The organism is Chelativorans petroleitrophicus (assembly GCF_025398195.1).
In the GTDB taxonomy this organism is placed as follows: Bacteria; Pseudomonadota; Alphaproteobacteria; order Rhizobiales; family Rhizobiaceae; genus Chelativorans; species Chelativorans petroleitrophicus.
Genome location: NZ_JAODNV010000008.1, coordinates 1 through 56,981 on the forward strand (window position 1 = coordinate 1; position 56,981 = coordinate 56,981).

Below are 56,981 nucleotides of genomic sequence, written 5' to 3' on the forward strand. Positions count from 1 at the left end.
CAAGCCTGACCGAGGGCCGCGTTCCCGCACCGTGCCTGCCCATGCCGCGCCGCGCATCATGCTGCCGGGGATCATCGAGCCCTATCGCCTTCCCTCCCCGCCCTCGCCCGGCGATCCCGTCAGCGCGGTGCGCCTCAACCAGCGCCTCGCCGCCCTTGCCGCCGCGCTCGACGATCTGCCGGGGCAGGCCCGCCGCTTTGCCCGCTGGAAGGCGCGCCGCGATGCGCGGCTCACCCGCCGCGTCTCGCCGCTGAGGCCCGGCCAACCGCCGGGCGGGCGTCTCTCCCGCTTCGACGCCCCTGAAGGGAAAAGGCCTTTCCGAAAAATCCGCGAGGTGGACGAGATTCTGGCGCACGCCCATGCGCTGGCGCTCGCCGCGCTCGAAAGCCCCGACACCTCATGACGGGTACGATCCGCCCCTTACGAAACCGTTTTACAGGCGCCGCTGCGGACACCCCGGCGCTGGCGCTGGGCCGCGATCATCCCCCTCTTGAACTTTCAGACACTTCGCCGCGGCCTCAGCCTTTCCGCCGCAGGTCCAGGATCCTGCGTGCCGCCGCCTCCAGGGTGCCGAGGTCACTGCCGTCATCGGGAACCGCGCCCATGCGCTCATGCACGGCGGCGATCGCGCGGCCGAGATCACCCGCAAGGCCAAGCTGATCGAGCGTGGCCGCGCTCTCGCGCATTTCGGCCGCCCGCCGCGCTCCATGCTTCAGCATGCGTTCCATGTTGTAGAGGGCAAGCTGAGATATGTTGAGGCCGGGATAGGACCGCGACAGCGAGGAAATCACGCGGTCGAGGCATCCCGAGGCCGCGGCCGCAAGCACCGCTTCGACGGAGATCGCCTCAAGCCCCTTGACGAACAGGCTGCGCACCATCTTGACGGCCGTCGCCGCGCCCGCCTCTTCGCCCACGACATCGAAATCGAATTCGAGGGCGCGCAGCCTCTCGCGATGCGCCTCGCTCAGCGCTCCGGCCACGAGCACCGGCGTGCGGTGCCCACGCGGATGGACGGGCGCCATCACGGCCATGTCCACATAGAGCGCGCCGTTTCGGTTGAGCAGCTTGGCCGTCTCGCGCTTCCGCTCCGGCGACACGGAATTGATGTCGAAGAAGAGCTGGCCGGGCTTCACATGAGGCGACACGGCTTCCGCCGCCGCAAGGCTCTGGTCCGCCGTCACCGCGCTGATGATCCAGTCGGCCTGAGCGGCCGCCTCCCTCGGTGCCGCGCAAAGACGGACGGACCGCTCGCGCATCGCCTGGGCGCAGGCGCCGTCCCTACCCTCCCGGTCGAGCAATATGTCGTAGGCGGAAAATTCCAGAGCGCCATCATGCGCGCGCAGGGTGTCGCAAAAGGCGCGTGCGGCTTCACCAAACCCGATGAAGGCGATGTGCATGACCGGTCCTCACGCGAAAACGAGCCCGTCGAAAAGCTTGCGCGCGGTGCGCAGGATCGCCGCGCGCTCGACCGTGCCGTCGGCGCCCACCGTGGCGATGACGGTCATCTCGCCGGTCGGATGCTCTATGGAGAGCGTCCGCTGCCGGCCGCTTCCCGCCACGGCAAGCTCGGCCGCCGGGCCGCGACCCAGCAGGCAGGCCGTGGCAACGCTCACCGCCCCCAGAACGCCGATCGAGGAATGGCAGCGGTGCGGAATGAAGGTGCGGGTGGAGATCGCCCCGCCATGCCTTGGCGGCGAAACCATGGTCATCTTGGGCACGGACTTCTCTGCCACGTCCCCGAGATTCATCATGGGGCCGGCCTTGAGGCGGATGGCCTCCAGCCGCTCGCGCAGGGCGGCGTTCGCCTCCAGTTCCGCGGGCGTCTCCTCGCCGGAAATGCCGAGATCGGCCGCGCGCATGACGATGCAGGGCATGCCGTTGTCGATCAGCGTCGCCTCGACGCCTTCGATGATGTCCACCACGTTTCCGGTCGGCAGCAGCGCGCCGCAGGACGAGCCTGCCGTATCCTCGAACGCGATGGGAACGGGCGAGGCCGTGCCCGGCACGCCGTCGATCCGCGCGTCACCTTCATAGGTAACTCTGCCGCCGGGTGTCTTCACCGTCGCGACGGCCACCTGTCCGGTATTTTCCATGAAGATGCGCACTTCGGTCTCGCCGTCCCGCGCCTCGACCAGTCCGCGCTCGATGGCGAAGGGCGCCACGCCCGCAAGGATGTTGCCGCAGTTCTGCTGATCGGTCACGATCGGCCGGTCCACGAAGACCTGCAGGAAGAGATAGTCGACATCCGTTCCCGGGCGTTCGGAGCGTCGCACCACGGCCACCTTCGAGGTGAGCGGGTCGGCCCCGCCCATGCCGTCGATCTGGCGCGGGTCGGGCGAACCCATGACGCGCAGCAGGAAGGCGTCGCGCGCCGCCGTGTCCGCTGGAAGATCCTCGGCAAGGAAGTAACCGCCCTTGGACGTGCCGCCGCGCATCCACATGCAGCGCACGCCACGCGCCGTCTCAGACATATTTCAGGCCCTTCGCCTTCAGCTTGTCGCGCATGCCGTAGATATCGAGGCCAAGCTCGCCCGCCATCAGGCGCTTGCGCGTCTCGGCTTCCTTGGCCTCGCGGGCGCGCGCCTTCTCCAGGGCCTCGGCCGCCCTTTCCCGGGGCACGACGCACACGCCATCGTCATCCGCAACGATCACATCGCCAGGATTTACATGAGCGCCAGCGCAGACGATCGGCACATTGACCGAGCCCAGCGTCTCCTTGACGGTCCCCTGGGCGGAAACGCACTTCGACCAGACGGGAAAGCCGATCTCGGTCAGGTCGCGCACATCCCGCACGCCCGCCTCGATGACGAGGCCGCGCACCCCCCGCGCCATCAGCGAGCGGGCGAGCAGTTCGCCGAAATAGCCGTCCTCGCACGGGCTGGTGGGCGCCACAACGAGAATGTCCCCCTCCCGGCACTGTTCCACCGCCACATGGATCATCCAGTTGTCGCCCGGGGGGATGGAGACGGTAACGGCGGGGCCCGCGATCCGCGCGCCGGCATAGATTGGCCGCATGTAGGGCCGCATCAGCCCGGTGCGCCCCTGTGCTTCGTGCACCGTCGCCACGCCGCATTCGCCAAGCCCGTCAACCAGCGCGCGTTCCGGCCGCTCGATATTCTGAACGACGATACCCATCACAGCTCATCCACGGTTCTCGGGAAGACCGACTGGAAGGCCTCGGCATATTTCGCCTCGCGCCCGCCCGCCTGGCCGCCGGAATTGCGCCGGAACTGGTTGGCGCGGTTTTCCGCGACATTGGTGTAATACTTCCACAGATGCTGCTGGCCTTCCATGCACTCGATGGCCGCCTTCTTCTTCTCCCACACCGGCGTGATGTCCAGGATCGTGTCCGGTTTCCAGCCGCACTGCTCTGTCTGATGCGGCTCGAAGAGGTAAAGCTGCGGCGCGCCAAGCACCTTTTCTCCGGGATTGTGCCCCCAGGCCTGCGCCACCATCCGGCATTCGAGAGCCATTTTCGTGGCATAGGGATGGTCGGTGTTGTAGGGGTCGTCGAAGGAGTGGGAGAGCATGAAGGCGGGCTGGACCTTGCGGATCACGTCCACCAGACGGAACTTCGCCTCCCGGTCCATCTCCAGCGGATAGTCGCCCAGATCGAAGAACTCGATGTTGTGGACGTCGAGCGCCTTCGCCGCGCCCTCCGCCTCCTTGCGCCGTGCGGTCTTCACCTTTTCGAGCGTGGCGCCTTCCTCCTTCCACAGCTTGGCGCTCTCGCCGCGCTCGCCATAGGAGAGACAGACGACCGTGACGTCGTAGCCCTTTTCCGCATGCAGCGCGATTGCGCCGCCGCAGCGCCAGACGAAATCGGCCGAATGCGCGCTGATGACCAAAGCGGTCTTGTTCGACATGGATTATTTCTCCACTTGCTCTACCGGCGGTGTGCCATGGGTATGGAAACTCTCGATGGTCTTCAGGCCCCAGGCCTGGCCCTTCTTGCGCTCCGCCTCCGTCCAGACCACCGGCTTCCAGTCGGGGTCCAGGATCAGTCGGGCGCCGGCGTTGGCTATCTCGACCCGGTTGCCGGCCGGCTCGTAGACATAGAGGAAGAAGGTGCCCTGAATGGCATGCTTGTGCGGCCCGGTCTCGATGAAGACCCCGTTCTCCAGAAAGATGTCGGCGGCGCGCAGGATGTCGTCGCGGTGGTCGGCGGCGTAGGTGATATGGTGAAAGCGGCCGCGGGCGCCGGAGTGGTCCTCCGTGCAGGCCATGTCGTAGCCCTTGTTGTTGACCGTGAACCAGCAGCCGGCGATGCGACCGTTGTCGAGCTGGATCAGTTCGGTCACGCGGCTGCCCAGAGCCTCGACCATGAAGTCCCGCATCTTGGAAACGTCGGAGGCCAGGAGGTTGAAATGGTCGAGGCGCCGCGGCGCAGCCCCGCGGCCGTGGTAGCGCTGGGCGATGTTTTTCAGCGCCGGCTTCTCGCCCTCGGGCGCGACATATTTGTTGGTCTCCCAATAGAGTTCGAAGACGTGGCCGTCCGGGCTGTGGAAGCGATAGCTGGGCCCGTGGCCCCTGTCGCCATCCGTCCAGCCGATGCCGAGCCCCATCGCCTCAATGACCTTCACCCGGCGGTGAAGGGCAGCCTCCGAGGAGGTGCGGTAGCCGCAATGGCCCATGCCCGTGGTCTTCGAGGCCGTCAGCTTCAGCGTGTGGAACTCGTAGTCGTCCCAGGCGCGAAGATAGACGCTGTCCCCTTCCCGCCCGCTCTCCGTCAGGCCATAGACATTGACGAAAAAGTCGAGGCTTTCCTCGGGTTTGTTGGTTAAAACCTCCACATGGCCGAGATGGGCCACATCGAAGCAGGGCTCTTCCATATTCATCCCCTTGTCCCCGTCGCTCTTTCCGCCTCCGCGGCCTGTTCGGGCCAATACAGACGGGCCGGATTGTCGACCAGCAAGCGCCTCAGATGTTCCTCATCCGGCACGATTTCTTCAAGCAGATCAACCAGCGCGCCGTCATCGGGCATGTCCTTCTTGATGTTGGGATGCGGCCAGTCGGTGCCCCAGAGGACCCGATCCGGGAAAAGCTCGACCAGGCGGCGCGCGAACGGCACGGCATCGGCATAGGGCGGCCCCGCGCGCGTGATGCGTTCGCAGCCGCTTACCTTGATCCAGAAGCGCTCGTCCTCCATGAGATCGACAAGCATGCGGAACGCCGGCTGGTCGAGGCCCTTGCTGGCATCGACCCGTCCCATATGATCGATGACGAGCTTCAGGGGCAAGGATTTCAGCACCGGCGCCAGCATCTCCAGCCTGTCGGAGTCGAAATAGATCACCGCGTGCCATCCAAGCGGCACGATCTTCTCGATCACCCGGCGCACCACGGCAAGATCGGCATCCTTGCCGAGATGGGAGACGAAGTTAAAGCGCACACCGCGCACTCCGCCCTCATGCAGCCTTGCGAGCTCATCGTCGGTAACATCGCCCCTCACCATGGCAATGCCGCGATAGCGCCCATCCGAAGCGGCGATGGCATCGAGCATGGCGCTGTTGTCGGTGCCGTGACAGCTTGCCTGCACCAGCACCGCCCTTTCGATACCGAGCAGGCGGTGAAGCGCGAACAGCGTCTCCTTGGTCGCATCAACCGGCGTGTAGGTGCGCTCCGGCGCGAAGGGAAATCTGTCGGCCGGCCCGAAGACGTGGCAGTGCGCATCGCAGGCACCGGGCGGCAGTGCGATCTTCGGCTTGCTGGGCGAGGGATGATACGGAAGGTTCTGGCCGGTCATTACGATGCCTTGCTGTTGACGCTGAGTGTCTGAAGCGTTGAGGTGGAAGCGCGATAGATCACGAATGCGAGCCCCGCGATGCCGGCCAGCCGCATGAAGAGCGTGACCGGATCGGTGGCCGTGACGGCGGTCGGCCACAGCACCATCAGCGAGGTGACGGTCATCACCAGGCGTTCGCCCGCTCCCAGCGGCCGCACCAGCCAGCCGGCGAATGCGATCGTAAGGCCGACAATGCCGATCGTGGCGAGCAGCGCTGAAAGCGTGATCTCGAAGCTCGAACCGATCATCAGCAGGCCCGGCATGGTCGCAAACAGGAACGGCACCAGCAGCTTCACGAAGCCGAGCCGGACCGCCTCGAAGGCCGTCTTGTTGGCATCACCGCCGGAGATGCTGGCGGCGGCATAGGCCGCGAGCGCCACGGGCGGCGTGATCGCGGAGACCAGCCCGTAATAGAAGATGAACATATGCGCCACGATGGCCGGCACGCCGAGCCGGGTCAGAGCCGGCGCAACCAGAACGGCAAGCAGCAGGTAGGCGGCCGAGGTGGGCAGCCCCATGCCGAGCACGAAGGACACCAGCGCCGTCAGAATCAGGATGGTCCAGATGCTGTCGCCACCGAGATCGACAATGAGGCCGGACAGCATGAGGCCAAGTCCGGTGAGATTGAGAACCCCGATCACCGCGCCCGCGGCAGCGACCGCAGCCACGATGGGTATGGATGAAATCAGCGTGTCGCGGCAGACCTGCGCCAGGCCGATCGGGCCGACGCGCGTTTCGGCGCGCCAGGGCGAGATGATGAGCGCCATCACCAGGCACATCACCGCCGCCCGCGTCGGCGTGTAGCCAGCGATGAGGAAGCCCACCAGCGCAAACAGGGGCAGGAGAAGATAGCCGCGTCTGAGCAGCGTCTCGCGCAGAAGCGCAAGGCCGCCCTCCATGTCGCGCTCGAGTCCGAGACGGCCGGCCTCGAGCCGCACGGCGACGAGGAGCGCGATGCAGTAGAGCGCGGCCGGAAGGATCGCAGCGAAGGCGATATGCGAATAGGGAACGCCGATGATCTCCGCCATCAGGAAGGCGGCGGCACCCATCACCGGCGGCAGGATCTGGCCCGCCGACGACGCAGCCGCCTCGATGGCGCCGGCAAGCGTGGCCGAGTAGCCGACGCGCTTCATCAAGGGAATGGTGAAGGTGCCGGTGGTCACCACATTGGCGACGGCGCTGCCATTAATGGTGCCGAGCATGGTGCTCGACAAGGCGGCAGACAGGCCCGGCCCGCCCTGCATGCGGCCGGTCAGGCCGCGCGCGATATCGACGAACACCTCGCCCGTGCCGACCTTCATCAGCAGTGTGCCGAGCAGTGCGAAAAGGAAGATGTATTCGACCGCAACGCCCATCGGCAGGCCGTAGACGCCTTCCGTCGAAAGCATCAGCATCGAGGCAAGGCGCCTTATGCCATAACCCCCATGGCCGTACTGCCCGGGAATGAGATAGCCGAACCAGGCATATGCCAGCGCCACCGCCACCAGCACCACCAGCGCCCAGCCCACGGCCATGCGCACGAGCACGAGCAGTGCCGCCATCAGACCGACGAAGATCCATAGATCAGGCGGGGTCGCCATCGCGCCCCGCATGATGATGTCGAAGTAGGTCGACCAGAGATGGAAGCCCGGCACCAGCGCGACAGCTGCAAGCGCGTAGCACAGGTACCGGACCCAACTGTTACGGGCCTTCAGGCCGACAAACAGCAGCCCTGCCGACGAAACGAGGGAGAAGAATATGGAACGCAGGATCAGAGCCGTGATCAGGCCGAAATACGCGCCGTAGACCACCAAGGCGGTAACCGCCACCGCAAGGATGGTGAAGGCCAGCGAGACTATCGCCGTCTCGCGTTCGCTCCGAGGCGCCTGATGGTCCAATCTCACCTCGTCGATGAAGGAGAGCATGCTGTTTCCCCTGTGGGATCCTATTGTGCGCTGTCGAAGTAGCTCTTAGCGCCCGGATGCAGATCGATCGGCGTCCGGGTGGCCGTCTCAAGCGAAATGGCCTTGGCCTGGGGATGGATTTCCCCCAGTTCGTCCAAATGCTCGAAGAGCGTCCTAGTGATCGCCTCGATCAGTCCGGGATCCGCGTCTTCCTTCACGAACAGGGTCGCGGGGTCGTTAACAACGATTACCGCTTCCGTCTGGTCGGGATAGGTTCCAGCCGGAATCTCGTATGGCTGATAGAAGGGGTAATCCTCGAACAGTCCGCCGACCTTCTCCTCATCGAGCGAGAGCAGGACCATGTCGCGCTGCGCGTCGAGATCGATCAAGGCCGCCGTCGGCGCGCCCGCCAGTACCACTGTGGCGTCCACCGTGCCGTTCATCAGCGCGTTGGTGCCCTCGGTGTAGGACAGGAACTGGGCGTTGCCGGGATCGAAAACGCCGTAGGCCTCGAGCAGGCGCTGCGCGAGCACAGCCGAGTTGCTTCCGGGAGGTCCGAGATTGACCCGCTTGCCCGCCAGGTCCTCGAAGCCCTTGATGCCCGTATCGGCAATGGTGGCGAACTGCAGCACCGCTGGATAGAGATAGGCCATCGCCGCAACCGCCTGCGGATCGCCATCGAAGGGTCCCTCCCCGTTCTTCGCTTCATAGAGCGTCGAGGAAGAGGAGAAGCCGAAGGTCATCTGGCCGGCGGCAACGCGGCGGATGTTTTCGACCGAAGCGCCCGTCACCTCGGCGCGCGCCGTGGCGTCTTCCATGTACTTGTTGATGATGTCGGCCATGCCGGCGCCGATCACGTAGAAAAGGCCGCCGGTGCCGCCGGTGCCGATCGAGATGCGCTCCTCGGCGCTTGCCGGCATGGCAAGCAGCGCGGTTGCCACCGCGAGCATCTTAAGATTCCGCCCTAACTTCATGGTCCAAACCTCCCGGTTCATTGCTGTTCAGTTTGCGCCAGTTGCGGCGCTGAGCACGCCTCGGGCCTGGCGAGCGCCCGTAGACTTGCAAAGGCCGAGGCAACGATCTGCCTGATCGCCTCCTCCTGGTCGCTGCCGTCCACCGCCCCGTCCGACAGGCGGTCGATGCGCTGCGGATTGATGAGGGTATAGTAGAGCGCGCCGAGCAGGAACTGACTGCGCCAGACGATGTCGTTGCGGTTGGCGCCCGGCAGGCATTCGGCAATCGCATCGATGAAGGCGCGCGTGGTCTTGTCGAACGACCTGGCGATGATTTCGCGCGCCTGCGGGTTGCCTTCAGCCGACAGAATGGCGCGCATGCGCGTGAAGCGCGCGCCGCCCCCGGCAAGATCGTCCGAGGAGGAAAAGGCCGGCAGGAGATAGGCCCGCAAAATGGCCGTCAGGCGCTCGTCGGGATCCTCGATCCGCTTCGCCTCGCCGATGAGCTCCAGCCGGCGCGCGTTCATCGGGCGCGTGTGGCGCGTGTAGATCGCTTCCAGAATGCCGCTCTTGTCGTGGAAATGGTAGGTGACGCTGCCGACATTCACCTTCGCCTCGCGCGCGATCTCGCGCAGCGACACCGCACCGAAGCCGCGCTGCGAAAAGAGGTTTTCGGCAGCTTCAAGGATTGCGGATCTGGGGTCGGCTGCAGCCGGCGCTTTCGGCATCGGTGACATTTCATCCTGACGGGAGGACTCGTTAGCGCCGTCATTCTCACTTGTCCATATCTCTTGTACAAATGTACAAGAGAATTACCCACATGATAAATCCGGATAGCCGGCGAGCAGTCGAGCTCCGTCAGCTAAAGCGAGGGAGGCAAAAAGGCGGGGTGCTCAGACCGGATGCGCCGGCGCAGCAGCCATGATTTCCCGAAAGTTGGCGACCACAGCCGCGGCAAAGGCGGGGTCGTTGATGTTGGCGTCGACCTCTATAAGGCGGCGGTTTTCCGCCTCCACCCAGCCCCGGCGAATGGCATCGAACAGCGCCCGGTCGGCTTCCGGGTCGTGGAAGGGCTGCCCGGGCATGTCGATGGCCGATACACCGTCGAGCGGCAGAAGGAAACGGACCGGCCCTTCCATTCGGTTGAGCCGCTCGACGATGAAGGCGCCGATGGCGGCATTTTCCTCCGCCGTCGTGCGCATCAGCGTCACCTGCGCGTTGTGCATGTGGAGGTTTCGCGTCCTGAATCGTTCCGGCACGGTCTCGCGCGCCCCAAAATTCACCATATCGACAGCGCCCACGGAGCCGATATAAGGAACTTTCGTGCGGATGATGCTGCCGAAGCGGTCTTCCGTGGCTGGAAGAACGCCGCCGACGAGAAGATCGGCCACTTCGGTAGTGGTGAGATCGAGGACGCCCCTGAAGAAGCCTGAATCCGTAAGCTTTTCCATAGACTGCCCGCCAGTGCCAGTGGCGTGGAAAACAACGACGTCGTAATCGGGTTCGAGCGCGGTGCGCACCTGCGTTACGCAGGGGGTCGTAACGCCGAACATTGTCACGCCCAGCGCGGGCCGGCTTTCCTGCGAGGTGGAAACGGCGTTGAGCACCATGCCCGCGGCGGCGTGGGCCGCGTTCGCAATGACCTGGCGCGAAATCGCATTCAGGCCGGCGATGTCCACGACCGAATACATCATGGCGATGTCGCTCGGGCCGACATAGGGCGCCGTGTTGCCGGAAGCGACGGTGGACAGCATGAGCTTGGGCACGCCCACCGGCAGCCGGCGCATCGCTTCCGTCACAAGAGCGGTGTTTCCGCTGCCGCCAAGCCCCAGGACGCCGCCAACGTCATCGCGGGAAAGCAGGAAGTTGCCGAGAGCCTCCGCCATGGCCGAGACCGCCCTGCCCCTGTCCTTCAGGGAAAGCACGGCATCGGCCCCGCCGGGATGATGAGCGGCGACGGCGCTTGCCGGAATATCCGCATCCGTGGTGGATTGCTGCGTGCCGACATCAACAAGACAAACCTCGACACCGGCGGCTGCCGCCATCGCTTTCGCGTAGCGCAGCTCCTCGCCCTTGGTGTCCATCGTGCCGACGACATAGAGCTTCTTCATCGGCCTCCTCCCTCCCTTGCTGTGCGCCCGATGAAACGGACGAAGGATAACTGCAGGAGGGCGAGGAGCAAAGAAAAAGGCGCGACGGCTGGAGAGCCGCGCACGCCTTGCTGGTAGACCGCCAATCCGGTTGCAAGATTAGCGATGGTTATCGTGCAGGCCGGATACCGCCATTCCTGCGGTGCCCGGCCGCGCACGAAAGTCCATTCTGCGAATGGCTTGCCCCTGGAGATTGGCGGGGCGGAGACGAGAGCCGCCTGACCGTTCTCAGGCGGCAGCTCAATGGGAAGTCCGTCCTAGTCCAGGTTCGGGTAGACGAACACCTTGCCCCTCAGCTGAGCCGGAGCTTCGGCCGAGGCAGAGGCAGTCGCCTGGATGTTGTCATCCTGCGACAGCTCGACCGGGAGCTGATCCTGGTCCACGCTCGGATGGACGAACACCTTGCCGGAAAGGCGAGCCGGAGCCGGAGCAGACACAGTGGCCGTGGTAATGGGGTCCACCTGCCGGCGCAGCTCGGGCGGCAGATCGTCCTTGGCGAGCGCCGGACCGGCTAGAAGGACAAGACCGAGGGTTGCAAAAACTGTCTTACGGTACATGGTCATCTCCTTGGGAAGGATATTGGTCTCTCTGAGGGGGCCGCTTATGGGCCCCTCAGCGCCCGCTTTACGTGGGAATGGGTGCGTGATAAAAAAACAGCGATAATTTTGATCTTGTTGTTCAGGAAATCTGAAATGACGATCGCTCCAGGATTGAGCCTGGACCAGCTCCGGGTCCTTCTAACGGTAGCGGATACTGGCAGCTTCGCCGCAGCGGGACGGCGGTTGAACCGGGCCACCTCCGCAATCAGCTATGCCATCGATGCGCTTGAAAACCAGCTTGGGCTTCCCCTCTTCGAAAGAGGCGGCACGCGCAAACCCAAACTGACGCCTGCCGGCCAGGCCGTGGTGGCCGAGGCACGCTCCGTCATGCACGGCGCGGAGATGCTGCGGGCGCGGGTCAAGGCGCTTCATGACGGCTTCGAGTCAGAAATCTCGCTGGCCGTCGATCAGATGTTCCCGCACGAGCGTCTCGTCTCGCTTCTCGCGGCTCTTCATGCGCAGTGCCCGAACGTACCGGTGCGGCTTCAGACCACCATAAAGGGCGGCGTGGAACAGGCCGTGCGCAGCGGCGAAGCGAATATCGGCGTGGGCGGTTCGATGCACACCGGTGGTGACGGGCTCACCGCGATCCAAATCTCAGGCGTTCCGGTCATTCCCGTCGCGGCACCCAGCCATCCGCTGGTGACGGCCGGTCGGGTCAGGCCCGGCGCCGCACGCGAGCATCTGCAGCTTCTTCTGGCCCACAGCGAAGAGGCCATCCCCACTACCAAGCGCCCCTGTTTCGTGGTCGCGGCATCCGTGTGGCGGGTGGGCGATCTGGCGACCCTGCGAGCGCTGCTGCTTGCCGGCGTGGGCTGGAGCGGCATGCCCGAGCCCATGGTGCGCGAGGATATTCAGCACGGCCGCCTGAGGATACTCGACCTACCGGATTTTCGCGGCGCCGAATATCCGCTCCATGTGACCTATCGGACCGATGATCCGCCCGGCCCGGGCGGGCGATGGCTGATCGACCGATTGCTGGAGCAGGAGGCCTGGTCGGCGGACACGGCCGTACGCGCGGCCTGAATCGGCTGAGCGGGATGCGCCGCCTGGCGCCTCCCGCCGGCATGTATCCGGAAGAAGTCGCTACGGCTCATAAGCCGATGAGGACGCCACCCGCGGCCGAGACGGCCACCACCAGCCAGGGCGGACATTTCCACACCATCAGAAACACGAAACAGGCAAGCGCGAGCACAAACGCTCGCGGACTGGTGATCGCGCTTACCCAAACGGGCTGGTAGAGGGCTGCGCCCAGAATTCCTACGACGGCAGCATTGGTGCCGCGTATCGCCGCCTGCGCCGCCGGCCAGGTTCTGAACCGATCCCAGAAGGGAATGACGCCCACGAGCAGCAGGAGGCCCGGGAGGAATATGGCCACGAGCGCGAGGGCCGCCCACGCGAGACCTTCCAAGCCGGGCTCCATGACCGCCCCGAGATAGGCGGCAAATGTGAAGAGCGGTCCCGGCACTGCCTGGGCTGCGCCGTAGCCCGCAAGGAAGCTGTCGGCCGGCACCCATCCTGTGTGGACGATCTCCGCTTCAAGAAGCGGCAGAACCACGTGGCCTCCGCCGAACACAAGCGCCCCGGCCCGGTAGAAGGCGTCGAAAACGGCCAACGCCTGCGTACCGGTTGCCGCCGCCAGAACCGGCGATCCAAACAGGACGAGGAAAAACAGAAAAAGCGCCATAAGGCCCGCAACGGGTGAGACAGGAAAGGCAAGATGCCCGGAGACGGCTTCCCCTTGCGCCCTGCACAGCCAAAGCCCTGCAAGCCCGCCCATCAGGATCGCGAGTATCTGGCCAAGAGAACCCGATACGAAGACGGCGAGGAGAACGGCGCCTAGCGCAATGCTTGCGCGTTCTCTGTCGGGGCAAAGGCTCTTCGCCATGCTCCACACGGCCTGGGCGACGATGGCGACGGCGACGATCTTGAGACCGTGGAGAATGCCGGAGCCGGCGGGTCCCGCGAGACCGCTGGCGCCATATGCGAAAAGCATGAGCAGGATCGCGGATGGCAAGGTGAACGCCGTCCACGCCGCCGCCGCGCCAGCTGCACCGGCCCGGAAGAGGCCGAGCGCGAAGCCGACCTGGCTCGAAGCGGGGCCAGGCAGGAACTGGGCGAGCGCGACGAGATCGGCAAATTCCTTCTCGCCGAGCCACCGGCGTCGGGTGACGAACTCATCGTGAAAATAGCCCAGATGCGCAATCGGGCCGCCGAAAGAGCTCGCACCCAGCTTCAGGAAAGCGGTGAAGACTTCGGTCGCGCTGCCTGCGGGCTTGCCGCACCGGCCGTTGCCCGCCTCCATGTCGTTCATGCGCCCGTGCCTGCTGTTGTGCCTCGTTCGCCCGCCGATACGGCGCACGCGAATTCAAATCAATCGGCGAACCCACATTTTGTCCGGCAGCCGGGGCCGCTGAGTACACGAGCGGGCCGTATATGCTTCCCGCAGACGAACACAATAATGTGTGCAGAAATGAGTTTCCGGGAACGCACGCTGCATTACCATGCGGCCAGTTCAGCCTGCATCGCATGAGGATTAATCGATGCCGATCACCCATGCAGCCTCCATTCGCCCCTCGGAGATCACGCCGCGCGAGGTTTATCTCAACCGCAGGCAACTGATGCTTTCGGCGCTTGCCGCAGGCATCGCGCCGGCCCTGCCGCGCCCGGCACAGGCTGCGCGACTCAAGACGGTTCCCAGCGAGTTCTCGACCGAGGAGGAACCGACTGCGCTCGATTACATCACGAGCTACAACAATTTCTACGAGTTCGGCGTCGGCAAGGAGGACCCGGCAAGAAACGCCGGCAGGCTCACCACCCGGCCGTGGACGGTGGAGGTGGGCGGGCTCGTCTCGCGCCCGGTCACGTTCGATGTCGACGAACTTATGACGTCCATGACGCTGGAGGACCGCATCTACCGGATGCGCTGCGTCGAAGGCTGGTCGATGGTCATCCCCTGGGTGGGCTTTCCACTTTCGAAGCTGCTGAACCGGGTCGAGCCGCTCGGCAGCGCCAAGTTCGTCGCCTTCGAGACCCTGCTGAGGCCGGAGGAGATGCCGCAGCAGGATGCCTTCTTCCCCGTCCTCGAATGGCCCTATGTGGAGGGCCTTAGGCTTGACGAGGCCATGCATCCGCTCACCATACTCGCCGTCGGGCTTTACGGCGAAACGCTACCCAACCAGAACGGCGCGCCCATCCGCCTCGTGGTGCCCTGGAAATACGGCTTCAAGAGCATCAAGTCGGTAGTCAAGATCACGCTCACGGAAGAGCAGCCGCCGACCTCTTGGAACCTGCAGAATCCGCGCGAATACGGCTTCTATTCGAACGTCAATCCGGAGGTCGACCATCCGCGCTGGAGCCAGGCGACGGAGCTGCCGATCGGCCAAGGCCTGTTTGCGAGCCGCAAGCCGACCTTGATGTTCAACGGCTATGCCGACCAGGTGGCGCACCTCTATTCCGGCATGGACCTTCGCAAGTATTATTGATGTCCTTCACCGCACCCGCCCGGACGAGGCCGAAAACATCCACTGGCGCCCCGTGGCGTCCGCCGCGCGGGCTTGTCTATCTCGTGGGCGTCATCCCGGCTGCCTGGATCCTCTTTCTGGGTTTTACCAACCAGCTGGGCGCAAACCCGATCCGCACCCTCGAGCAGGAACTCGGCATCTGGACCCTGCGGTTCCTCATCGCCACGCTGACGGTCACGCCGCTGCGCGACCTCTTCGGCATCAACCTGCTGCGCTACCGGCGCGCGCTCGGGCTTCTGACCTTCTACTACGCGCTCATGCACCTTTCGGCCTATTTGCTTCTGGACTACCGCCTCGATTTCGCAGCCATCGGCGCCGACATCGTCAAGCGGCCCTACATCACCTTCGGCATGCTGGCCTTCGCGATCCTCATCCCGCTGGCGCTCACCTCCACGGACCGGGCGATCCGTCGCCTCGGGAAGGCATGGAGCAGGCTTCACCGCTGGGTGTATCTGGCCGCAGCGGCAGCGGCCCTGCATTTCGTTCTCGTCGTGAAGTCCTGGCCGCTGGAGCCGCTGATCTACGCCGCGATTATCGCCGGGCTTCTCGGCTACCGGTTTCTGAAGAAGCTGCGCAGACGGCGACCGCGGGCGGCTTCCGCCTGAGAATCCCGGGTCCACTCAGTCGCACTGCGCCAATGGAGAGCCTGCACCTTCCGGCCGCCAAATCCCGTTTGAGCGATGGATTTATCCGTGACAGGATGATGCGGCATGTGGAGGACTGCAATGATCGTCGACACCCATCTTCATGTCATCGACCAGTCGGTGCTGGCCTATCCTTGGCTTTCCGGGACACCTGCACTCAACCGGAACTTTTCCTACGAGACCTATGCGCGGGAGGCGAAGCGCGTGGGGATAGAGGCCACGCTGCACATGGAGGTGGATGTCGCCGCCAGCGACATGGAGGCGGAGACTGAGAATGTGGCCCGGCTCGTCGATCAGCCCGGAAGCCTGATCGTGGGTGCGATCGCCGCCTGCCGCCCCGAAGACGAGACCTTTCCCGCCTATCTGGAGCGCCACAGGGACAATCCGCTCATCCGCGGTTTTCGCCGGGTTCTGCACGTGATGCCGGATGACCTGTCGGAGCGGCCGCTTTTCCGGGAGAACATCAGACGCCTTTCCGGCACGGGCCTGACCTTCGATCTGTGCGTGCTGCCGCGGCAGCTTCCGCAGACCATCGCGCTGGTGGACCTTGCGCCCGACGTGCAGTTCATACTTGACCATTGCGGCGTGCCCGACATCAAGTCGGAAGAGATGCACCCCTGGCGCGAGTTGATGAGCGAGATTGCCAGAAGGCCGAACGTTGCGGGCAAGATATCCGGCGTGATCGCCTATGCCGATCCGGAGACGTGGACCGTCGAGACGCTGCGGCCGTGGGTGGAACACACGATCGAAGTCTTCGACTGGGACCGCGTGGTCTGGGGCAGTGATTGGCCGGTCTGCACGCAGGGAGGCAGCCTGTCCACATGGGTTGCCGCCACCCACGCGCTCATTGCCGGAGCCAGCGAGGAAGAGCGCCGGAAGCTCCTGTCGCAAAACGCGCGACGAATCTGGCGGCTGTAGGCGTGTCCCCTTCTTGAGGCAGTGCTACCCTGGCACGACGGCTCTCTGTCACTGTGCCGCCCCCTGCCAAAAGCAGGGACCGGCACGTGAAGCCTTTATCAGAGTGAAGCGGTTTAACCTTGCAGCTTAATCCGGCACGTGGCGCACGGCGCCCTGCGCGGCACTCGTCGCCATGGCGGCATACGCCCTGAGCGCGGCCGTCACGCGACGCTTGCGGGGCGCTGCGGGCTTCCAGCCCAGCGCATCCTGCTCCGCGCGGCGGCGGGCAAGTTCGGCATCGTCCACCGCGAGCCGGATCGAGCGGTTGGGTATGTCGATCTCGATGATGTCGCCTTCGCGCACCAACCCGATCGTGCCGCCTTCGGCCGCCTCAGGAGACACATGGCCGATGGAAAGCCCGGACGAGCCGCCGGAGAAGCGCCCGTCGGTCACCAGCGCGCAGACCTTGCCCAGCCCCTTCGACTTCAAATAGCTCGTGGGATAGAGCATTTCCTGCATGCCGGGCCCGCCGCGCGGCCCCTCATAGCGGATGAGGACCACATCGCCCGGCTTCACCTCGTTGCCCAGGATGCCCTTCACGGCCGCATCCTGGCTCTCGAAGACGCGCGCGGGACCTGAGAATTTCAGGATCGACTCGTCCACGCCGGCCGTCTTCACTATACAGCCGTCTTCCGCGAGGTTGCCCTTGAGCACTGCCAGGCCGCCATCCCTGGAGAAGGGATGCTCGATATCGCGGATCGCGCCGTTCTCGCGGTCGAGATCGAGTTCCTTCCAGCGCCGGTCCTGACTGAAAGCTTCTTGCGTCGGCACGCCGCCGGGAGCGGCGCGGAAGAATTCGTGCACCTTCTCGCCCGTGGTGCGGCGGACGTCCCAGCGTTCGATCGCCTCGCCCAGGGTTGCGGTGTGCACCGTGGGCACATCGCGATGGAGGAGCCCTCCCCGGTCGAGCTCGCCGAGAATGGCGAAGATGCCGCCTGCGCGGTGCACATCCTCCATGTGCACGTCTGCCTTTGCCGGCGCCACCTTGCAGAGGACGGGAACGCGCCGCGACAGGCGGTCGATGTCGTCCATGGTGAAGTCCACCTCGGCCTCGTGCGCCGCAGCCAGAATGTGCAGAACCGTGTTGGTGGAGCCGCCCATGGCGATGTCGAGCGTCATGGCATTTTCGAACGCCTTCTTCGTGGCAATCGAGCGCGGCAGAACGCTTTCGTCGTCCTGCTCGTAGTAGCGCTGGGCGAGATCCACGATGAGATGACCGGCCTCCACGAAAAGCCGCTTGCGGTCCGCATGCGTGGCAAGGGTCGAGCCATTGCCGGGCAGCGAAAGGCCAAGCGCCTCGGTCAGGCAGTTCATGGAGTTGGCGGTGAACATGCCGGAGCACGAACCGCAGGTGGGACAGGCGGAGCGTTCGATCACCTGCACGTCTTCATCGGAGACGTTGTCATCGGCGGCCGCTACCATGGCATCGACAAGATCAAGCGCATGGGTCTTGCCCGAAAGCACCACCTTTCCGGCTTCCATAGGCCCGCCGGAGACGAAGACGGTGGGGATGTTGAGCCGCATCGCCGCCATCAGCATGCCGGGCGTGATCTTGTCGCAGTTGGAGATGCAGACCATCGCGTCGGCGCAATGGGCGTTCACCATATATTCGACGGAATCGGCGATCAGCTCCCGCGAGGGAAGAGAATAGAGCATCCCATCGTGGCCCATGGCGATACCATCGTCCACCGCGATGGTGTTGAACTCCTTGGCCACGCCGCCCGCCGCCTCGATTTCGCGCGCGACAAGCTGGCCGAGATCCTTGAGATGCACGTGACCCGGCACGAACTGAGTGAAGGAATTTACCACGGCGATAATCGGCTTGCCGAAGTCGGAATCCTTCATGCCGGTGGCGCGCCATAGGCCGCGCGCACCGGCCATGTTTCTGCCGTGGGTGGTCGTGCGGGAACGATAGGGTGGCATCGTAGACGGAAATCCTTATCTCGATTGCGGCGAGCTCCTGCCAGTCGCAGGTCTCATACGACCTTCGCTAGCACAATGCGGGTGCGAACGCCAATCCTGCGCGCGACCGCTAACGGCATGCTCTGAGCCCGTATTTCAGTCGCCCGACAGAATACGCAGCATCGCTTCCAGCGCCGCTTCGCGCTGCGGGTCCTTCCCGGCCGAATAGGGCAGCATATAGGGGACCGGAACATCCGGATGAAGACCGCGACCTTCCAGGCGGGTGTTCTCTTCAAGTACCGCGTCGGAAACCGCCAAGATCATGATGCTGTCATCCGGCAGGAGAAAGGCACGGCCGGCAAGCAGCGCGCCTGCCGTGCGGGCGCCGATCAGCGGAATGCCGTTCGCTCTCAGCGAGTAGGCAAAAACCTCCAGCCCGCTTCTGGACCCCTCGTCGATAATAGCGACAACCGGCCGATCCCAGCGCACATTCGCGAGAATTTCCTCGCCATCGCGCTGAATCAGGCGAAAGGGCACAGTGTCTCCGACAAAGAGCTCGGCTGCATCTGCCTGCCCGCCGCCCCAGCGGCCGCGCAGGTCAACCACGACGCCCGAGGCGTCCTTCAGGGGGCCGACGGCAAGCGCCCGGGCAACGATGTCCATCCCTTCGCGGGTCGAGAGCGTCCACAGACGGACATAGCCGATGCGATGGCCGCGATATTCAATCGCTTCCACGCTCTTGTCGATAGCTTGGGAAAAGGTTTGTAAGGGACGCAGGCGCTCGACCTCGACTGAGCGTGTCAGCGGCTCGGCGCCCTCCTGGCGCCGCAGGCGAAGCTCGACCTTCTTTCCTGCCTTGCTGCGGAAGGATTCTATCTCGTGATAGGGCGCGCCGTCCACCGAAAGGATTTCATCGCCAACCTGAACCCCGGCACGATCCGCCGGCGCGCCATCATAGACGTCGCTGACAAACAGCTTGCCGTCCACCTCTTCGGCCACCATGCCGATACCCTCATAGCTCGCCTCGCCGTCCGGCGGGAAAAGGCGGCGCATGTCATGGCGGAGGGCATAGCGGAAAATATCGGCGAGCTCGTAATAGGCGATGGTGTCAGGCTTGTAGCGGCCCGTGTGCGAAGCGTTGAGGCTGGCGAGGACGGTGTCGATGGCGGCATCGAGCCGAGCGTCAGAGCTATCCGCCGTCAGCGGTTCTTCCGCATCGTCGACCTCCTCTCGCACCGCTTCGCTGAAGCGCTCCAACGCCGAGGCATCGTAAAAATGCTCCATCACGAGTTCGACGGCGCGGTCGAATACGGGATGGCCGGATTTCGGCGGTTCCTCCGCGCCAGCGGCGCCCGCAACGAAAAAGAGCACCCAGAACAGGGCAAGGCTCATGGCTTTCATGGCGTATCTCCTCCGGCAGATCGGTAGTATCCTGAAACTAGGGCTGCGGTGAGACCGCCCAACGCAACATTGCGTGATGGGTCCGCTATTTGCGACACACAGCACCATGCGCTTGCGCCGCATGCGCTGCGGGCCTACATCGGACACGCACTTTCTTCCGCATCGCTTCCTGCCCGACCGAGGTTTCCATGGCCGCACGCACGTCCGTCGATATCGCCTCCCATCCGCTGACCGCCTGGAACGGGCCGCTTGGCCTGCCGGATTTCGCCCGCATCAGGGACGAGGACTTCGCGCCAGCGTTCGACGCCGCTCTGGCCGTGCACGAGGCGGAGATCGAGGCGATCGCCAGCAGCGAGGAGCCGCCGACGGTGGAGAACACGCTTGTTGCGCTGGAGCTTTCGGGCGAGGCGCTGTCGCGCGTTTCCGCCGTCTTCTGGTGCCGCGCGGGGGCGCATACGAACGAGACGATCCAGAAGCTGGAGCGCGAAATCTCGCCCAGCATGGCGCGGCACTATTCGCGCATCTTCATGAACGAGCGCCTGTTCCGGCGTATCGACGCGCTCTACGGCGCGCGGGCAGAGCTCCACCTCGACAAGGAGGCCTCGCGGGTTCTCGAAAAGACATGGAAGCGCTTCGTGCGCGGCGGCGCAAAGCTTACCGAGCAGGGCAAAAAGCGGCTTGCGGAGATCAATGAAGAGCTTGCGGAGCTCGGCGCTCGCTTCGGCCAGAATGTGCTTGCCGACGAGAGCAAGTGGGCGCTCTTTCTCAATGAATCGGACCTCGACGGCGTTCCCGACTCGCTGAAAAGCGCGATGGCGGAAGCCGCCGAGTCGCGCGGCAAGCCGGGCCAGTATGCCGTCACGCTTTCCCGCTCCATCGCAGAGCCCTTCCTCGCCACCAGCTCACGGCGCGACCTGCGCGAGACGGTTCTGGAGGCCTTCCTGCGCCGGGGCGACAATGAAGGCGAGACGAACAACGCGGAAATCGTGCGCCGCACCCTGGCGCTGCGCGCGGAGAAAGCAAAGCTTCTCGGATACGAGAACTACGCAGCCTACAAACTCGACGACACCATGGCGAAGACGCCGGATGCCGTCATGCAGCTTCTGAAGCCCGTGTGGGACAAGGCGCGCGAAAAGGCAGCGGAGGACGAGAAGGAGCTGAGCCGGATTGCCGCCGCTGAAGGCCATAACCACCCGATCGCCGCCTGGGACTGGCGCTATTACGCAGAAAAGCTCCGGGCGGAGCGCTTTGCCTTCGACGAGGGCACGTTGAAGCCTTATCTCTCGCTCGAGAACGTGATCGCCGCCGCTTTCGACGTGGCGGGCAGGCTCTTTGGCCTGACCTTCGAAGAGAAGCCAGGCATTCCCGCCTGGCACGAGGATGTGCGCGTCTTCGTGGTGAAGAACGCGGACGGCAGCGAGCGCGGCCTCTTCCTTGCCGACTACTTCAATCGGCCGTCGAAGCGTTCCGGCGCATGGATGAGCTCCCTGCAGTCGGGCTATCGGCTTGGCGGCGGGAAGAAGCCCGTCATCTACAACGTGATGAACTTCGCCAAGCCGCCGAAAGGCAAGCCTGCTCTTCTTTCGGTGGACGATGCGCGCACGCTCTTCCATGAATTCGGCCACGCGCTGCACGGCCTTCTTTCCGAGGTGACCTGGCCCTCGATCTCAGGCACCTCGGTTGCGCGCGATTTCGTGGAGCTGCCCTCGCAGCTCTTCGAGCACTGGTTCACGGTGCCGGAGGTGCTGGCCCGGCACGCCCGCCATGTGGAGACGCGTGAGCCCATGCCGGCGGAGCTGGTGGAAAAGATGCGGGCGGCACGCAACTTCAACGCCGGATTTGCGACCGTAGAATTCACCGCGTCCGCCCTCGTTGATATGGCTTTCCATGCCCGAGCTGAGGCGCCGGAGGACCCTCTGGGCTTTGAAGAAGAGGTCTTGAACGACCTTCAGAAGCCGGCCGCCATTCCCATGCGCCACCGCACGCCGCACTTCCTGCATGTCTTCTCGGGCGACGGCTATTCAGCGGGCTATTACTCCTACATGTGGTCGGAGGTGCTGGATGCCGATGCGTTCCAGGCCTTCGAGGAGACGGGCAACCCCTTCAATCCTGAAATCGCGGAACGCCTGCGCCGGCACATCTATGCCGCGGGCGGCAGCGAGGATCCGGAGGAGCTTTACAAGGCATTCCGCGGCCGGCTGCCAAGCCCGGATGCGATGATGCAGAAGAAGGGGCTTGTGTAGCAACGGATTCAGGATACACCGTTCGCCCCGAGCGTGGCCGGCGATAATGAGCGGCCAAACAAGGGAAGGGTGCATTCTTGAAGACGGTCTTCGTTCTCTTCGATTCGCTTAACCGGCACATACTCGGCTGCTACGGGGGCACGCGCGTGCCGACCCCGAATTACGACCGTCTGGCCGCGCGGACCCAGGTGTTCGACCGGCACTATGTCGGCTCCCTCCCCTGCATGCCGGCGCGGCGGGATCTGATGACCGGTCGGCTGACCTTCCTGCACCGGAGCTGGGGGCCGCTGGAGCCGTTCGACAACGCCTTTCCGGAGCTGCTGAAGGCCAAGGGTGTCCACACCCATCTGGTCACCGATCACTACCATTACTGGGAGGACGGCGGGGCCACCTACCACAACCGCTACTCCACCTTTGAGCTGGTGCGCGGGCAGGAAAGCGACCCATGGAAGGCGATGGTGCAGCCGGCCTGGGAGGAGCTCAGGCGGAAGTACCATGAACGGCAGACCGGGGCGAACGACCCGATCAGCAAATACGGGACGCACATCATCAACCGCGAGTTCATCCGGGAGGAGAAGGACTTCCCGTCGGTTCAGTGCTTCCGGCACGCTTTCGATTTTCTCGACCTCAACCGCGACAAGGACGACTGGTTCCTCCAGCTAGAGACTTTCGATCCGCATGAGCCTTTCTTCGCTCCGGACCGCTTCAAGGAGCCGTTCAAAACGGGCTGGAACGGACCCATCCGAGACTGGCCGCGCTATGGTCGGGTGGACGAACTGCCGCAGGAGGCCGACGAGCTGAGGGCCAACTACTATGCCACGGTGTCGCTGTGCGATTACCTGCTCGGCCAGTTGCTCGACTATTTCGATGCGCATGACCTCTGGAAGGACACGGCCCTGATCGTCACCACGGATCACGGCTTCCTGCTCGGAGAGCATGATTTCTGGGCCAAGAACCGCATGAACATGTATGAGGAGATCGCCCACATACCGCTGTTCATTCACGATCCGCGCAATCCGGGGAGCGGGCGTTCGAAGCGCCTCACCCAGACGATCGATCTCGGGCCCACCATCCTCGACCTCTTCGGCCTGGAGCCGCCCGCCGAGGCGGAAGGCCGGTCGCTGCTTCGCGAAGGCAGCCGCGAGGCCGTCATCTTCGGATATTTCGGCGGCGCGGTGAACGTCACCGACGGGCGCTACAGCTATCACCGCTTCCCGGTGGACCTGGAAAATCAGGAAATCTACCAATACACGGTGATGCCCAACCACATGAACCAACCCTTCTCGACGGAAGAGCTGTCCGCCGCGACGCTGGCGCCGCCCTTCAGCTGGACCAAGGGCGTGCCGCTTCTGAAAATCCCGGTCACGAACCGCTCGCCCATCTATTACAACTATGGGCCGGGCGCGCTTCTGGAGAGGGATACGCGCCTCTATGACCTCGAAAAGGATCCCCTGCAGGAAAATCCCATCAGGGATCCGGAAATCGAGGCGCGGATGATCGGCCTCATGCGCGAGCTGATGGAGCGCAACGAGGCGCCGCCGGAGGCGTTCAAGCGACTGGGGTTTGGTTCCGAGAGGTAGCCCCCTACCGTCATCCTGGCCATCTCTCCACCGTCATCCCAGCAACCTCCCTAACGTCATGCCGGCCGAGCGAAGCGAGAGCCGGGACCCAGGAAAGCGGTGGAGATGGCGCTGCTGGATGACGCTTTGAGCGCGGCGGCTTCCAGGACGACGGGAGGGAGCGTCGCTTGTCCCGCCTATCCTGCCTTGCTGTCGCGCTGGAAAATCCAGTCGTGGTCCGGGTGGTTCTTGAAGCGCCAGGCGCGGCGCGGGCCGGCCATGACGTTGAGATAGTACATCTCGTAGCCGTATGGCGCGCCGCAGGGGTGATGCCCGCGCGGGACGAGCACCACGTCGTGGTTCGACACCGCCATGGTTTCGTCGAGGCTGCCGTCCTCGGTGAAGACGCGCTGGAAGCCGAAGCCCTGAGGCGGGTTCAGCCGGTGATAGTAGCTTTCCTCCAGATAGGTCATATTGGGGAAGTCGTCCTCGTCATGCCGGTGCGGCGGATAGGACGACCAGTTGCCCTGCGGGGTATAGACCTCGGTGACAAGCAGGCTGTCGGCCACGTCCCGCTCTTCCATGGCGATATTGTGGATGTAGCGCGTGTTCGCGCCCTTGCCGCGCTCCATCAGCGAAATGCCGGCGGGTCCGATCACCTGCGCGGGATGCCCGCCCTTGCCGGGCGCGGAGCAGACCGCGAGCGTACAATCGGTCGTGGCTTTTGCCTTCCAGTGCGAGCCGTTCGGGACGTAGACCGCATGCGGCGGAATACGCTCGAAGACATCCATGCGCTCGCCCAGCTCGCCAAAGCTCCTGCCTTCGGCGGCGATCTCCGCCTTGCCCTCGACAAGAACGAGGATCACCTCGCGGTCGCCCGTCTCTTCCTGGGCGGTTTCGCCGGGTTTCAGGCGGTAGAGGCCAAAGCCGACATAGCTCCATCCGGCCGAGCGGGGCGTGATGTCATGCACCTTGCCGGCCGTACCGGCGGGCTTCACCAACAGGCTTGGCATGGTCTTTCCTACTCCGTCTTGCTGTCGCTTTCGGTGCGGGGCCTGTGGTCGAACAGAAAGCCCCAGATGCAGTAGAGGCCGAGCCCGGCAAAGAGCGTGCCCCAGAAGGGGTTGCCCATCACGAACTCGAACACGCCCCAGCCGAGGCAGACCGCGATGATGATGAGCCGCCGCCACAGGGGACGGAAGAACGGGTGATCAAGGTCGAAGAGCTTGTGCATTCGCTGACTATAGAGCGCGCTTACGCCCGGTCCAGCCCGACCGCCTTCGCCGTCTCCTTCAGCGCCTTCAGCCCCATAGACTGGTATTTCACCGGGTCGGCCTTCAGCGGGTCCTGCTCGGCCTCGATGACGAGCCAGCCCTGATAGCCCTTTTCCGCAGCCACCTTCAGTACGGGTTCGAACTCGACCCCGCCTTCCGGATCGCCCGGCACGGTGAAGACGCCGCGGCGCACACCTTCGAGGAAGGAGAGCCCCTCCTCCTCCACCTGCCTGCGGATCGCAGGGCGCACATTCTTCGCGTGCAGATGGCGAACGCGGTCCATATAGGCGCGCGCGAGCTCCACCGGGTCCGCACCGCCGAACCAGGCATGCCCCGTATCGAGCAGCAGCTTCGTGGCAGGCCCGGTGCCCGCCATCAGCCGGTCGATTTCCTCATGGGTCTGCACGACGGTGCCCATGTGGTGGTGATAGACGAGGTCGATGCCCTGCCCGGCGCAATATTCGGCGATTGCCTCGACTCCGGCGCAGAAGGCCGGCCAGCGGTCCTCCTCCAGCACCGGCTTGTCCCTGAGCGGCACCGCATCGTTGCCGTGGATGGCGTTCGAGGTCTCACACACGATGCAGACCTTGCAATCGTTCGCCTTCAGCATGTCGAGATGCGGCTGGATCGCCCGCTTCTCCGTCTCGATGTCGTTGACGAGCAGGTTGAGCGAATGCCAGCCGGAGACGAGGACAAGGTTGTGCCGCGAAAGCACCGTCCTCAGCTCCTTGCCGTCGGACGGCATCTTGTGGCCCTTCTCGATGCCGTTGAAACCGATCTCCGCCGCCTCGCGCAGGCACTGTTCCAGCGGAATATGCGCGCCGATGGTCTGGTCGTCGTCGTTGGACCAGGCGATGGGGTTGGTGCCGTAGCGGATCATTCAATTCCTCTCCTTGAGCGCGGCTTCATAAGCCTCGCGCGCCTGTCTCACTTCCTCTCGCTGCGACACCTCCGGCACGGCCACGTCCCACCAGTGGCCGCCGGCCTCCGTCGACGGATAGGGGTCGGTGTCGATGACGACCACGAACGGCCCGTCGGCCTCGCGCGCGCGGGCCAGCGCATCCTCCAGCTCGGCAATGGAGCCCGCCTTTTCGGCATGCGCGCCCATAGAGGCGGCGTGGGCGGCGAAGTCGATATGGGACGGATTCACGTGATGGGCGTGGTCGAGCAGGTTGTTGAACTCTGCGCCGCCGGTCGAGCGCTGCAGACGGTTGATGCAGCCGAAACCACGATTGTCCGTGATGACGACGGTGATCTTGATCCCCATCATCACCGCCGTGGCGAGCTCCGAATTCATCATCATGTAGGAGCCGTCGCCCAGCATCACGATCACGTCCCGGTCCGGCTCGGCCATCTTGATGCCGATGCCGCCCGCGATCTCGTAGCCCATGCAGGAATAGCCGTATTCCATGTGGTAGGAGCGCGGGCGACCCGCCTTCCAGAGCTTGTGCAACTCGCCCGGCATGGTGCCCGCAGCACACATGACGACGGTGTTTTCCCTCGCCGCGCGCTGCACGGCGCCGATCACCTGCATGTCCGTGGGAAGCGCATTGGTGTCCTTCGGTGCAGCGGTAACGGCATCAACGGCTGCGAACCACTCCGCCTTGAGCTGCGGTGCGGGCGCCTCCGCCCTGAAATCGCCAAGCGCGGCCGACAGCTCCTCAAGCCCGATCCGCGCATCGGCAATAAGCGGCTGGGCGCCGTGCTTGGTGCCGTCGAAGGGCTGCACGTTGAGCGCCAGGATCCTGCGCTCGGGATTGCGGAAGAGTGCCCAGGAGCCGGTGGTGAAATCCTGGAAGCGCGTGCCGACGCCGACAACGAGATCGGCCTCCGCCGCCACCTTGTTGGCGCTCGACGAACCGGTGACGCCGATCGGACCGAGATTGAGCGGATGATCCCAGGGCAGCGCAGACTTGCCCGCCTGCGTCTCGCCGACGGGGATCGAGTGCTTCTCGACGAAGGCTTTCAGCGCCTCGCAGGCCCCTGAATAATGCACGCCGCCGCCGGCAATGATCATCGGCTTCTTCGCCGCGCGGATGAGCTTTGCCGCCTCTTCCAGCTCGGCCGTGTCGGGCCGCGGGCGACGCTGGCGCCATACCCTGGGCTCGAAGAAGCTCTCGGGCCAGTCATAGGCCTCCGCCTGCACGTCCTGGCAGAAGGCGAGCGTCACGGGGCCGCATTCGGCCGGGTCGGTCATGACGCGGAAGGCGCGCGGCAGGGCAGTGAGAAGCTGCTCCGGCCGCATGATGCGGTCGAAATAGCGCGAGACGGGACGGAAGCAGTCGTTCGCGCTGATGGTGCCGTCGCCGAAATCCTCCACCTGCTGCAACACCGGGTCCGGTCCGCGATTGGCAAACACGTCGCCCGGCAGGAACAGCACCGGCAGGCGGTTCACATGCGCAAGGGCGGCCGCCGTCACCATGTTGGTCGCGCCGGGGCCGATGGAGGAGGTCACGGCCATCGCCCGCCTGCGGCAGAGCTGCTTGGCATAGGCGATCGCAGCGTGTGCCATCGACTGCTCGTTGTGGCCGCGATAGGTGGGCAGCTTGTCGCGAATGGCATAAAGCGCTTCGCCCAGGGCAGCCACATTGCCATGGCCGAAGATTGCCCAGACGCCGGCGATGAACGGCTCGCCATCCTCATTGAGCTGCGCCGCGATATAGCGCGTCGCGGCCTGGGCGGCGGTCAATCGGATCGTTTTCATGCAGCCCTCCCTGTCCTGGCTCTCGCACGGTCCCAGGTCTCACACAAGCTACGGTAATTCGCTGCCATTGTAGCAACTGCTTCCTCGTTGCTCATCTCGCCTTTCAACCAGCGGCGCGCGGCCTCGGCGAAGATGGTCCGGCCGACGGCGAAGCCTTTAACCAGATCGAACCCGGCGGCCACCTCGAAGCTCTTTTCAAGCTCCGGCGCGGGGGCGTCGAGGCCCAGAAGCACGATTCCCCGGCAATAGGGATCGTTGCGCATGATCGCCTCGCAGGCATTTGCCCATGCCTTTTCCGAGGTCATCGGCTCCAGCTTCCACCAGTCGGGATAGACGCCGATCTCGTAGAAACGTTCGATGACGGCGGCAGTACTCCCGTCATCCACCGGGCGCACCTTTGACGGGATGATCTCCAGCAGCATCTCAAGCCGGTTGCGGCGGGCGGCGGCAAAGAGGCGCTTCACCACATCCTCCTGCCGCTCCTTCATATCCGCATCGTCGTCGGGGTGGTAGAAACACAGCACCTTGACCACATGCTCAAGCGGCCATTCGACCAGGCCGCCGAAGTCTGGTCCGAGATCGGGCTCGAGCTTCAACGGGCGGGAACCCGGCAGTTCCACGGGGCGGCCGATCCACAGACCGCTGCCGGCCGCGCGAAAAAGCGCCTCGCGGCCGAGCCGGCTGTCGCAAAGGATGCCGTAGCCGTGCCGGCCGGCAGCTACCTGGCGGGCGGCTTCGAGGCAGAGAACCTTAAAATCGCCTATGCGCTCGTACGGAACGCCGGCCTCGTCCGCCATCTGCTCGAGCTGCATGCGGTGGTCGAAGGCAAAGACGCGCATCTGGGACCAATCGCCCTTGCGGTTGGTCGCCCAGTGCACCTGTTCCAGCGCGTTGTCCTTGCGCAGCGCCCGGTTCCTGATGCCGGTGCGGAAGAAATACTGCAGCTCCTCCCAGGAGGGATAGGAAGGCGTGCAGCCATGGCGCGAGACGGCGAAGGCGCCGCAGGCATTGGCGTATTTCAGTGTTGTCGGCCAATCCTCGCCGGAAAGCCATCCCTTGAGCAATCCAGCCATGAAGCCGTCGCCTGCGCCTAGCACGTTGAAGACCTCGATGGGGAAGTGCTCGCCCATAATCCCTTCGTCGAGCGTGCCGGGGATTTCGCCCGTGAAGGCGGATGCGCCCATGGGCCCGCGCTTGCAGACCAGAACGGCATCGGTGAGTTTACGCACCGCGCGCAGCGCCTCGATCGTATCGGTCGAGCCGCCGGCGATGTGAAACTCCTCCTCGGTTCCGACGATCAGGTCGAAGAGCGGCAGCGTCTTCTGCAGCTTCGCCGTCACCCGTTCAGATTCGACGTAGCGGCTTTCGCCCGCGCCATGCCCGGCAAGGCCCCAGAGATTGGGCCGGTAGTCGATGTCAAGTGCGGTCTTCGCGCCGCTCTCACGCGCAAGCCGGAGCGCCTTGAGCACCGCCGCCTCGGTGCGCGGATGGGAAAGGTGGGTTCCCGTCGCGCACACGCAGCGCGCCTCAGCGATGAAGGCCGGGTCGATGTCGTCTTCGCACAACGCCATGTCGGCGCAGTTCTCGCGATAGAAGATGAGCGGAAACTGCTCCTGATCCCGAATGCCGAGGAGGACCAGCGCGGTGAGCCGTTCCGGATCGGTCTTCACGCCGCGCACGTCCACGCCCTCGCGCTGCAATTCCTCGCGGATGAAGCGGCCCATGTGTTCATCGCCCACGCGCGTGATCAGCGCCGATTTCAGCCCGAGTCGTGCGGCACCCGCGGCGATATTGGTGGGCGAGCCGCCGATATATTTGTTGAAGGAGGCCATATCCTCCAGCCGCCCCCCCACCTGCGCGCCGTAAAGATCGATCGATGAACGGCCGATGGTGATGACGTCGAGCGGTTTTTTCACCTTTCTCCTCCTCGACACGGATACAGGTTCGGGCAAGCGCCGCCCGGAAGCCGCATTTCCCTCAACGTCCCGCACAACCCCGGCGCAACCGGGATTCATCCGGAGTCCGTTTCAGGCATCAACGTTCAGGTGGCGCCAGCAGCCTTCCGCAATGGCGCTCCGGCGCGTGGGACGGTGCCCGCACTTTCATGGAAGATATGTTCCATATTTGGTGCAAGATCAATCAGGAAATTCCATTCCGCCGCTTTTTGACCGCCATTCCGACTGCCACGGCCAGCGCCATGGAAAGCGAAAGCGTTGCGGAAAGAGAGCGGAAATTCCCGAAATCCGCCTCCTGAACCGTAAGCAGCAGTGGGGTGACCGGCCGCAGGGGTCCGGCGAGCGAGTCAGTAATGGCGACAACGCCCGCCCCGGCACGGCGCCCCGCCTCCGCCAGTTCCACCGTCTCGCTCGAATAGGGCGTGAAGGTGATGGCGATGACGGCGTCATCCTTCCGGATGGCCCGGCGGCTATCGAGATTTCCCACGCTGTCATGCAGCATGCAGGGCACCCCCATTTTCTCGAACGCATAGGCCAGATAGGATGCGACCGAAAACGCCCGGCGCATGCCGGCGATGTGCACCATCTTCGCCCTCGACAGGGTCCTGATTGCCGCATCGAATGTCTGCGGATCGATGGTCTTGGCGAGATTTTCGAGGGAGAGGCGCCCTGCCTCGATGAACTCCGCCAGAAGCGCGGAGGAGCTTCCTCCGCTGCTTTGCCGCAGCTTTTCCAGCCGCGTGGCATAGTCCGGCCAATGCTGCGTATAGGCATTGCGGAACAGCCGCTGCATTTGCGAATAGCCGGAAAAGCCGAGCACCTGGCAAAAGCGCATGAAAGCCGAGGGCTGCACGCCCGCGGCCTCCGCCATTTCGGCCACGGTGGAGACGGCGACACGATCGGGATTCGCCGTCACATAATCCGCGCACTGTTTGAGCCGCTTCGGAAGCCCATCGGAAAGAGCCAAGATGCGGTCAAGCAATTCTTCAATGGTGGCCGGAGCCGACGTCGCATCCATGTGCGGTCTTTCCTGCTTGACAATTCAATGGATCGGACCCTAACGCCTTTGGAATAAAAATTCCACCGCGGCGACCATGTGGAGCGTTTGGGATGGACGGGATCGGAATCGGCCTCATCGGCACAGGCTTCATGGGCAAGGCGCATGCGCTGGCCTACCGCGCCGCAAGAGCAGTGCTGGGCGATGTGCCTCCGGCGCGGCTCGAACTTCTGTGCGAGGTGCCGGCGGACAAGGCCCGCGCCATGGCGGATCAGTTCGGCTTTGCCCGGTCAACCGACGATTGGCGCGCGCTGGTCAACGATCCCAAGGTGGATATCGTCTCGATCACCACCCCCAACCGGCTGCACAAGGAGATTGCCCTTGCCGCCATTGCGGCCGGCAAGCACGTGCATTGCGAAAAACCGATGGGCATGACGCTCGCCGAGGCCAAGGAAATGGCCGCTGCGGCTGCTGCCGCCGGCGTGAAGACCATCGTCGGCTACAACTACATCAAGAATCCCGCTTTCCAGCATGCCTGCCGGCTGATCCGCGATGGGGCGATCGGCCGCCCGATCCACTTCCGCGGCTGGGTGGACGAGGACTACCAGGCCGATCCGAACCTGCCCTGGACGTGGCGCGCCCGGCTGGAAGAAGCGGGTCTCGGCGCGCTGGGCGATCTCGGCTGCCATCTCGTCTCCATGGCCTACGGGCTCATGGGCCCGATCGAGAGCCTGATCGCCGATATGCAGACCGTGCATGAAACGCGCGCCCTGCCCGACGGCAGCGAACGCAAGAAGGTGGAGAACGAGGACGTGGCAACGGCGCTCGTCCGCTTTGCGAACGGCGCGCAGGGTTCGCTCGCGGCCTCCCGCACCGCCTGGGGCCGCAAGAGCAAGCTTGCCTGGGAGGTTCACGGCACCAAGGGCATGCTCGTCTTTGACCAGGAGCGCATGAACGAGCTGCATCTTTATCAGAACGAGGGTGAGCGGGCGCTTCAGGGCTTTAAGACGATCCTGACCGGCCCGGATCACCCGCCCTACGGGCTCTTCTGCCCGGCACCCGGCCACCAGCTCGGCTTCAACGATCTGAAGGTGCTGGAAGCCGGGGCCTTCCTGCGCTGGGTGGGCGGCGGCGGGAAGTCATCGCCCGACTTTTCCGAGGCGCTGGAGTTCGAGAAGGTCATCCACGCGATGGCGGCTTCTGCGCGCGAGGGGAGGAGGGTGTCCGTGCAAGATCAGGCTGGCTGAACGATTACCCCTCACTTGCGTTTTCCAAGCACTTGCTCAGGGAAACGCTTTCTTCCACCAGAGGAGAGATTGCATCAGCGCCGCTTGCCAATCGCAAACACCAACGAATTGCGAAAAGGCCTATGCCGGTTTTTCTCTCCCCTGCGGGAGAGAAAACGATTTCAATATCTTAGAGAAGCTAAGTGTTAGAAATCGCAAGTGACGAGGCCTCATCTACCGCTCGGGCGGGGAACGGTCATCTCCGCCCTTCCGCTTAGATCGCGCGCTTTTAGAGCGGGGGTCTACCCCATCACCTCCGCGACCTTTACGGCCCTGCCCTCGCGGATGGACAGATACGCCGCATCCGCCAGCGCAAGCGCTCTGAGCCCATCCTGGCCGGAGGGCGATGCCGGTTTGCCAGTCGCGAGCGCCGCGATGAACGTCGCGATTTCGGCCGCATAGGCTTCCGTGTAGCGCGTCATGAAAAAGTCGTGCAGCGGGGGCTTTGTATAGCCGGCGCTCGTTGCAATCTCGATGGATACGGGCCGCTGGTTTTCGGCGGCCACCGCGCCCGCCGAACCGTGCACCTCAATGCGCTGGTCGTAGCCGTAGGTCGCCCTGCGCGAATTCGAAATGGAGCAATGCCTGCCCGACGGCGTGGTGAGAATCACCGACACGCTGTCGTGATCCCCGGCCTTGGCGATCTCCGGATCGATCAGAACCGAAGCGGTGGCAAACACGGTGTCGGGCTCCTCTCCGAGCAGGAAGCGTGCCATGTCGAAGTCGTGGATCGTCATGTCGCGCAGGATGCCGCCCGACGACCGGATGTAGCTCACAGGCGGAGGGCCGGGGTCGCGCGAGACGATTTGCACCATCTCCACGGCCCCGATCTTCCCCTCTGTTATGGCCGTATGCACGGCCTTGAAATGCGGATCGAAGCGACGGTTGAAGCCGACCATCAGCGTGGCGCCGGTTTCCTCGACCACCTTCAGGCAGGCCTTCACTCGCTGCAGATCAAGATCGATCGGCTTTTCGCAGAAAATTGCCTTGCCGGCGCGCGCGAAGCGCTCGATCAGATCGGCATGGGTATCGGTCGGCGTGCAGATCACCACTGCGTCGATGTCGCCCGATCTCTCGATGTCCTCGATCGAGCGGACCTCGCAGCCATACTTCGCGGCGAGCTCCGTCGCGGCCGCTTCCACGGCGTCCGCCACCGTAACGAGCCGAGCATCGGCGTTGGAGGTGATTGCCTTGGCATGGACCTTGCCGATGCGCCCCGCGCCCAGAAGGGCAAATTTGACTGTCATGTCGTTGTCTTTCGTTCCTGAGTGGTTATCCGCGCGCCTGCCATCCTATTCGGGATATGCACCGGCGACATTCTGATCGCAATCGATGAGCGCGCCCGTCATGACGCCGGAGCGCGGAGAAAGAAGATAGGCCACGAGCGGCGCTACCTCGGTGGGCTTCACGAGCTGTCCGAAGGGTTGGCGGGCTTCGGCCTCGGCCAGCCAGTTGTCGGAAGCGCCGTGGAACCGTTTCTGCGTCGCGTCCTCACCCGGCGTGTCCATCCAGCCGCAGGCGATGCCGTTGCAGCGGATGCGGTCCTTGCGGAAGGCCTGCGCCGTGTTGCGCGTGATATTGGCAAGAGCGGCTTTGGATGCCGAATAGGGCGCCAGATAGGATTGCCCGCAATGCATTGACATCGACAGGATGTTGACGATGGAGGCGGGCCTGCCCTCCGCCTTCACATGGCGCACGAAGGCCTGCATGGTGAAGAAGGGCCCCCGCGCGTTGGTGTCCATCAGCCTGGCCCAGATTTCCTGTGTAGTATCAAGCAGGCCTCCGCGGTCGCAGCATGCAGCCGCGTTGACGAGACCGTTCAGGGAGCCGATGCGTTTCACCGCCTCCTCAATCAGCCCGATGCAATCGCCGATCTCGGCGATATCGGCCCGTACGAATTCCACGCGCGCGCCGGACCGGGAGAGCTCGGCGGCCGCGGCTTCTCCCTTGGCCTCATCCCGCCCGGAGATCACGAGCGCGCTACAGCCCTCATCGAGGAGTTGCCGGGCTATCGCCAGGCCCAGCCCCTGCGTTCCTCCAACGATGACGGCGCGCGTGGCGGAATTCGGCATTCTTTCCTCCGGCCCGTTCGAGCGGGCTCTAAACCGTGCCCCCGAGGGAGCTTTGAAGCTCGGCAAGTTCGGCGCCGCCGGCCATCATGTCCTGCAGCTCCTCGGTCGAAATCTCGCCCCGCTTCGCGGTGCCGAGCGTCTTGCCGCGATTGAGCACGGTGAAGCGGTCACCCACGGCCATGGCGTGGCGGACATTGTGCGTAATGAAGACAATGCCGACGCCAGTCTTGCGCACCCGGTCAATCGTCGCAAGCACGTTCGAGGTCTGGCGCACGCCGAGCGCCGATGTCGGCTCGTCGAGGATCAGAACGCGGGCGCCGAAATAGACGGCGCGGGCGATCGCCACCGTCTGCCGCTCGCCGCCCGAAAGCGTGCCCACCGCCTGATCCGGCTCGCGCAGATGGATGCCCATCCTGCGCATCTCCTCCATCGTGACGGCGTTGGCCGTCTTGAAGTCGAAGAAGCTGAACGGCCCGATGCGCTTTTTCGGCTCCCGACCCATCCAGAAATTGCGCGTGACCGACATCAGCGGAATCATCGCCAGGTCCTGATAGACGGTGGCGATGCCCATCTCCATGGCGTCGCGCGGACTTTCGAAAACCACCTCCTTCCCGTCCACGCGGATCGTGCCCCTGGTGGGCTTGTGAACGCCAGACATGGTCTTGATGAAAGTGGATTTGCCCGCGCCGTTGTCGCCCAGCAGGCAGTGGCACTCGCCAGGCAATACCGACAGTGAAACGCCGGCGAGCGCGATGACGGAGCCGAAATGCTTTTCGATGTCGATGAGTTCGATCAGCGGTGTGTCGGCCATCTCAGCGCTCCCCCGTGATCAGGCGGCGGATATAGGTGTTGAGAACGACGGCGAGCAGCAGGATGATGCCAAGGAAAACGCGGAAAAGCGAGCTTTCCACGCCAGCGAAGAACAGGCCCTGCTGGACGACGCCGAAGATCAGCGCACCGAGCGCGGCACCGATGACCGAGCCGTAGCCGCCGGTCAGCAGCGCGCCGCCAATGACCACCGCGATGATGGCCTCGAATTCCTTCAGAAGGCCGCGGTCGGCCGCCGCCGAGCCGAACTCCATCACCTGGCAAGTGGCGAAGACCGTGGCGCAGAAGGCCGTCAACATGAACATGAGGATCTTCACCCGGTTGACCGGCACGCCGACATTGCGCGCCGCCTGCGCATCACCGCCGGAAGCAAAGATCCAGTTTCCGAACTGGGTTTTGGTGAGCAGAATGTGCCCGAAGATGATGAAGGCGAGGGCCCAGACCATCAGCATCGGAATCCCGTCGACCACGGGCTGGCCGGCTCTGACGCCGCCGGCATAGGTCTGGATGACGCCTGCCTCGCCCAGCCAGGTGAACAGGCCCTTGAGAATCTTGCCGCCGAAGAGCGGGGCGAGCCAGTCGCCTTCCGCAGCCTCCCTCACCCCGCCGATGATGGTCTGCCGCGTGGTGGCGATGGAAAAATAGATGGTAAGGCCGCGCAGGATATAGAGCGAGGCAAGCGTGACGATGAAGGAGGGAAGCCTGGTCGTAATGACGATGTAGCCGTTAAGGGCGCCGATCGCCAAGGCGACGGCGAAGGCCATTAGAATGGACGCCCACATCGGCCAGCCGTAGTGGACCGATAGAAGCGCGATCACAATGCCGGAAAATCCGATCATGGAGCCGACCGACAGGTCGAACTCGCCCGCGATCATCAGGAGGCAGGCGCCGACGGCGATGATGGCGAACTGGGCCGAAACGACACCCCAGTTCATCACGCCTTCGGCGGAGAACATTCCGGTATCGCCGGCTGCGAAGGCAAAATAGATGAAGACAGCGATGGCACCGCATATGGCGCCGAGTTCGGGCCGGACCATCGCCTTGCGAAGTTTTGACACGCGTTTGACGCGCTCGTCCTCACCCGGCTGAGCGGCCATGTTGTTTGCCTCGATACCTTGGGACATCGAACACTTCTCCCTTGGCCTGCGAGTCTGCGCCATGCTGTGACCAGATCCGGAACCCCGCACCGGCGCTGAGCAGGCCAGCGCCGGTCGCCCGGAAGATCAACGAGAAGGGCGGCTAACGCCGCCCCAGTCTCAGCGGTATTCGCCCGCGAGCTCCTCCACCTGCGTGATGTTGTCGGCGGTGACGAAGCCCGGGCCGGAGTTGATCGAATTGGCCGGGATCACGCCATAGCGCGCATAGTTGGTCAGAAGCACGATCGGGAGATAGCCCTGCAGATAGGGCTGCTGATCGATGGCGAAATTGATGATGCCTTCCTTGATGCCGGCCGAGATGCCTGCCGACAGGTCGAACGTGCCAAAGAAGACCTGGCCCGCCATGCCGTTTTCCTTGAGCGCCTCGATGGTGGGCTCGGCGGAGTTGGGGCCGAGGCTGAGGATGCCGTCCGTGTCCGGATTGGCGCGCAGATAGGCAAGCACCTTGTTCTTGATTTCCGCCGGGTCGATGCCGGAGTCGATCATCTGGCTGCCAAGTTCGACGCCCAGCGCGTCGGCAAAGCCCTGGCAGCGCTCAACGGAGGCGGGGTTGGTGATGTAGTGGTTGACGCAAAGGAACTTGGTGACGCCAGCCTCCTTCGCACGTTCGCCCGCGCCGAAGCCCGCGTCATATTCCGGCTGGCCGATATGCAGGAGAGCGCCGAGCTCCTTCGACTGCTCGACCGTGCCGGAGTTTACCGTGATAACGGGAATGCCCCTGTCGACGGCGGAGGTGATCGGCCCTTTCAGCACGTCGAAATCGGCGATGGACGTGATGATGCCGTCAGGGTTGGTAGCCGCCGCCTGCTCGATGATGCGGGCCATGTCCGCAAGATCGCCCGTCGGCGGGTTGCGGTATTCGACCTCAACGCCCATCTGCTCGCTAGCAACCGTCAGCGCGTTCTTTATGGTGTTCCACCACGTATCGGAATCCGGGGCGTGGCTGACGAAGACGAACCGCTCGCCTTCCGCCGACGCGCCAGTGATCGCGCCGAGCGATGCGCCAATGGCCAACGCAGCCGCGGCAACGGATTTCAGAATCGCATTCATTTGACTGCTCCTCCACAGGACGGGTGTCCGGTTTCAACCTTATTGTTCCGGAGCCCCCAAAGGGACACGAGCTTTCGCGATGACCTGCCCCTGTACGGAACCGCCCCACAGCGGCTGTTCCTGACGAAAACAATAATGGAATGCAGACATCATAAAAAGCTCAATATGAAATTTCTATTCCATTTCCGGGCCGCTCGTCAAGGCGGATCGTCCCCGTGGCTGGCAGGGTGAAGCCCGCGTCTGCGTGGAGGGTTACCCTATCTCGATCTCGCACCAGTGGCTGTAGGGCTTCTCCGGCATGATCACGGACGATGGAAAGTGCGGGTGGTTGATGGCGTCGGGGAAGTTCTGGTCCTCAAGACACAGCCCGCCGAAACGCGGATAGCGATGCCCGGCAAGCCCCGGAACGGGAATGTTCATCTTGCCGCCGGTATACAGCTGAAGCCCCGGCTGATCCGTCTTCAGCCTGAGGGTCAGGGAGCCGTCCGGCGCCGTTACGGTCGCCACAGGCTCGGAGAGGTTGCGCCCCTCTGCAAGAACCAGATTGATGTCATAATCGACCGGGTTGCCGTTTTCGTCCTGCAGCTGACGCGGCGTGCGCAGGTCATAGCGGGTGCCGGCCACAGGCGCGATCTCGCCTGTCGGGATAAGTCCCTCGCCTAGCACGGTATAGGCATCGGCATTCACCTCTATCCGGTGGTCGCGCACATCGCCTTCGCCCGCCAGGTTGAAGTAGTTGTGCTGAACAATGTTGACGGGCGTCGGCTTGTCCGTCTCGGCGCAAAAGTCGATGCGCAGGGTGTTTCCGGAAAGCCGGTAGGTGACGGCGATATCGAGCCGGCCCGGATAGCCCATTTCGCCGTCGGGGCTCGTCAGCCGCAGGCGCACGGCATTTGCCGAAAGCACCTCCATGTTCCACAGCTGCCTGCCGATACCTCTTGGCCCGCCGTGAAGCTGGTTGGGACCCTCGTTGGCGACGAGCCGGTATTCCCGCCCGTCAAGCGCGAAGCGGGCGCCGCCGATGCGGTTCGCAACGCGCCCGCAGATCGCGCCGAAATAGGGGCTATGGGCGGGATAGTGCTCGAACCGGTCAAAGCCGAGCACGACATGCCGCACGCCGCCGGTCACCGGAACCTGCCAGTCACGCAGGACAGCGCCGTAATTCATGACGGCGATCCGAACGCCGGTCTCGCTCTCAAGCACCGCCTCGAGCACGTCACGGCCTTCAAAGGTGCCGATCTTTTCAGGCGCGCTTGCCATGGTCTTCCTCGCGTCCGAACTGCCCACTATACGGATGGGGAATCGGGGAGAAATCCGCTGGCGTCAATGCTCTTCGTAGCGTTTACCGCCTCATCGTGCGGCTTCGACCCGCCACGCCCTGTTGCCTGAGGGCGTGGGGAAAGGCGCGGTGTCCGGTCACTGCGGTTCCTCTCCTCTGTGGCAGGGCGATTGCATATGGCTGCTGCCGCCCTTTCGCCCCCGCTCCGTCTCGGCTTCGCCTCGACACCTCTCCCCCACCTGGGTGGGGGAGAGGAAGGGTGGCCAGGATCTGCATCGCTGCCAGTCACAGCCGTTGGTGGTTTGCAAATGTAGCGGTGCAGGGTCCCGTTCTCAGAGGCTGTCGAGCCGCGTCCAGGCCGCATCCTTGTTCGAGGACGTCACGCAAGCCTGGATAAAGCGCATGCCCTCAAGTCCATCCTCCACCGTGGGCAGCAGGTGGTTCTCGGGCAGGCTGCCGCCGTCGCGAAGGGCGCGGATGGCTCCCGCCGCTTCCGTGTAAAGCGTGGCGAACGCCTCCAGATAGCCCTCCGGATGGCCGCTCGGGATACGGGTAACGCTTGCCGCGGCCTGGTTCGCGCCCGCGCCACCCCGGGTGATCAGCCGCTTCGGCTCCCCAAGCGGGGTGTACCAGAGATAGTTCGGATCGGCCTGAACCCATTCCAGCCCGCCCTTGGTGCCATAGACCCTGAGCTTCAGCCCATTTTCGTTGCCCGGGGCCACCTGGCTTACCCAGATCGTGCCTTTGGCGCGCCGGCCGTTGCGTTCGGCAAAGCGCAGCATGACATGAGCGTTGTCATCGAGTTGCCGGCCCGGCACAAAGCGGTCCAGATCAGCGGCAACACTTTCGGCGTGAAGCCCCGTCACGAAGGTGATGAGCTGATAGGCATGAGTGCCGATGTCGCCCGTCGCGCCGCCCACGCCCGACCGGGCCGGGTCCGTGCGCCAGGAGGCCTGCTTGTTGCCGGATTGTTCGAGCGGCTCCGACAACCAGTCCTGGGGATACTCCGCCTGGGCAAGGATAATGTCGCCCAGAACGCCCTCCTGCACCATCTGGCGCGCCTGGCGGATCATCGGATAGCCCGAATAGTTGTGGGTGAGCACGAAGAGCCTGCCGCTCTTGCGCACGGTCTCCACCAACGCCTTGGCGTCCTCCAGGCTGGAAGTCAGCGGCTTGTCGCAGATCACATGAATGCCGGCTTCAAGGAAGGCCTTGGCCGCCGGATAATGCATGTGGTTCGGGGTGACGATGCTGACGGCCTCGATACCGTCGGGCCTTGCAGATTCAGCCCGCGCCATCTCCTCGAAGCTGCCATAGGAGCGGTCGGGATCGAGGCCGAGCTCGGCGGCAGAAGCCCGCGCGCGCTCGGGATCGGAGGAAAGGGCGCCGGCAACCAGCACATAATGCCCGTCGAGGCGTGCCGCCATGCGGTGGACGGCGGCGATGAAGGCGCCCTGCCCGCCGCCCACCATGCCTAGGCGGATGGGTCTTGCAACAGGCGCCGTTGCGGATGCGGAAACCATTTTTCCTTTCTCCCTTATCCGATGCCCATCATCTTGCGGAGCTGGTCGCGGTCTGTCGCCCCGCCGGCAAAGTCATCGAAGGCCTTCTCGGTCACCCGGATGATGTGATTGGCGATGAAGGGTGCGCCTTCCGCCGCCCCCTGCTCCGGATGCTTGAGACAGCATTCCCATTCGAGAACGGCCCAGGAATCGTAGTCATACTGGGCAAGCTTCGAGAAGATGCTCGTGAAATCCACCTGGCCATCACCCAGTGAGCGGAACCGGCCGGCCCGCTTTACCCAGGGCTGATAGCCCGAATAGACACCCTGCCGGCCATCCGGGTTGAACTCGGCGTCCTTCACGTGGAAGGCCGAGATGCGCTCGTGGTAGATATCGATGAAGGCCAGATAATCGAGCTGCTGCAGCAGGAAATGAGACGGGTCGTAGTTGATCATGCAGCGCTTGTGATTGCCGACCTTCTCCAGGAACATTTCGAAGGTAGCGCCGTCGAACAGGTCCTCTCCCGGATGCAGCTCGAAGGCGATGTCCACGCCCTGATCCTCATAGGCATCGAGAATGAGCTTCCAGCGACGGGCAAGTTCGCTGAAAGCTTCCTCGATCAAGCCATCCGGGCGCTGCGGCCAGGGATAGAGATAGGGGAAGGCGAGCGCGCCGGAGAACGAGACGGTGACATCCTTGCCCAGATTGCGTGAAGCCTTCGCCGCCAGAAGCATGTTCTCCACGGCCCATTCCTGGCGCGCCTTGGGATTGCCGCGCACGCTCTCGGGCGCAAAGCCGTCGAAGGGAAAATCGTAGGCGGGATGGACGGCGACGAGCTGACCGATCAGATGGGTGGAAAGCTCAGTGATCTCGACGCCCGCCTCCCGGCAGATGCCTTGCACCTCGTCGCAATAGTCCTTTGACTCGGCTGCTTTCTTAAGGTCGAACAGGCGGCCGTCCCAGGACGGCACCTGGATGCCCTTGTAGCCATGACCGGCCGCCCACCGGGCAATGTTTGGCAGCGTATTGTAGGGCGCTTCGTCACCGGCGAACTGCGCCAGAAAAATCGCCGGTCCCTTCATCGTCTTAGGCATTTCCTACCTCCCTCCTTGGTTTGTCTGCCGAAGAGGCGTCTTCTCCTCCCGCTCCATGGGTCCCATCCTACACAAGAGCGGGCTTCGCCTCATCCGGCAATTCTCTTTGCTGTACCTAATCATCATCCGAACTCCGGAATATACGTGAAACGGGTGAAGTCGGCGGCGCGGCCGCTGCCGCTGATATCGAAACACATCATGCCGACGAAGGTGCCGGTGAAGGAGCCGTGCGCGCCGCGGCCCGCCTCGTCCGATGTTATCCCGGCATCCAGAACGGGGCCGATCGGCTGCCAGTCGCCACCGGTGCTGTAGAAAAACTGCTGCTCGGCTTCCTTCACTTCCACCGCGAGCTTCACCGGCCTGTCGTCCGGCAAGGGCTGCGGGGCGGTGAGCGGGAAGGAGAGCCGACCGTCCGGCCATTCGCCGGGGCAGCTCAAGATGGTGAGGCAGCGCCCCACCGTCTCGTGCCAAGTGACCGCGAGGAAGTGGAATTTGTGGCGGTTGTAATAGGTCGTTAGTCCCGCCGCCTGCTGGAAGGTGGCAGGGCTGAAGATGACCTCCGTTTCCGCGCGGTAGCGGTGATGCTCCTGCCTACGCGCCACCAGCGCCTGCTCGAACCAGCTGCCGATGGACTCGCGGCCGAAAATGCGAAGCGCGGAGCCGGTTAGCGTGAAGATTCGCTCGGGATATGGCGTGCGCAGCCACTGGAATTCCGCAGGAAGGCTCGCACCCTTGAAGACGTGCTCGACCGCCTGTGGCGGCGCAGGCTCCACGTCAAAGGGTGCGGGCACATGCACCTGCGGCACCGGGCTGCCGCTTTCGGGATAAAGCCAGCCATCCTCCTTCCACACGCATTTCTGGATCGCCGTTTCGCGCCCGAGCGGCGAACGGCGCGTGCCAGGCAGCGGGCGGGAGCAGAGATGCGTGTGATAGACCTGCCCGTCGGGCGTCTCCACGATCTGGCCGTGACCGGCGCGCTGCAACGGCGCATCGGGCGTATCCTTGGACGTAAAGAGATGCACGTTCGGGTGCAGCTCGTAGGGGCCGTCGATGCGGCGGGAACGCGCCATGGTGACGGCGTGCTCATAGGCGGTGCCGCCCTCGGCCACGGTCAGGTAGTACCAGCCATCGCGCTTATAAAGATGCGGCCCCTCGACAAGGCCCAGAGGGCTTCCGGCGAAGATGTTCTTCGCCTCGCCGATAAGCCTTCGCGCCTTTGGGTCGTATTCCTGCAGGAGGATGCCCGCGAAAGCGGGGCTCTTGGGATTGCCGCCGACGGATTCGCTGCGGTGGTTCCAGAGCATGTTGAGGAACCACTTTCGCCCGTCGTCATCGTGGAAGAGGGATGGGTCGAAGCCGGAGGAATTGACATAGACGGGATCGGACCATGGCCCTTCGATGGACGGCGCGGTGACGATGTAGTTGTGCGCGTCCTTGAAGTTGCCGTCGTAGCGTTTGACGTCCGTATAGACGAGCCAGAACAGCCCGTCGGCATAGGAAAGGCATGGCGCCCATATGCCGCAGGAATCGGGATTGCCACGCATGTCGAGCTGGCTTGCCCGGTCGAGCGGACGCTTGACGAGCCGCCAGTTCACCAGATCGCGCGAGTGGTGGATCTGCACGCCCGGATACCACTCGAAGGTGGAGGTGGCGATGTAATAGTCCTCGCCCACGCGGCAAATGGAGGGATCGGGATTGAAGCCCGGCAGGATGGGGTTGACGATCATGGCTCGCAACTCCGCGTACCTGAAGTCGGCATCTGAGGGCACCGCCTCAGGGCGGCGATATTTCCAATCCCCTCCCCTCGCGGAGCGGTGACATTTACACGTCTTTCCGAAGCCAGGGCGGTGAACATGCGCAGGCGCACATGACGGGCGCCATTCCTCTCCCCCACACGAGTGGGGGAGAGATGGCGAGGCGAAGCCGAGCCGGTGAGGGGGAATTTTGTGGCGTCGCCCTCCATTCGGGCAAATTCCGTTGCTGCCCGGCGCCATCGGCTCACCAAAACCGCTGCGCTGCAAGCTCCCTCACCGTCTCGCGCTGCGCGCGAGCCGCCTCTCCCCCGCAAGCGGGGGAGAAGAATGGTACCCGCTGCTTCAAGCGGAAGGCGTGCCGCGGTCATTTGGGCCTTCGCGCTCATTACCGCTTCGGCCCCTTGCGCTCCGCGGAGGCGGCCCAGAGGTTGATGTCCGCCTCGCGGGCATAGACGTCGATTTCCGCAAGCTCCTCGTCGGTGAAATCAAGCCGGCTCAGGCCCCGCACGATCTCCTCCACCTGTTCCGGCCTGCTGGCGCCGATCAGGGCGGAGGTCACCCGCCCGCCGCGCAGCACCCAAGCCACCGCCATCTGAGCCAGGGTCTGGCCGCGACGCTTTGCGATCTCGTTGAGGGCGCGGATGTTCTCCAGCGTGTTCTCGTTGAGAAACTCCTTCCTCAGCGACTTGCCCTGCGCGGCGCGGCTATCCTGCGGGATGCCGCCGAGATACTTGTCGGTCAGCATGCCCTGCGCCAGCGGCGAGAAGACGATGGAGCCGATGCCGAGCTCCTCCAGCGTATCGAGGAGACCATCTTCCTCCACCCAGCGGTTGATCATCGAATAGCTCGGCTGGTGGATGAGACAGGGCGTGCCGAGCTCCTTCAGGATCGCCGCCGCCTCGCGCGTCCGCTGCGAATTGTAGGAGGAGATGCCCACATAGAGCGCCCGGCCGGACCGCACTATGTGGTCGAGCGCCATCATCGTCTCTTCGAGCGGCGTTTGGGGATCAAAGCGGTGGGAATAGAAGATGTCCACATAGTCGAGACCCAGCCGCTTCAGGCTCTGGTCGCAGCTCGCAATCAGATATTTCCGGCTGCCCCATTCCCCATAAGGGCCGGACCACATCAGGTAGCCCGCTTTGGAAGAAATGATCAGCTCGTCGCGATGCCCGGCAAAGTCCTCGCGCAGGATCTTGCCGAAGGCCTCTTCCGCCGAGCCCGGCGGAGGACCATAATTGTTGGCGAGATCGAAGTGGGTGATGCCGAGATCGAAGGCCTTGCGGCAGATCGCCCGCTTCCTCTCATGCGGGAAATCCTCACCGAAATTGTGCCAAAGGCCGAGCGAGACGGCCGGCAGCTTCAGGCCGGAGCGCCCGCAGCGCCGGTACTGCATGTTCTGATAGCGGTCGTCCGCTGGTTTCCAGCTCATGCCGGCACCTTTTCTTCGGCGAGCAGTCCGCGCGCCGCCTCAACATCGAGCGGCGACGGGCGCTCGCAGGTGGTGGTGAGTTCAACGAAGCTGCCCGTCTCCGCCGATTTCAGAATTGAGGTCATCACGTCGACGGCGTGCAGCGACATCTCCAGCGAGCAGCGGTGCGGGCGCCCCTCGAGAATGGCCAGGGCCATGTCGGCAAGCCCCGCCGTGCGATAATTGGCGAGGCCCTTCCCGTCCCTCCCTTCCTGGTTCGTCACGCTCAACGGATGCTCCCATCGCGGCAGATCGGCGATCTCCGCCTCCCGGGTCAGGATCACCTCGCCGCCGAAGAAGTTCGGATCGGGAACATGCAGCGATCCGGTCTCGCCGTACAGCTCCATATTGCCGTGCCTGTGATGCCAGACGTCCCAGCTCGCGCCCAGCGTGATGACCGCGCCGTTTTCAAATTCCATGACGGCATGGATCGTCGTGGGGGTCTCCACGATGATCTTCTGACCCCTTCGCGGCTCCGAAAGGATGGTGCGCTCCTTCGTCGGAGTGGAGGCGAGCGCGCAGACCCGCTTCACCGGGCCGACGAGCTGGATCAGGTTAGTGACGTAGTAGGGGCCGACATCGAGCACGGGACCGGCACCCGGCTTGAAGAAGAAGTCCGGATTCGGATGCCAGTGCTCCATGCCGTGGCTCATCACGTGGCAGGTGCCGCTGACCACCTTGCCGATGGCGCCGGAGTCGATCAGGTGCCTTGCAAGCTGATGCGCGCCGCCCAAGAAGGTGTCGGGTGCGGAGCCGAGCCGTACACCCTTTTCCTTAGCAAGCGCGGCCAGCGCCTTGCCCTCCTCGACGGAGAGCACGAAAGGCTTTTCCGAATAGACATGCTTGCCGGCATCGATCCCCCGCTTCGAAATCTCGTAATGAGCGGCGGGGATGGTGAGATTGACCACGATGTCGATGTCATCCGCCGCAAGCAGGCCGTCCACGCTCTCTTGGCGAAGTCCAAACTCCTCCGCCCGCGCCTTTGCCGCATCCGGGTTCACGTCCGCGCAGGCACGCATCTCGATCCCGCGGAAGTGCGGCGCCAAACGCATATAGGCCGCCGAGATATTGCCGCAGCCAATGACGCCCACTCCAAGTTTTCTGGCCATGTTTACGTTCCTCAATACCGTTTCTGCTCCGCCTTCACCGCCGCAGGGGCGGTTGGCAACTCTCATTTGCATCGGGCCTCAGAGCCCTGGACAAGCCGTGCCTAGCGATCCCTCGCCACGGCTTGGCTCGACCTCCTAAAACCTGCGCGCGTTCTCGATCGACCGGCGCGCGAAGCGCTCGTGATCGTTCGGCTTGTCGTGCTCCATAATGAAAAGCCGGGCCTTCGTCCTGTTACGCACGGTGTCCATGATCTCTTTCCACTTCACCGTGCCTGTGCCCACATCGGCCCAGCCGTCCTCGTCGGCAGCCTCGCCCTCTGGCGCTATGTCCTTGATGTGAATGGCCGAGATGCGGTCGCCATATTTCTCCAGCCACGCGACCGGGTCCGCGCCGCCGCGCACGATCCATGCGATGTCGGCCTCCCAGGAGAGCTCCGGCCCGCCGCGCAGGATTTCCGCAAGCGGAATGGAGCCGTCGGGAAGCGGCCGGAATTCGAAATCGTGATTGTGCCAGCCGAAGAGGATGCCCGCCTTCCCAAGCGGCTCGCCGGCCTTCGCCAGCCTTTCGCCGAAACGGGCGTATCCGGCTGCATCGTCCGGGCGCTGCTCGGCGGGCAGATACGGACAATAGACGGCCTGCATGCCGACCGTTTTGGCGATCTCGACCACCCTGTCAGGCTCCTTTTCCAGCATGTCGAGCCCGAAATGGCCGGAGGTCATGGCAAGCCCGGCCTCGGCAAGAGCCGACTTCAACGCTTCGAGATCGCCATAAACACCGCCATAACCTTCCACCTGGGCATAACCCAAGCGCTTCAGCATGCGCAGCGTATCGATGAGCGGCGGGAACTCGCGCGAGGAATAAAGCTGGTAGGAAAACGCGGTCATGGAATTCTTACTCCAGGATTGGGACGCTCGGTTGCGGACGACTGCGGCGGAGGGTCGGAAGGCCGTGGAGCGTTGTCACATCTTTCACTCTGCACGCCATCGGGTTCTCTCCCGCCTGCCTCACAGCCGCATCTCCGTCTGCGCGTCGAAAACGGAGGCGCGGGCCGGATCAAAGCCGACCATCACCCGGTCGCCCTTTTTCACCGGATGCTGGCCGTCGACGCGGAAGCGCAGCTCGCTGCCGTTGAACCGCGACCAAACAAGCGTGTCTGCGCCCATCGGCTCGATCACCTCCACATCCACTTCCGCCTGGAAAGGCTGATCGGAAGCCGCCTTCTCGATGAAGATGTGTTCGGGACGGATGCCAAAGGTCACCGCGCCGGGCTTCGGCCCGTTGCCGGAGAACTGGTAGCGGGCGAGACTGATCTTTGTCTCGCCGGCCCTGAAGACCGGATCGCTTCCAATCTCAAGCTGGCCGTCGATGAAGTTGATGCTGGGCGAGCCGATGAAGCCGGCCACATATTTGTTCACCGGCTTGTTGTAGATCGTGGCCGGATCGGCGAGCTGCTGGATCGCACCCGAGCGCATGATGGCGATCCGATCGGCAAGTGTCATGGCTTCGATCTGGTCATGGGTGACGTAGATCATGGTGGTGTTCTCGAGCTGCTGGTGCAGCCGCTTGATCTCCACCCTGAGTTCGGCGCGCAGCTTGGCATCGAGGTTCGACAGGGGCTCGTCGAAGAGGAACACGTCCACATCACGCACAAGCGCCCGCCCGATGGCGACGCGCTGGCGCTGGCCGCCGGAAAGCTGCGCCGGCTTGCGCTTCAGAAGCGGCTCGATGTGCAGGATTTCCGCCGCGCGAGCTACGCGCCTCGCTATCTCATCCTTGGGAACGCGCGCGTTCTTCAGGCCGAAGGCGAGGTTCCCTTCCACGGTCATCTGCGGGTAGAGCGCGTAGGACTGGAACACCATGCCGATGCCCCGGTCCTTCGGCTGCTCCCAGGTGACGTTGCGCCCCTTGATGAAGATCTGGCCGTCGGTGATGTCGAGCAGCCCCGCAATGCAGTTGAGCAGCGTGGACTTGCCGCAGCCCGACGATCCGAGCAGGACCAGGAACTCACCCTCCTCGATGTCGAGGTTGAGGTTTTTCAGGACCTCGACTTCTCCGAAATTGAGACAGAGATTTCTGACCGATACTGCGCCCATTAATCACCCCTTCACGGCACCGGCGGCGATGCCGCGCACAAACAGCTTTCCAGATGCAAAATAGACGATGAGCGGCACGAGACCCGTGATGATGGTGGCCGCCATGTTGACGTTGTATTCCTTCACCCCCTGGGTGGCGTTGACGATGTTGTTGAGCTGCACCGTCATGGGATAGACGTCGGGCTTGGTGTAGACCACGCCGAACAGGAAGTCGTTCCAGATGCCCGTGACCTGCAGGATGATGGCGACGACGAAGATCGGCAGGCTCATCGGCAACATGATCTTGAAGTAGATGCCCCAGAACCCCGCACCGTCCACGCGCGCAGCCTTGAACAGCTCCTCCGGCACGGACGCGAAATAGTTGCGGAACAGGAGCGTCAGGATCGGCATGCCGAAGACGGTGTGAACCAGCACCAGCCCTGTGAGCGTGCCGTAGATGCCCATCTCGCGCAGGATGATGACGATCGGGTAGAGCATCACCTGATAGGGGATGAACGCTCCCACGATCAGGATCGTGAAGAAGGTATTGGCGCCCTTGAAACGCCAGTTGGCGAGCGCATAGCCGTTGATCGAGGCGATGGCGATGGAGAGGATCACCGAGGGGACGGTGATGCGCACCGAATTCCAGAAGCCGCGCGAGAGGCCGTCGCAATTGAGCCCCGTACAGGCAGAGGACCAGGCCTTCACCCAAGGCTCGAAGGTGATCTCCAGCGGCGGGGCGAAAATGTTGCCGACGCGGATTTCCGGCATGCCCTTCAAGGAGGTGACGACCATCACATAGAGCGGCAGGAGATAGTAGATCGCCACGACCGTGAGCGTGCCGTAGAGAAAGATGTTGCGGCGCGAGAGAAGGCGGCGCGGCCGCGCCCCGCGAGGGCCGGCAAGCTCCTGCGGGAGGGGTTCGGCCGGCGCGCCGGCATAGTCGATCGCGGTGCTAGCCATGCCGCTTCCTCCCGCCGAATTCCAGATAGGCCCACGGCACGATCACGATGATGACGGCAAGCAGCATCATGGTCGATGCGGCAAAGCCCTGGCCGAGATTCTGTGACAGGAACATCGCGTCATAGACGTATTTGGCGGGGACCTCCGAGGCGATGCCCGGGCCGCCACCCGTCTGCGCCACCACGAGATCGTAGACCTTCACAATGCCGGTCGCGACGATGACCAGCGTGGTGATGAGGACAGGCCGCATCATGGGAATGACGATGAAAAGATAGGTCTTCCACATGGGAATCCCGTCGACGCGGGCGGCCTTCCAGATGTCCTCGTCGATGCCGCGCAAGCCCGCGAGCATCAGGCACATGACCAGTCCGGTGCTTTGCCACAGCCCGGCGAACAGGATGCCGTAGATGACGATGTCAGGATTGTAGAGCGGATCAAAGGTGAAATTTTCCCAGCCGAGGTCGCGGACCACGCCCTGGATGCCGAACTGCGGATTAAGAATCCACTGCCACACGAGGCCGGTGACGATGAAGGACAGCGCGAAGGGGTAAAGGAAAATCGTCCGGAACGTGTTCTCGAAGCGGATTTTCTGGTCCAGCAGGGCCGCAAGCACGAAGCCTATAACAAAGGAAAGGACGAGCATACAGACGCCGTAGATGAACAAGTTCTGGATCGAGATGATCCATTTGCTGCTCGACCACAGGCGCTCATATTGCGCGAGGCCAACGAAGTTCTCACGCGGCAGCAGCTTGGAATCGGTAAAGGAGTAGAGGACCGTCCAGAGCGTGCCGCCGACGAATACCACCGTAGCCGTGAGGATCATCGGGATGGCGGCGATCTTCGCCGCCAGGTTCTTGAACACTTGCCGCGGTCGGCGCGAGTCCGGCATGGGATACCTCCCACTGAAGTTCGGCGCGAAACAGAACCGGCCGGCACATCGGCCGGCCGGGATCATATCATTACTATGACGTCAGGTCGCGCTGCCCACGAGCTCGACGAAGCGCTTCTGCGCCTCTTCCGCCGTCAGCTCGGGGTTGTTGAAGAACTCAGTGAAGAGGTCGTTGATCTGCACCAGCGAATCCGCTGACATGAGCTGGTCCGGCGCCTGGATGATATTGCCCTTGGCAAGGATGTCGAGGCCCTTGCGCATGCAGTCATTGGCCGCTTCCAGGTCGACATCGCCGCGCACCGGCAGGGAGCCCTTCTTCAGGTTGAAGGCTACCTGCGTGTCGGGAGAAAGCATGACGGAGGCGAGCGCCTCCTGCGCTTCGGCAACTTCCGGATTGTCGATCAGCGGGAAGTAGAAGGCATCGCCGCCAGTCTGGATCACCTCATGCACGCCGAGGCCGGGAAGGCAGGTATAGTCCTCGCCGGCCACCTGGCCGGCCACCTGGAATTCACCCTGCGCCCAGTCGCCCATGATCTGCCCGCCGGCCCGGCCGGTGATCACGAGGTTGGTCGCCTCGTTCCACTCCTGCACATTGGAGTTGGCAGCCATCTGGCGCGCCTGATCGGCGGCGGCGAAGACCTTGGCGATCTCCTCGCTTGCAGCAAGCTCCGTGTCCTTGTCGCCGAAAATCTTGTTGTAGGCCTCCGGGCCGGCGAGCGCCGTCAGGAGCACCTGGAAGACCAGCGTCGTCTGCCAAGGCTGCTGGCCGATCGCGAGCGGCACCTTGCCCGCCTTTTCCAGCGCCGGTGCGGCGGCGACGAACTCGTCCCAGTTGGTGGGAACGGGCACGCCGGCATCTTCAAAAGCCTTGTTGGAAAGCCACAGCCACTGCTGGGAATGGATGTTTACCGGCACGCAATAGATCTTTCCGTCCAGCGTGCAGCTGTCGAGCAGGCTCGAAGGCCGGATGAAGTCGCGCCAGCCCTCCTTCTCGGCAAGCTCGGTGAGATCGCGCATCAGGCCCGCTTCCACCAGCTCCTCGGCCTGGCGGCCATGGTTGAACTGCGTGGCACCCATGGGATCGCCGCCGGTGATGCGGCTGATCATGATCGGCCGCGCCGTACCGCCCGAACCGGCAATGGCGCCGTCCACCCAGGTGTGATCCGTCTTCTCCTCGAAAGCCTTGGCGAATTCGGCGACGGCCGCCGCCTCACCGCCCGACGTCCACCAGTGCGTGACCTCGAGATCAACCGCCTGGGCCGCTACGGTGGCGCCAAAGAAAGTCGACGCGCACAGCAATGCTTTGGTAGCTTTCATGTCTTCCTCCCATTCGGATATCCGCAAAGCGGGGCCGAAATGCTTCACTGAGCGCCGGCCGGTGAAGCCGCCGCAATCGACCAAAACCTATAGGCACGGGTTCTGTAATCGATTACATAGCAGGTTGATTCAGACTGGCATTGGAGTCAACCCACTTTTTTCGAGACTCGGAAGAAATCGGAATCTTGGACAGAAAAACCCCAAACATTCAGGATGTTGCGCGGATGGCGGGCGTATCGACCGCTACGGTGAGCCGGGCAATCAGCAATCCTTCCGTTGTGTCGGAGGCAACGCGGGAAGCCGTCTTCGACGCGATCCGGCGCACCGGCTACCACATCAACATGGTGGCGAGGAACCTGCGGCGCGGGCGCACCGGCGCCATCGTCGTGCTCGTGCCCAATCTGGGAAACCCGTTCTTTTCCCTGATCCTGGCGGGCATCGAACAGGCCGCCGCCCCGGCGGGCTTCTCCGTCCTAATCGTCGATACGAAGCAACCGCACACCGATCAGGACCAGCTCTTCACCTATCTTCACACCACGCGCGCGGACGAGCTGATCTCGCTCGACGGCGCGCTGCCGCCCGACCTGCTGGCGCGCCAGGGCGAGGCCAATGCGCTGCCGCCCCTTGTCTTCGCCTGCGAATGGGCCGATGAGTCACCCTTCGTCAAAGTGGTCATCGACAACGAGGCGGGCGCGGCGATGGCGATCCGCCACCTTCATGAGCTGGGCCACCGCAGGATCGGCCATGTGCAGGGTCCGCGCGGGAACGTGCTCACCGAGAAGCGCCTTGCCGGCACGCAAAAGGCGCTTGAGGAACTGGGACTTCCTGTCAGGCCGGAATGGTTCTTCGCGGGCGACTTCTCGCTGCACTCGGGCGCCGAGGCGGCGCGTCAATGGATGGCACTTGAGGAGCGGCCCACGGGCGTGTTCTGCGCCAGCGACCAGATGGCGTGCGGTTTCATATCGGAGATCGTGTCGGCCGGGATGTCCGCTCCGCGTGACGTCTCGGTGGTCGGGTTCGACGACATCGACATTGCGCGCCACTTCATCCCGGCCTTGACGACCATCCACCAGCCGCGCGTGGCGATCGGGCAGGCGGCGGCCCGGCTGCTCATCGAGCGGATCAACGATGATTCGGGCGGGAAGGCCTTCATGGATCAGACCCTCCCGGTGGAACTCATCGTGCGCCAGAGCACCGGCCCGGCCCGTTAGACCTATCTCACCACCAGCACCGAGATCGAGGCATGCCGGACGACCCGCGCGGCGTTCGGGCCGATGAGGTAGTCCTCCGGGCTTGGCCGCTTGGCCGACAGCACGATGAGATCGGCCTTAACCAGATCCGCATAGCGCAGGATCTCGCGGTAGATCGAGCCGTGGCCGACGATGTGGCGGTGCTTCACATCATCGGGCACGTGCTGCTTCGTGAACTGGTGCAGGGCTTCGTTGGCGAGCTTGATCGCCTGCTGCTCATGCTCCTTGGGAAAGAAGCCGCCGACGATGGACATGCCATAGTCCGGCACCACGGTCATAACGTGGAGCCGGCTGCCGAAAGCGCGTGCATATTCGACGGCCGTTTCGACGGCGCGCATCTCGGCCTCCGCATGGCCGAGATCGACGGCAAGAAGAATGTCCTTGTACATGCACCCCTCCCTAAGCCGCCTGCAGAACCGGATTGCCGGCGAGCGTGCCGCCACGCTTGCGCTGCAAGAACATCACAAGGCCCAGGATGAGCAGAGCCGGCAGGTAGAAGACCTCCTTCGGCATCCGCTCGGCCGGCACCTCCAGCGCCGTCACCTGCACGGGCTCATCGGCGTAGAAGTCCATTTCGGAGAGAGTGCGGCCAGACAGGCTGTTGAGGTCCAGCGGCTCGTCCAGGATCACCGTGCCGTTCTCGATCCGCGCCGGCAGGCTCGTCGCCTGCTCGAAGCGGGCGGCACCGTCACCGACCCGTTCGCCGAGATTGAAGGCCATCCGGCGCTCCATCATCTCGTCCGGATTTTCAAAGCTCGGGCCACGGATGAGCACGCGGATGTACGCGTCATCGGGCGCCTGCTCGACCACCTCGAAGAGACGCTCAGCCTCCAGCCGCTCGTAAGGCGGCTGCACGAAATCGAGGAAGAAGCCGGGTCTGAGCAGCATGGCGGTGACAAGCAGCAGGGCTGCCGACTCCCAAATCCGCGACTTGGTCATGAAAAACCCTTGGGTCGCCGCCGCGAACAAGAGCATCGCGATCACCGACTTGACGAAGATGAAGATGGCTCCCACCACCGTGACGTTCATCAGGAGGAGTTCCTGGTTGAAGACGAACACGAAGGGCAGAAGCGCGGTGCGCATCTCGTAGAAGAAGGCTTGGATGCCCGTGCGAATCGGATCGGCGCGCGAAATGGCCGAGGCGGCAAAGGAGGCGAGCCCCACCGGCGGCGTCACATCAGCCATGAGGCCAAAATAGAAGACGAACAGATGGGCTGCGATCAGCGGGATCAGGTAGCCGTTCGCCGCGCCCAGATTGACGATCACCGGCGCCATCAGGGTCGAGACCACGATGTAGTTCGCCGTCGTCGGCAGGCCCATGCCCAGGATCAGGCTGATGATCGCCGTGAAAACGAGGATGAGGAAGATGTTGCCGCCCGAGAGGAACTCCACGAACTGCGCCATCACTTGGCCGACGCCCGTGAGGGTCACCGTGCCAACGACGATGCCCGCGGCGGCGGTCGCGCAGGCGATGCCGATCATGTTGCGAGCGCCCAGGATCATGCCGTGAATGAAATCGTCCCAGCCTTCGCGAGCCGCGGCGCGGACCTCCGCATTCCGCATCCTGCGGAACCACGCTTTCAGCGGCTTTTGGGTGAGCATGATGACGATCAGCAGCAGCACCGCGTAGAACGCGGACAGGCCCGGCGAGCGATGCTCGACCAGAAGCATCCACACCAGCACGAAGAGCGGCAGAAGATAGTGGAACCCGGTCTTGGCCACCTCGAGCGCGTTTGGAATTTCAACCACCGGTGCATTCGGATCATCGAGTTCCAGGTCAGGCACTTTGGAGGCGTACCACAGCGCCGCGACATACGACGCCAGGAGAAGGACAATCATGATCTCGGTCGAGAGCCCCGGCAGGGCGAACCGGATCAGCTTCACCAGCCAGTAGATGCCGATCAGCACCAGGACGAAGGACAACGAAACGATGAGCGTGCGCAGCAGCGACATGAAGAAGGGACCGGTCTGCTTGCGCTGAAGCACCGGCATGTTTCTCTTCACCGCCTCCAGATGCACGATGTAGAGCAGCGAGATGTAGGTGATAACGGCAGGCACGATGGCGTGCTGGACGACCTGCGCGTAGGGGATGCCGACATACTCCACCATCAGGAACGCGGCGGCACCCATCACCGGCGGCATGATCTGGCCGTTGACCGAGCTTGCCACCTCGACCGCGCCAGCCTTCTCGGCAGGATAGCCGACGCGGCGCATCAGCGGGATGGTGAACGTGCCGGTCGTGACCACATTGGCGATGGAGGAGCCGGAAATCATGCCCGTCATGAGCGATGACAGGACGGACGCTTTCGCCGGCCCGCCGCGCAGATGGCCGAGAAAGGCGAAGGCGAGCTTGATGAAGAAATTGCCTGCACCGGCCTTGTCCAGCATCGAGCCGAAAAGCACGAAGAGGAACACGAAGGATGCCGAAACGCCAATCGCCACGCCGAAAACGCCCCCCGTGGTCAGCCACATCTGATCCATTGCGCGGCTGAAGGAGGCGCCGCCCCAGCGCAGTATGTCGGGAACGACAGTCGAGGAACCGAAGAACACATAGGCCATGAAGATGATTGCCACGGCCATAAGCGGCGGCCCGAGAGCGCGCCGCGTGGCCTCCAAAAGCAGGATCATGCCCAGGCCCGCGGCCACCAGATCCTGCGTGATCGAGGCGCCCGGCCTGCTGGCCAGGTCGCGGTAGAAAATGAAGATGTAAAGGGCACAGAACGCGGCTGCGATCGCAAGTACCCAGTCCACGACCGGAATGCGGTCCCGCGGGCTATTCGAAAAGGCGGGATATGCCAGGAAGGCGAGCAGCAGCCCGAACGCCAGATGGATCGAGCGTATCTGCGTGTCGTTGAGGACGAGCGGCAGGCCTGTCAGGCTCGAAAGAGAGTAAGGCAGCGGCGAGGCGATGTAGAGCTGGAAAAGCGACCAGGCGAGCGCCACGCCGGCAACAATATAGCCTGCGATCCCCGCCGGGTCGCGCGCCCCGGTATCGGTGGATGCGACGAGGTCCTGCAGATCCTCCGCTGAGAGCGGCTTTGCCCCGTCATTGCCTTTCGGGTTTTCGGCCATCTGTCTGTCCCCAACCAGAGTTTCTTGATTGTTATCGTTTACGTGCCGCCTGCTCTTCAGCGGGAGAGAGCGCCCGGTGCCCGGGCGCCCCTATTGCCGGCTGGCCTAGTTCAGCCAGCCCTGCTCCTTGTAGTACTTCTCGGCACCCGGGTGCATCGGAGCGGAGTTGCCCTGGCTTACCATCTGCTCCGGCTCAAGCGTGGCGAGCGCCGGATGCAGGCTCTTGAAGTCCTCGAAATTGTCGAAGACGGCCTTCACGAGCGCGTAGACAACGTCCTCGGAGACATTCGCAGACGTGACCAGCGTGGCGCCCACGCCGAAGGTGTTCACGTCCTCGTCATTACCGCGATACATGCCGCCCGGGATAACCGCCTTGAAGTAGTAGGGGTTCTCCTCGACCAGCCTGTCCACGACCTCGCCTTCCACCGGCACGATCACGCTGTCGCAGGTGGTGGTGGCCTCCTGGATGGCGCCGGCCGGATGGCCGACCGTGTAGGCGAAGGCATCGATGTTGTTGTCGCAAAGAGCGGAGCTCTGCTCGGCCGGCGCAAGCTCGGCGGCCAGCGCGAAGTCGGCGTTCGTCCAGCCCTTTTCGGCGATCAGAAGATCCATCAGCGCGCGCTGGCCGGAGCCCGGATTGCCGATGTTGACGCGCTTGCCCTTGAGGTCATCGAAAACCTTGATGCCGGAATCGGCGCGTGCAACGACCGTCAGCGGCTCCGCATGCAGCGAGAAGACCGCGCGAAGATCCTCATGCGCACCGCCTTCGGCAAAATTCGCCTCGCCGCTGAAGGCGTTGTACTGAACGTCCGACTGGACGACGCCGAACTCGAGATCGCCGCCCTTGATGGCGTTGACGTTGAACACGGAGCCGCCGGTGGATTCCACCGAGCAGCGGATGCCATGCTCACGCCGGCTCTGGTTCATCAGGCGGCAGATGGCCCCGCCCACCGGATAATAGACACCCGTCACGCCGCCGGTGCCGATGGAGATGAACTGCTGCTCCTGGGCCATCGCCTCGCCCCCGGCCAGCGCACCCAGCATCACGGCAGCCATGCCGAAGCCGAGAATCCGATTTGGTTTCATAAGAAGTCTCCCTGAACGTCACTTCCGCAACTGTCGCACGTCTTGATGTGATCGCACCTCAATGCGATCCGCCGGATGCCGCGTGCAGAACACCCAACGTTCTTCATGCACAGCAGCCGACCATGCTGCCGAACAAACTGCGCGATTTATCGAAAGATGCAAACATATTGTTATGCCTCCCCGCCATTAAACGGCGCAAACAGGCGTTTCCCCCTTACCCCTTTTTCAGCCTATCGCGGCATCGATCGCGTCACCAAGCCGTTCAACGATGGTATCGACCGTGGGCTTATCCACAATAAAGGGCGGCGCAAGCAACACATGATTGCCCCGCCGGCCGTCGATCGTGCCGCCCATGGGATAAACCATCAGGCCGCGCGCCATCGCTTCTTTTTTCACCTTCGCATGCAGCTTCAGCGCCGGATCGAAAGGCTCCTTCGTCCCCCGGTCGGCCACAAGTTCCAGCCCCATAAACAGGCCGCGGCCGCGGATATCGCCCACATGGGGGTGATTGCCGAAACGCGCCTGCAGCCGGGCGCGCAGGTGCGCACCCATCTCGCGCACATTGGCCAGAAGATCGTCCCGCTCGATCACCTCCTGCACGGCAAGGGCAGCTGCGCAGGCCATCGGATGGCCCATATAGGTATGGCCGTGCTGGAAAAAGCCTGAGCCATTGGCGAATGCGTCATAGATGCGGCGCGCCAGAAGCACCGCGCCGATCGGCTGATAGCCGCCCCCCAGCCCCTTGGCGATGGCGACGAGATCGGGCGCTATCCCGTCCTGCTCGCACGCAAAGAGCGTGCCCGTGCGGCCCATGCCGCACATCACCTCATCCAGGATCAGCAGCACGCCGTAGCGGTCGCAAATCTCGCGGATGCGCTTGAAATAGCCAGAGACGGGGGGCACCGCGCCGGCCGTGGCGCCCACCACCGGCTCGGCAACGAAGGCTATGACCGTATCGGGGCCAAGCTCGAGAATCTTGTCCTCAAGTTGCTGGGCCGCGCGCAACCCATAGGCCTCCGCGTTCTCGTCCGGCCGCTGGTGGCGATAGGCATAGCAGGGATCGATGTGGTGCGTTTCGATGAGAAGCGGGCGAAACTGGTCGCGCCTCCACTCGTTGCCGCCGGCGGAGAGCGCCCCGAGCGTGTTGCCGTGGTAGCTCTGGCGGCGGGCGATGATGTGGCGGCGCTGCGGCTCGCCCATTTCCA

Annotated in this window: 48 protein-coding genes and 1 pseudogene (1 of these 49 running past the window's edge); 9 read left to right on the plus strand and 40 right to left on the minus strand. The window is 63.8% G+C overall.

Annotated elements, in window-relative coordinates:
* A pseudogene (locus NYR54_RS07420) lies at positions 1–403 on the plus strand (hypothetical protein); the annotation flags it as partial.
* A 115-nt stretch (positions 404–518) separates the two neighbouring features.
* Here the strand turns inward: NYR54_RS07420 and NYR54_RS07425 are convergent.
* The 11 genes from NYR54_RS07425 to NYR54_RS07475 form a co-directional block, all read right to left on the minus strand.
* Positions 519–1,397: an NAD(P)-dependent oxidoreductase gene (locus NYR54_RS07425; protein WP_261514981.1), complete on the minus strand. Its 879-nt coding sequence runs from the start codon at positions 1,395–1,397 to the stop codon at positions 519–521.
* A 9-nt stretch (positions 1,398–1,406) separates the two neighbouring features.
* The gene (locus NYR54_RS07430) at positions 1,407–2,471 is read right to left on the minus strand and encodes a 4-oxalomesaconate tautomerase (RefSeq protein WP_261514982.1); all 1,065 of its coding nucleotides are present in this window, start codon (positions 2,469–2,471) and stop codon (positions 1,407–1,409) included.
* Positions 2,464–3,135, minus strand: a complete 672-nt coding sequence (locus NYR54_RS07435; RefSeq protein ID WP_261514983.1) for a 4-carboxy-4-hydroxy-2-oxoadipate aldolase/oxaloacetate decarboxylase — start codon at positions 3,133–3,135, stop codon at positions 2,464–2,466. The genes NYR54_RS07430 and NYR54_RS07435 overlap by 8 nt, the downstream gene beginning before the upstream one ends.
* Complete coding sequence (locus NYR54_RS07440) at positions 3,135–3,866, minus strand: PIG-L deacetylase family protein (RefSeq protein ID WP_261514984.1); 732 nt, start codon at positions 3,864–3,866, stop codon at positions 3,135–3,137. Before NYR54_RS07440 ends, NYR54_RS07435 begins: the two co-directional genes overlap by 1 nt.
* A gap of 3 nt (positions 3,867–3,869) precedes the next feature.
* Entirely contained in the window at positions 3,870–4,832 is a 963-nt protein-coding gene (locus tag NYR54_RS07445; RefSeq protein WP_261514985.1) for a catechol 2,3-dioxygenase, read from the minus strand.
* A 2-nt stretch (positions 4,833–4,834) separates the two neighbouring features.
* A complete protein-coding gene (locus NYR54_RS07450; protein ID WP_261514986.1) occupies positions 4,835–5,743 on the minus strand; it encodes an amidohydrolase family protein in 909 nt (302 codons plus the stop codon).
* Positions 5,743–7,686: a TRAP transporter permease gene (locus tag NYR54_RS07455; protein WP_261514987.1), complete on the minus strand. Its 1,944-nt coding sequence runs from the start codon at positions 7,684–7,686 to the stop codon at positions 5,743–5,745. Before NYR54_RS07455 ends, NYR54_RS07450 begins: the two co-directional genes overlap by 1 nt.
* Positions 7,687–7,706: 20 nt before the next feature.
* Complete coding sequence (locus tag NYR54_RS07460; protein ID WP_261514989.1) at positions 7,707–8,639, minus strand: TAXI family TRAP transporter solute-binding subunit; 933 nt, start codon at positions 8,637–8,639, stop codon at positions 7,707–7,709.
* Between the two features lie 17 nt (positions 8,640–8,656).
* On the minus strand, positions 8,657–9,346 hold the full coding sequence (locus tag NYR54_RS07465) for a TetR/AcrR family transcriptional regulator (protein ID WP_261514990.1): 690 nt from the start codon (positions 9,344–9,346) through the stop codon (positions 8,657–8,659).
* Positions 9,347–9,511: 165 nt separating this feature from the next.
* Positions 9,512–10,729 carry a Tm-1-like ATP-binding domain-containing protein gene (locus tag NYR54_RS07470; protein WP_261514991.1) on the minus strand — a complete coding sequence of 406 codons (1,218 nt, stop codon included), beginning with the start codon at positions 10,727–10,729 and terminating at the stop codon, positions 9,512–9,514.
* Positions 10,730–11,025: 296 nt separating this feature from the next.
* The gene (locus NYR54_RS07475; RefSeq protein ID WP_261514992.1) at positions 11,026–11,325 is read right to left on the minus strand and encodes a hypothetical protein; all 300 of its coding nucleotides are present in this window, start codon (positions 11,323–11,325) and stop codon (positions 11,026–11,028) included.
* A gap of 135 nt (positions 11,326–11,460) precedes the next feature.
* Here NYR54_RS07475 and NYR54_RS07480 point away from each other — a divergent pair, with 135 nt between their 5' ends.
* Positions 11,461–12,393, plus strand: a complete 933-nt coding sequence (locus tag NYR54_RS07480; protein ID WP_261514993.1) for a LysR family transcriptional regulator — start codon at positions 11,461–11,463, stop codon at positions 12,391–12,393.
* 67 nt (positions 12,394–12,460) lie between these two features.
* Here NYR54_RS07480 and chrA read toward each other — a convergent pair whose 3' ends face one another.
* Positions 12,461–13,681, minus strand: a complete 1,221-nt coding sequence (gene chrA, locus NYR54_RS07485) for a chromate efflux transporter (RefSeq protein WP_261514994.1) — start codon at positions 13,679–13,681, stop codon at positions 12,461–12,463.
* A 229-nt stretch (positions 13,682–13,910) separates the two neighbouring features.
* Here chrA and msrP point away from each other — a divergent pair, with 229 nt between their 5' ends.
* The 3 genes from msrP to NYR54_RS07500 all read left to right on the plus strand — a co-directional run bounded on the left by msrP (position 13,911) and on the right by NYR54_RS07500 (position 16,453).
* Complete coding sequence (msrP, locus tag NYR54_RS07490) at positions 13,911–14,852, plus strand: protein-methionine-sulfoxide reductase catalytic subunit MsrP (protein WP_261514995.1); 942 nt, start codon at positions 13,911–13,913, stop codon at positions 14,850–14,852.
* A complete protein-coding gene (gene msrQ / locus NYR54_RS07495; protein WP_261514996.1) occupies positions 14,852–15,496 on the plus strand; it encodes a protein-methionine-sulfoxide reductase heme-binding subunit MsrQ in 645 nt (214 codons plus the stop codon). Before msrP ends, msrQ begins: the two co-directional genes overlap by 1 nt.
* A gap of 120 nt (positions 15,497–15,616) precedes the next feature.
* On the plus strand, positions 15,617–16,453 hold the full coding sequence (locus tag NYR54_RS07500; protein WP_261514997.1) for an amidohydrolase family protein: 837 nt from the start codon (positions 15,617–15,619) through the stop codon (positions 16,451–16,453).
* Positions 16,454–16,579: 126 nt separating this feature from the next.
* Here NYR54_RS07500 and ilvD read toward each other — a convergent pair whose 3' ends face one another.
* Together ilvD and NYR54_RS07510 are read right to left on the minus strand one after the other, a co-directional pair.
* Positions 16,580–18,415: a dihydroxy-acid dehydratase gene (ilvD, locus tag NYR54_RS07505; RefSeq protein WP_261514998.1), complete on the minus strand. Its 1,836-nt coding sequence runs from the start codon at positions 18,413–18,415 to the stop codon at positions 16,580–16,582.
* Between the two features lie 135 nt (positions 18,416–18,550).
* Positions 18,551–19,795: a S41 family peptidase gene (locus NYR54_RS07510; protein WP_423738587.1), complete on the minus strand. Its 1,245-nt coding sequence runs from the start codon at positions 19,793–19,795 to the stop codon at positions 18,551–18,553.
* A gap of 188 nt (positions 19,796–19,983) precedes the next feature.
* On the opposite strand from NYR54_RS07510, the gene NYR54_RS07515 reads away from it, so the two are divergent.
* Positions 19,984–22,038: a M3 family metallopeptidase gene (locus NYR54_RS07515; protein ID WP_261514999.1), complete on the plus strand. Its 2,055-nt coding sequence runs from the start codon at positions 19,984–19,986 to the stop codon at positions 22,036–22,038.
* A 77-nt stretch (positions 22,039–22,115) separates the two neighbouring features.
* Positions 22,116–23,618 carry a sulfatase gene (locus NYR54_RS07520; RefSeq protein ID WP_261515000.1) on the plus strand — a complete coding sequence of 501 codons (1,503 nt, stop codon included), beginning with the start codon at positions 22,116–22,118 and terminating at the stop codon, positions 23,616–23,618.
* 176 nt (positions 23,619–23,794) lie between these two features.
* Here the strand turns inward: NYR54_RS07520 and iolB are convergent, their stop codons facing one another.
* The 6 genes from iolB to NYR54_RS07550 all read right to left on the minus strand — a co-directional run bounded on the left by iolB (position 23,795) and on the right by NYR54_RS07550 (position 30,548).
* Positions 23,795–24,610 (minus strand): 5-deoxy-glucuronate isomerase, encoded by an 816-nt coding sequence (iolB, locus tag NYR54_RS07525; protein ID WP_261515001.1) that lies wholly within the window; start codon positions 24,608–24,610, stop codon positions 23,795–23,797.
* A gap of 8 nt (positions 24,611–24,618) precedes the next feature.
* Positions 24,619–24,831 carry a DUF3329 domain-containing protein gene (locus NYR54_RS07530; protein ID WP_261515002.1) on the minus strand — a complete coding sequence of 71 codons (213 nt, stop codon included), beginning with the start codon at positions 24,829–24,831 and terminating at the stop codon, positions 24,619–24,621.
* A gap of 20 nt (positions 24,832–24,851) precedes the next feature.
* Positions 24,852–25,751: a myo-inosose-2 dehydratase gene (iolE, locus tag NYR54_RS07535; RefSeq protein WP_261515003.1), complete on the minus strand. Its 900-nt coding sequence runs from the start codon at positions 25,749–25,751 to the stop codon at positions 24,852–24,854.
* On the minus strand, positions 25,752–27,575 hold the full coding sequence (gene iolD, locus NYR54_RS07540) for a 3D-(3,5/4)-trihydroxycyclohexane-1,2-dione acylhydrolase (decyclizing) (RefSeq protein WP_261515004.1): 1,824 nt from the start codon (positions 27,573–27,575) through the stop codon (positions 25,752–25,754).
* Complete coding sequence (locus NYR54_RS07545) at positions 27,572–29,491, minus strand: bifunctional 5-dehydro-2-deoxygluconokinase/5-dehydro-2-deoxyphosphogluconate aldolase (protein WP_261515005.1); 1,920 nt, start codon at positions 29,489–29,491, stop codon at positions 27,572–27,574. The genes iolD and NYR54_RS07545 overlap by 4 nt, the downstream gene beginning before the upstream one ends.
* A 223-nt stretch (positions 29,492–29,714) precedes the next feature.
* The gene (locus NYR54_RS07550) at positions 29,715–30,548 is read right to left on the minus strand and encodes a MurR/RpiR family transcriptional regulator (protein ID WP_261515006.1); all 834 of its coding nucleotides are present in this window, start codon (positions 30,546–30,548) and stop codon (positions 29,715–29,717) included.
* Positions 30,549–30,640: 92 nt separating this feature from the next.
* On the opposite strand from NYR54_RS07550, the gene NYR54_RS07555 reads away from it, so the two are divergent.
* Positions 30,641–31,774: a Gfo/Idh/MocA family protein gene (locus NYR54_RS07555; protein ID WP_261515007.1), complete on the plus strand. Its 1,134-nt coding sequence runs from the start codon at positions 30,641–30,643 to the stop codon at positions 31,772–31,774.
* Between the two features lie 281 nt (positions 31,775–32,055).
* On the opposite strand, the gene iolG is transcribed toward NYR54_RS07555, so the two are convergent.
* The 16 genes from iolG to NYR54_RS07635 form a co-directional block, all read right to left on the minus strand.
* Entirely contained in the window at positions 32,056–33,060 is a 1,005-nt protein-coding gene (gene iolG, locus NYR54_RS07560; protein WP_261515008.1) for an inositol 2-dehydrogenase, read from the minus strand.
* Positions 33,061–33,105: 45 nt separating this feature from the next.
* Positions 33,106–33,885 (minus strand): SDR family oxidoreductase, encoded by a 780-nt coding sequence (locus NYR54_RS07565; RefSeq protein WP_261515009.1) that lies wholly within the window; start codon positions 33,883–33,885, stop codon positions 33,106–33,108.
* A gap of 28 nt (positions 33,886–33,913) precedes the next feature.
* On the minus strand, positions 33,914–34,696 hold the full coding sequence (locus NYR54_RS07570; RefSeq protein ID WP_261515010.1) for an ATP-binding cassette domain-containing protein: 783 nt from the start codon (positions 34,694–34,696) through the stop codon (positions 33,914–33,916).
* Between the two features lies 1 nt (position 34,697).
* The gene (locus tag NYR54_RS07575; RefSeq protein ID WP_261515011.1) at positions 34,698–35,837 is read right to left on the minus strand and encodes an ABC transporter permease; all 1,140 of its coding nucleotides are present in this window, start codon (positions 35,835–35,837) and stop codon (positions 34,698–34,700) included.
* Positions 35,838–35,969: 132 nt separating this feature from the next.
* Entirely contained in the window at positions 35,970–36,920 is a 951-nt protein-coding gene (locus NYR54_RS07580) for a sugar ABC transporter substrate-binding protein (RefSeq protein ID WP_261515012.1), read from the minus strand.
* 252 nt (positions 36,921–37,172) lie between these two features.
* The gene (locus NYR54_RS07585; RefSeq protein ID WP_261515013.1) at positions 37,173–38,180 is read right to left on the minus strand and encodes an aldose epimerase family protein; all 1,008 of its coding nucleotides are present in this window, start codon (positions 38,178–38,180) and stop codon (positions 37,173–37,175) included.
* A gap of 351 nt (positions 38,181–38,531) precedes the next feature.
* Positions 38,532–39,722 (minus strand): Gfo/Idh/MocA family protein, encoded by a 1,191-nt coding sequence (locus NYR54_RS07590; RefSeq protein WP_261515014.1) that lies wholly within the window; start codon positions 39,720–39,722, stop codon positions 38,532–38,534.
* Positions 39,723–39,736: 14 nt separating this feature from the next.
* Positions 39,737–40,795, minus strand: coding sequence for a sugar phosphate isomerase/epimerase family protein (locus NYR54_RS07595; RefSeq protein ID WP_261515015.1), 1,059 nt, complete (start codon positions 40,793–40,795; stop codon positions 39,737–39,739).
* Positions 40,796–40,917: 122 nt separating this feature from the next.
* Positions 40,918–42,522, minus strand: a complete 1,605-nt coding sequence (locus NYR54_RS07600; protein ID WP_261515016.1) for a glycoside hydrolase family 43 protein — start codon at positions 42,520–42,522, stop codon at positions 40,918–40,920.
* 412 nt (positions 42,523–42,934) lie between these two features.
* Positions 42,935–43,978 (minus strand): L-glyceraldehyde 3-phosphate reductase, encoded by a 1,044-nt coding sequence (gene mgrA, locus NYR54_RS07605; protein WP_261515017.1) that lies wholly within the window; start codon positions 43,976–43,978, stop codon positions 42,935–42,937.
* The gene (locus tag NYR54_RS07610; protein ID WP_261515018.1) at positions 43,975–45,126 is read right to left on the minus strand and encodes a Gfo/Idh/MocA family protein; all 1,152 of its coding nucleotides are present in this window, start codon (positions 45,124–45,126) and stop codon (positions 43,975–43,977) included. The genes mgrA and NYR54_RS07610 overlap by 4 nt, the downstream gene beginning before the upstream one ends.
* A 135-nt stretch (positions 45,127–45,261) precedes the next feature.
* Entirely contained in the window at positions 45,262–46,011 is a 750-nt protein-coding gene (locus tag NYR54_RS07615; protein ID WP_261515019.1) for a sugar phosphate isomerase/epimerase family protein, read from the minus strand.
* 120 nt (positions 46,012–46,131) lie between these two features.
* On the minus strand, positions 46,132–47,220 hold the full coding sequence (locus tag NYR54_RS07620; RefSeq protein ID WP_261515020.1) for an ABC transporter ATP-binding protein: 1,089 nt from the start codon (positions 47,218–47,220) through the stop codon (positions 46,132–46,134).
* Between the two features lie 3 nt (positions 47,221–47,223).
* A complete protein-coding gene (locus tag NYR54_RS07625; protein ID WP_261515021.1) occupies positions 47,224–48,162 on the minus strand; it encodes a carbohydrate ABC transporter permease in 939 nt (312 codons plus the stop codon).
* Entirely contained in the window at positions 48,155–49,051 is an 897-nt protein-coding gene (locus NYR54_RS07630; RefSeq protein WP_261515022.1) for a carbohydrate ABC transporter permease, read from the minus strand. The genes NYR54_RS07625 and NYR54_RS07630 overlap by 8 nt, the downstream gene beginning before the upstream one ends.
* A gap of 81 nt (positions 49,052–49,132) precedes the next feature.
* Positions 49,133–50,368, minus strand: a complete 1,236-nt coding sequence (locus tag NYR54_RS07635; protein WP_261515024.1) for an ABC transporter substrate-binding protein — start codon at positions 50,366–50,368, stop codon at positions 49,133–49,135.
* A 224-nt stretch (positions 50,369–50,592) separates the two neighbouring features.
* Here NYR54_RS07635 and NYR54_RS07640 point away from each other — a divergent pair, with 224 nt between their 5' ends.
* On the plus strand, positions 50,593–51,579 hold the full coding sequence (locus tag NYR54_RS07640) for a LacI family DNA-binding transcriptional regulator (protein ID WP_423738588.1): 987 nt from the start codon (positions 50,593–50,595) through the stop codon (positions 51,577–51,579).
* Positions 51,580–51,581: 2 nt separating this feature from the next.
* Here the strand turns inward: NYR54_RS07640 and NYR54_RS07645 are convergent, their stop codons facing one another.
* The 4 genes from NYR54_RS07645 to NYR54_RS07660 form a co-directional block, all read right to left on the minus strand.
* On the minus strand, positions 51,582–52,007 hold the full coding sequence (locus NYR54_RS07645) for a universal stress protein (RefSeq protein WP_261515026.1): 426 nt from the start codon (positions 52,005–52,007) through the stop codon (positions 51,582–51,584).
* Between the two features lie 10 nt (positions 52,008–52,017).
* Positions 52,018–54,690, minus strand: a complete 2,673-nt coding sequence (locus NYR54_RS07650) for a TRAP transporter permease (protein WP_261515027.1) — start codon at positions 54,688–54,690, stop codon at positions 52,018–52,020.
* 105 nt (positions 54,691–54,795) lie between these two features.
* Entirely contained in the window at positions 54,796–55,776 is a 981-nt protein-coding gene (locus tag NYR54_RS07655) for a TAXI family TRAP transporter solute-binding subunit (RefSeq protein ID WP_261515028.1), read from the minus strand.
* A 225-nt stretch (positions 55,777–56,001) separates the two neighbouring features.
* On the minus strand, positions 56,002–56,981 hold the 3' portion of the coding sequence (locus NYR54_RS07660; protein WP_261515029.1) for an aspartate aminotransferase family protein. Its footprint extends 343 nt past the window's final position; the window shows 980 of its 1,323 coding nt (coding positions 344–1,323); the start codon falls outside the window, past its right edge — the gene reads right to left on this strand; it ends in the stop codon at positions 56,002–56,004.

Excerpts from the sequence above, each read along its gene's own strand:
- NYR54_RS07425 (WP_261514981.1), bottom strand. The coding sequence starts at position 1,397 with ATGCACATCGCCTTCATCGGGTTTGGTGAAGCCGCACGCGCCTTTTGC.
- NYR54_RS07430 (WP_261514982.1), bottom strand. The coding sequence starts at position 2,471 with ATGTCTGAGACGGCGCGTGGCGTGCGCTGCATGTGGATGCGCGGCGGC.
- NYR54_RS07435 (WP_261514983.1), bottom strand. The coding sequence starts at position 3,135 with ATGGGTATCGTCGTTCAGAATATCGAGCGGCCGGAACGCGCGCTGGTT.
- NYR54_RS07440 (WP_261514984.1), bottom strand. The coding sequence starts at position 3,866 with ATGTCGAACAAGACCGCTTTGGTCATCAGCGCGCATTCGGCCGATTTC.
- NYR54_RS07445 (WP_261514985.1), bottom strand. The coding sequence starts at position 4,832 with ATGGAAGAGCCCTGCTTCGATGTGGCCCATCTCGGCCATGTGGAGGTT.
- NYR54_RS07450 (WP_261514986.1), bottom strand. The coding sequence starts at position 5,743 with ATGACCGGCCAGAACCTTCCGTATCATCCCTCGCCCAGCAAGCCGAAG.
- NYR54_RS07455 (WP_261514987.1), bottom strand. The coding sequence starts at position 7,686 with ATGCTCTCCTTCATCGACGAGGTGAGATTGGACCATCAGGCGCCTCGG.
- NYR54_RS07460 (WP_261514989.1), bottom strand. The coding sequence starts at position 8,639 with ATGAAGTTAGGGCGGAATCTTAAGATGCTCGCGGTGGCAACCGCGCTG.
- NYR54_RS07465 (WP_261514990.1), bottom strand. The coding sequence starts at position 9,346 with ATGCCGAAAGCGCCGGCTGCAGCCGACCCCAGATCCGCAATCCTTGAA.
- NYR54_RS07470 (WP_261514991.1), bottom strand. The coding sequence starts at position 10,729 with ATGAAGAAGCTCTATGTCGTCGGCACGATGGACACCAAGGGCGAGGAG.
- NYR54_RS07475 (WP_261514992.1), bottom strand. The coding sequence starts at position 11,325 with ATGTACCGTAAGACAGTTTTTGCAACCCTCGGTCTTGTCCTTCTAGCC.
- NYR54_RS07480 (WP_261514993.1), top strand. The coding sequence starts at position 11,461 with ATGACGATCGCTCCAGGATTGAGCCTGGACCAGCTCCGGGTCCTTCTA.
- chrA (WP_261514994.1), bottom strand. The coding sequence starts at position 13,681 with ATGAACGACATGGAGGCGGGCAACGGCCGGTGCGGCAAGCCCGCAGGC.
- msrP (WP_261514995.1), top strand. The coding sequence starts at position 13,911 with ATGCCGATCACCCATGCAGCCTCCATTCGCCCCTCGGAGATCACGCCG.
- msrQ (WP_261514996.1), top strand. The coding sequence starts at position 14,852 with ATGTCCTTCACCGCACCCGCCCGGACGAGGCCGAAAACATCCACTGGC.
- NYR54_RS07500 (WP_261514997.1), top strand. The coding sequence starts at position 15,617 with ATGATCGTCGACACCCATCTTCATGTCATCGACCAGTCGGTGCTGGCC.
- ilvD (WP_261514998.1), bottom strand. The coding sequence starts at position 18,415 with ATGCCACCCTATCGTTCCCGCACGACCACCCACGGCAGAAACATGGCC.
- NYR54_RS07510 (WP_423738587.1), bottom strand. The coding sequence starts at position 19,795 with ATGAAAGCCATGAGCCTTGCCCTGTTCTGGGTGCTCTTTTTCGTTGCG.
- NYR54_RS07515 (WP_261514999.1), top strand. The coding sequence starts at position 19,984 with ATGGCCGCACGCACGTCCGTCGATATCGCCTCCCATCCGCTGACCGCC.
- iolB (WP_261515001.1), bottom strand. The coding sequence starts at position 24,610 with ATGCCAAGCCTGTTGGTGAAGCCCGCCGGTACGGCCGGCAAGGTGCAT.
- NYR54_RS07530 (WP_261515002.1), bottom strand. The coding sequence starts at position 24,831 with ATGCACAAGCTCTTCGACCTTGATCACCCGTTCTTCCGTCCCCTGTGG.
- iolE (WP_261515003.1), bottom strand. The coding sequence starts at position 25,751 with ATGATCCGCTACGGCACCAACCCCATCGCCTGGTCCAACGACGACGAC.
- iolD (WP_261515004.1), bottom strand. The coding sequence starts at position 27,575 with ATGAAAACGATCCGATTGACCGCCGCCCAGGCCGCGACGCGCTATATC.
- NYR54_RS07550 (WP_261515006.1), bottom strand. The coding sequence starts at position 30,548 with ATGGATGCGACGTCGGCTCCGGCCACCATTGAAGAATTGCTTGACCGC.
- NYR54_RS07555 (WP_261515007.1), top strand. The coding sequence starts at position 30,641 with ATGGACGGGATCGGAATCGGCCTCATCGGCACAGGCTTCATGGGCAAG.
- iolG (WP_261515008.1), bottom strand. The coding sequence starts at position 33,060 with ATGACAGTCAAATTTGCCCTTCTGGGCGCGGGGCGCATCGGCAAGGTC.
- NYR54_RS07565 (WP_261515009.1), bottom strand. The coding sequence starts at position 33,885 with ATGCCGAATTCCGCCACGCGCGCCGTCATCGTTGGAGGAACGCAGGGG.
- NYR54_RS07570 (WP_261515010.1), bottom strand. The coding sequence starts at position 34,696 with ATGGCCGACACACCGCTGATCGAACTCATCGACATCGAAAAGCATTTC.
- NYR54_RS07575 (WP_261515011.1), bottom strand. The coding sequence starts at position 35,837 with ATGTCCCAAGGTATCGAGGCAAACAACATGGCCGCTCAGCCGGGTGAG.
- NYR54_RS07580 (WP_261515012.1), bottom strand. The coding sequence starts at position 36,920 with ATGAATGCGATTCTGAAATCCGTTGCCGCGGCTGCGTTGGCCATTGGC.
- NYR54_RS07585 (WP_261515013.1), bottom strand. The coding sequence starts at position 38,180 with ATGGCAAGCGCGCCTGAAAAGATCGGCACCTTTGAAGGCCGTGACGTG.
- NYR54_RS07590 (WP_261515014.1), bottom strand. The coding sequence starts at position 39,722 with ATGGTTTCCGCATCCGCAACGGCGCCTGTTGCAAGACCCATCCGCCTA.
- NYR54_RS07595 (WP_261515015.1), bottom strand. The coding sequence starts at position 40,795 with ATGCCTAAGACGATGAAGGGACCGGCGATTTTTCTGGCGCAGTTCGCC.
- NYR54_RS07600 (WP_261515016.1), bottom strand. The coding sequence starts at position 42,522 with ATGATCGTCAACCCCATCCTGCCGGGCTTCAATCCCGATCCCTCCATT.
- mgrA (WP_261515017.1), bottom strand. The coding sequence starts at position 43,978 with ATGAGCTGGAAACCAGCGGACGACCGCTATCAGAACATGCAGTACCGG.
- NYR54_RS07610 (WP_261515018.1), bottom strand. The coding sequence starts at position 45,126 with ATGGCCAGAAAACTTGGAGTGGGCGTCATTGGCTGCGGCAATATCTCG.
- NYR54_RS07615 (WP_261515019.1), bottom strand. The coding sequence starts at position 46,011 with ATGACCGCGTTTTCCTACCAGCTTTATTCCTCGCGCGAGTTCCCGCCG.
- NYR54_RS07620 (WP_261515020.1), bottom strand. The coding sequence starts at position 47,220 with ATGGGCGCAGTATCGGTCAGAAATCTCTGTCTCAATTTCGGAGAAGTC.
- NYR54_RS07625 (WP_261515021.1), bottom strand. The coding sequence starts at position 48,162 with ATGGCTAGCACCGCGATCGACTATGCCGGCGCGCCGGCCGAACCCCTC.
- NYR54_RS07630 (WP_261515022.1), bottom strand. The coding sequence starts at position 49,051 with ATGCCGGACTCGCGCCGACCGCGGCAAGTGTTCAAGAACCTGGCGGCG.
- NYR54_RS07635 (WP_261515024.1), bottom strand. The coding sequence starts at position 50,368 with ATGAAAGCTACCAAAGCATTGCTGTGCGCGTCGACTTTCTTTGGCGCC.
- NYR54_RS07640 (WP_423738588.1), top strand. The coding sequence starts at position 50,593 with ATGGCGGGCGTATCGACCGCTACGGTGAGCCGGGCAATCAGCAATCCT.
- NYR54_RS07645 (WP_261515026.1), bottom strand. The coding sequence starts at position 52,007 with ATGTACAAGGACATTCTTCTTGCCGTCGATCTCGGCCATGCGGAGGCC.
- NYR54_RS07650 (WP_261515027.1), bottom strand. The coding sequence starts at position 54,690 with ATGGCCGAAAACCCGAAAGGCAATGACGGGGCAAAGCCGCTCTCAGCG.
- NYR54_RS07655 (WP_261515028.1), bottom strand. The coding sequence starts at position 55,776 with ATGAAACCAAATCGGATTCTCGGCTTCGGCATGGCTGCCGTGATGCTG.